The sequence below is a fragment of the Nocardioides sp. genome (assembly GCF_041913365.1).
Lineage (GTDB): Bacteria > Actinomycetota > Actinomycetes > Propionibacteriales > Nocardioidaceae > Nocardioides.
In genome coordinates, this window is record NZ_JAYSFM010000003.1 from 147,698 (window position 1) to 188,671 (window position 40,974).

49 protein-coding genes are annotated in these 40,974 nt (G+C 72.5%); 20 read left to right on the plus strand and 29 right to left on the minus strand.

Annotation, left to right across the window (positions count from 1 at the left end):
• Positions 1 to 136 precede the first annotated feature (136 nt).
• Positions 137 to 1,159, plus strand: a complete 1,023-nt coding sequence (locus tag ACE3QY_RS09020; protein WP_374455677.1) for an LLM class flavin-dependent oxidoreductase — start codon at positions 137 to 139, stop codon at positions 1,157 to 1,159.
• Positions 1,160 to 1,163: 4 nt separating this feature from the next.
• Here the strand turns inward: ACE3QY_RS09020 and ACE3QY_RS09025 are convergent, their stop codons facing one another.
• Entirely contained in the window at positions 1,164 to 2,150 is a 987-nt protein-coding gene (locus ACE3QY_RS09025) for an LLM class F420-dependent oxidoreductase (protein WP_374455678.1), read from the minus strand.
• 110 nt (positions 2,151 to 2,260) lie between these two features.
• Between ACE3QY_RS09025 and ACE3QY_RS09030 the strand changes: the two genes are divergently transcribed.
• Both ACE3QY_RS09030 and ACE3QY_RS09035 read left to right on the plus strand, forming a co-directional pair.
• On the plus strand, positions 2,261 to 2,476 hold the full coding sequence (locus ACE3QY_RS09030; RefSeq protein WP_374455679.1) for a hypothetical protein: 216 nt from the start codon (positions 2,261 to 2,263) through the stop codon (positions 2,474 to 2,476).
• Between the two features lie 26 nt (positions 2,477 to 2,502).
• Positions 2,503 to 3,159 (plus strand): SDR family oxidoreductase, encoded by a 657-nt coding sequence (locus ACE3QY_RS09035; RefSeq protein WP_374455680.1) that lies wholly within the window; start codon positions 2,503 to 2,505, stop codon positions 3,157 to 3,159.
• A 9-nt stretch (positions 3,160 to 3,168) separates the two neighbouring features.
• Here the strand turns inward: ACE3QY_RS09035 and ACE3QY_RS09040 are convergent, their stop codons facing one another.
• The 5 genes from ACE3QY_RS09040 to paaZ form a co-directional block, all read right to left on the minus strand.
• Entirely contained in the window at positions 3,169 to 3,483 is a 315-nt protein-coding gene (locus ACE3QY_RS09040; RefSeq protein WP_374455681.1) for a hypothetical protein, read from the minus strand.
• A 54-nt stretch (positions 3,484 to 3,537) separates the two neighbouring features.
• A complete protein-coding gene (locus ACE3QY_RS09045; protein ID WP_374455682.1) occupies positions 3,538 to 4,155 on the minus strand; it encodes a DUF305 domain-containing protein in 618 nt (205 codons plus the stop codon).
• A 91-nt stretch (positions 4,156 to 4,246) separates the two neighbouring features.
• Positions 4,247 to 4,465, minus strand: coding sequence for a PLD nuclease N-terminal domain-containing protein (locus ACE3QY_RS09050; protein ID WP_374455683.1), 219 nt, complete (start codon positions 4,463 to 4,465; stop codon positions 4,247 to 4,249).
• A 44-nt stretch (positions 4,466 to 4,509) separates the two neighbouring features.
• The gene (locus ACE3QY_RS09055) at positions 4,510 to 4,809 is read right to left on the minus strand and encodes a hypothetical protein (RefSeq protein ID WP_374455684.1); all 300 of its coding nucleotides are present in this window, start codon (positions 4,807 to 4,809) and stop codon (positions 4,510 to 4,512) included.
• 16 nt (positions 4,810 to 4,825) lie between these two features.
• Complete coding sequence (gene paaZ / locus ACE3QY_RS09060; protein WP_374455685.1) at positions 4,826 to 6,856, minus strand: phenylacetic acid degradation bifunctional protein PaaZ; 2,031 nt, start codon at positions 6,854 to 6,856, stop codon at positions 4,826 to 4,828.
• A 114-nt stretch (positions 6,857 to 6,970) separates the two neighbouring features.
• On the opposite strand from paaZ, the gene paaA reads away from it, so the two are divergent.
• The 7 genes from paaA (at position 6,971) to ACE3QY_RS09095 (ending at position 12,123) form a co-directional block, all read left to right on the plus strand.
• The gene (gene paaA, locus ACE3QY_RS09065; protein ID WP_374455686.1) at positions 6,971 to 7,933 is read left to right on the plus strand and encodes a 1,2-phenylacetyl-CoA epoxidase subunit PaaA; all 963 of its coding nucleotides are present in this window, start codon (positions 6,971 to 6,973) and stop codon (positions 7,931 to 7,933) included.
• A complete protein-coding gene (gene paaB / locus ACE3QY_RS09070; RefSeq protein ID WP_374455687.1) occupies positions 7,930 to 8,223 on the plus strand; it encodes a 1,2-phenylacetyl-CoA epoxidase subunit PaaB in 294 nt (97 codons plus the stop codon). Before paaA ends, paaB begins: the two co-directional genes overlap by 4 nt.
• An 11-nt stretch (positions 8,224 to 8,234) precedes the next feature.
• On the plus strand, positions 8,235 to 9,161 hold the full coding sequence (gene paaC, locus ACE3QY_RS09075; RefSeq protein ID WP_374455688.1) for a 1,2-phenylacetyl-CoA epoxidase subunit PaaC: 927 nt from the start codon (positions 8,235 to 8,237) through the stop codon (positions 9,159 to 9,161).
• Positions 9,162 to 9,166: 5 nt separating this feature from the next.
• Positions 9,167 to 9,673, plus strand: a complete 507-nt coding sequence (gene paaD, locus ACE3QY_RS09080; RefSeq protein ID WP_374456013.1) for a 1,2-phenylacetyl-CoA epoxidase subunit PaaD — start codon at positions 9,167 to 9,169, stop codon at positions 9,671 to 9,673.
• Positions 9,673 to 10,728, plus strand: coding sequence for a 1,2-phenylacetyl-CoA epoxidase subunit PaaE (paaE, locus tag ACE3QY_RS09085; RefSeq protein ID WP_374455689.1), 1,056 nt, complete (start codon positions 9,673 to 9,675; stop codon positions 10,726 to 10,728). The genes paaD and paaE overlap by 1 nt, the downstream gene beginning before the upstream one ends.
• Entirely contained in the window at positions 10,721 to 11,140 is a 420-nt protein-coding gene (gene paaI / locus ACE3QY_RS09090) for a hydroxyphenylacetyl-CoA thioesterase PaaI (protein ID WP_374455690.1), read from the plus strand. Before paaE ends, paaI begins: the two co-directional genes overlap by 8 nt.
• A 77-nt stretch (positions 11,141 to 11,217) precedes the next feature.
• Positions 11,218 to 12,123 carry a hypothetical protein gene (locus ACE3QY_RS09095; protein ID WP_374455691.1) on the plus strand — a complete coding sequence of 302 codons (906 nt, stop codon included), beginning with the start codon at positions 11,218 to 11,220 and terminating at the stop codon, positions 12,121 to 12,123.
• A 10-nt stretch (positions 12,124 to 12,133) separates the two neighbouring features.
• On the opposite strand, the gene ACE3QY_RS09100 is transcribed toward ACE3QY_RS09095, so the two are convergent.
• Entirely contained in the window at positions 12,134 to 13,273 is a 1,140-nt protein-coding gene (locus ACE3QY_RS09100) for a hypothetical protein (protein ID WP_374455692.1), read from the minus strand.
• 58 nt (positions 13,274 to 13,331) lie between these two features.
• Positions 13,332 to 13,964 (minus strand): TetR/AcrR family transcriptional regulator, encoded by a 633-nt coding sequence (locus ACE3QY_RS09105; protein WP_374455693.1) that lies wholly within the window; start codon positions 13,962 to 13,964, stop codon positions 13,332 to 13,334.
• Between the two features lie 239 nt (positions 13,965 to 14,203).
• On the opposite strand from ACE3QY_RS09105, the gene ACE3QY_RS09110 reads away from it, so the two are divergent.
• Positions 14,204 to 16,324, plus strand: a complete 2,121-nt coding sequence (locus ACE3QY_RS09110) for a DEAD/DEAH box helicase (RefSeq protein WP_374455694.1) — start codon at positions 14,204 to 14,206, stop codon at positions 16,322 to 16,324.
• 56 nt (positions 16,325 to 16,380) lie between these two features.
• Positions 16,381 to 16,851 carry a DUF5709 domain-containing protein gene (locus ACE3QY_RS09115; RefSeq protein ID WP_374455695.1) on the plus strand — a complete coding sequence of 157 codons (471 nt, stop codon included), beginning with the start codon at positions 16,381 to 16,383 and terminating at the stop codon, positions 16,849 to 16,851.
• Positions 16,852 to 16,989: 138 nt separating this feature from the next.
• Here ACE3QY_RS09115 and ACE3QY_RS09120 read toward each other — a convergent pair whose 3' ends face one another.
• Positions 16,990 to 17,679 (minus strand): GAF and ANTAR domain-containing protein, encoded by a 690-nt coding sequence (locus ACE3QY_RS09120; RefSeq protein ID WP_374455696.1) that lies wholly within the window; start codon positions 17,677 to 17,679, stop codon positions 16,990 to 16,992.
• A 251-nt stretch (positions 17,680 to 17,930) separates the two neighbouring features.
• On the opposite strand from ACE3QY_RS09120, the gene ACE3QY_RS09125 reads away from it, so the two are divergent.
• Together ACE3QY_RS09125 and ACE3QY_RS09130 are read left to right on the plus strand one after the other, a co-directional pair.
• Positions 17,931 to 19,277 (plus strand): DUF222 domain-containing protein, encoded by a 1,347-nt coding sequence (locus ACE3QY_RS09125; RefSeq protein WP_374455697.1) that lies wholly within the window; start codon positions 17,931 to 17,933, stop codon positions 19,275 to 19,277.
• Between the two features lie 53 nt (positions 19,278 to 19,330).
• Positions 19,331 to 19,594: a hypothetical protein gene (locus ACE3QY_RS09130; protein WP_374455698.1), complete on the plus strand. Its 264-nt coding sequence runs from the start codon at positions 19,331 to 19,333 to the stop codon at positions 19,592 to 19,594.
• Positions 19,595 to 19,657: 63 nt separating this feature from the next.
• Here the strand turns inward: ACE3QY_RS09130 and ACE3QY_RS09135 are convergent, their stop codons facing one another.
• From ACE3QY_RS09135 to ACE3QY_RS09170, 8 genes are read right to left on the minus strand one after another with little or no spacing between them, the layout of a single operon-like run.
• Positions 19,658 to 20,104, minus strand: a complete 447-nt coding sequence (locus ACE3QY_RS09135) for an HNH endonuclease domain-containing protein (RefSeq protein WP_374455699.1) — start codon at positions 20,102 to 20,104, stop codon at positions 19,658 to 19,660.
• A 49-nt stretch (positions 20,105 to 20,153) separates the two neighbouring features.
• Positions 20,154 to 20,510: a hypothetical protein gene (locus ACE3QY_RS09140; RefSeq protein ID WP_374455700.1), complete on the minus strand. Its 357-nt coding sequence runs from the start codon at positions 20,508 to 20,510 to the stop codon at positions 20,154 to 20,156.
• Between the two features lie 34 nt (positions 20,511 to 20,544).
• Entirely contained in the window at positions 20,545 to 21,171 is a 627-nt protein-coding gene (locus ACE3QY_RS09145; protein WP_374455701.1) for a class I SAM-dependent methyltransferase, read from the minus strand.
• A 58-nt stretch (positions 21,172 to 21,229) separates the two neighbouring features.
• Positions 21,230 to 21,973, minus strand: coding sequence for an SDR family oxidoreductase (locus ACE3QY_RS09150; protein ID WP_374455702.1), 744 nt, complete (start codon positions 21,971 to 21,973; stop codon positions 21,230 to 21,232).
• Between the two features lie 9 nt (positions 21,974 to 21,982).
• Positions 21,983 to 22,651 (minus strand): histidine phosphatase family protein, encoded by a 669-nt coding sequence (locus ACE3QY_RS09155; protein ID WP_374455703.1) that lies wholly within the window; start codon positions 22,649 to 22,651, stop codon positions 21,983 to 21,985.
• Complete coding sequence (locus ACE3QY_RS09160; protein WP_374455704.1) at positions 22,648 to 23,721, minus strand: phosphotransferase family protein; 1,074 nt, start codon at positions 23,719 to 23,721, stop codon at positions 22,648 to 22,650. Before ACE3QY_RS09160 ends, ACE3QY_RS09155 begins: the two co-directional genes overlap by 4 nt.
• Complete coding sequence (locus ACE3QY_RS09165; RefSeq protein WP_374455705.1) at positions 23,718 to 24,485, minus strand: SDR family NAD(P)-dependent oxidoreductase; 768 nt, start codon at positions 24,483 to 24,485, stop codon at positions 23,718 to 23,720. The genes ACE3QY_RS09160 and ACE3QY_RS09165 overlap by 4 nt, the downstream gene beginning before the upstream one ends.
• Entirely contained in the window at positions 24,482 to 25,735 is a 1,254-nt protein-coding gene (locus tag ACE3QY_RS09170) for an acyl-CoA dehydrogenase family protein (protein ID WP_374455706.1), read from the minus strand. The genes ACE3QY_RS09165 and ACE3QY_RS09170 overlap by 4 nt, the downstream gene beginning before the upstream one ends.
• 28 nt (positions 25,736 to 25,763) lie before the next feature.
• Here ACE3QY_RS09170 and ACE3QY_RS09175 point away from each other — a divergent pair, with 28 nt between their 5' ends.
• Positions 25,764 to 26,372: a TetR/AcrR family transcriptional regulator gene (locus ACE3QY_RS09175; protein ID WP_374455707.1), complete on the plus strand. Its 609-nt coding sequence runs from the start codon at positions 25,764 to 25,766 to the stop codon at positions 26,370 to 26,372.
• Positions 26,373 to 26,404: 32 nt separating this feature from the next.
• On the opposite strand, the gene ACE3QY_RS09180 is transcribed toward ACE3QY_RS09175, so the two are convergent.
• Positions 26,405 to 27,997 (minus strand): MXAN_6640 family putative metalloprotease, encoded by a 1,593-nt coding sequence (locus ACE3QY_RS09180; RefSeq protein WP_374455708.1) that lies wholly within the window; start codon positions 27,995 to 27,997, stop codon positions 26,405 to 26,407.
• A gap of 97 nt (positions 27,998 to 28,094) precedes the next feature.
• Positions 28,095 to 28,490, minus strand: coding sequence for an adenylyltransferase/cytidyltransferase family protein (locus ACE3QY_RS09185; RefSeq protein ID WP_374455709.1), 396 nt, complete (start codon positions 28,488 to 28,490; stop codon positions 28,095 to 28,097).
• Positions 28,491 to 28,527: 37 nt separating this feature from the next.
• Here ACE3QY_RS09185 and ACE3QY_RS09190 point away from each other — a divergent pair, with 37 nt between their 5' ends.
• On the plus strand, positions 28,528 to 29,814 hold the full coding sequence (locus ACE3QY_RS09190; RefSeq protein WP_374455710.1) for a DUF445 domain-containing protein: 1,287 nt from the start codon (positions 28,528 to 28,530) through the stop codon (positions 29,812 to 29,814).
• Positions 29,815 to 29,827: 13 nt separating this feature from the next.
• Here the strand turns inward: ACE3QY_RS09190 and ACE3QY_RS09195 are convergent, their stop codons facing one another.
• On the minus strand, positions 29,828 to 31,015 hold the full coding sequence (locus ACE3QY_RS09195; protein WP_374455711.1) for a phosphatidylserine/phosphatidylglycerophosphate/cardiolipin synthase family protein: 1,188 nt from the start codon (positions 31,013 to 31,015) through the stop codon (positions 29,828 to 29,830).
• Positions 31,016 to 31,106: 91 nt separating this feature from the next.
• Here ACE3QY_RS09195 and ACE3QY_RS09200 point away from each other — a divergent pair, with 91 nt between their 5' ends.
• A complete protein-coding gene (locus ACE3QY_RS09200; protein ID WP_374455712.1) occupies positions 31,107 to 31,367 on the plus strand; it encodes an RNA-binding S4 domain-containing protein in 261 nt (86 codons plus the stop codon).
• A gap of 9 nt (positions 31,368 to 31,376) precedes the next feature.
• Here the strand turns inward: ACE3QY_RS09200 and ACE3QY_RS09205 are convergent, their stop codons facing one another.
• Positions 31,377 to 32,180, minus strand: coding sequence for a hypothetical protein (locus tag ACE3QY_RS09205; protein ID WP_374455713.1), 804 nt, complete (start codon positions 32,178 to 32,180; stop codon positions 31,377 to 31,379).
• Between the two features lie 70 nt (positions 32,181 to 32,250).
• Positions 32,251 to 33,147 carry an ABC transporter ATP-binding protein gene (locus ACE3QY_RS09210; protein ID WP_374455714.1) on the minus strand — a complete coding sequence of 299 codons (897 nt, stop codon included), beginning with the start codon at positions 33,145 to 33,147 and terminating at the stop codon, positions 32,251 to 32,253.
• 139 nt (positions 33,148 to 33,286) lie between these two features.
• Between ACE3QY_RS09210 and ACE3QY_RS09215 the strand changes: the two genes are divergently transcribed.
• Both ACE3QY_RS09215 and ACE3QY_RS09220 read left to right on the plus strand, forming a co-directional pair.
• Complete coding sequence (locus ACE3QY_RS09215) at positions 33,287 to 34,486, plus strand: sensor histidine kinase (RefSeq protein WP_374455715.1); 1,200 nt, start codon at positions 33,287 to 33,289, stop codon at positions 34,484 to 34,486.
• On the plus strand, positions 34,483 to 35,175 hold the full coding sequence (locus ACE3QY_RS09220) for a response regulator (protein WP_374455716.1): 693 nt from the start codon (positions 34,483 to 34,485) through the stop codon (positions 35,173 to 35,175). Before ACE3QY_RS09215 ends, ACE3QY_RS09220 begins: the two co-directional genes overlap by 4 nt.
• Before the next feature lie 39 nt (positions 35,176 to 35,214).
• Here ACE3QY_RS09220 and ACE3QY_RS09225 read toward each other — a convergent pair whose 3' ends face one another.
• The 3 genes from ACE3QY_RS09225 to ACE3QY_RS09235 all read right to left on the minus strand — a co-directional run bounded on the left by ACE3QY_RS09225 (position 35,215) and on the right by ACE3QY_RS09235 (position 37,027).
• The gene (locus ACE3QY_RS09225; RefSeq protein ID WP_374456014.1) at positions 35,215 to 35,556 is read right to left on the minus strand and encodes an FKBP-type peptidyl-prolyl cis-trans isomerase; all 342 of its coding nucleotides are present in this window, start codon (positions 35,554 to 35,556) and stop codon (positions 35,215 to 35,217) included.
• Between the two features lie 53 nt (positions 35,557 to 35,609).
• Positions 35,610 to 36,041 (minus strand): CBS domain-containing protein, encoded by a 432-nt coding sequence (locus ACE3QY_RS09230; RefSeq protein WP_374455717.1) that lies wholly within the window; start codon positions 36,039 to 36,041, stop codon positions 35,610 to 35,612.
• Between the two features lie 92 nt (positions 36,042 to 36,133).
• Positions 36,134 to 37,027, minus strand: a complete 894-nt coding sequence (locus tag ACE3QY_RS09235) for an inositol monophosphatase (protein ID WP_374455718.1) — start codon at positions 37,025 to 37,027, stop codon at positions 36,134 to 36,136.
• Positions 37,028 to 37,068: 41 nt separating this feature from the next.
• Here ACE3QY_RS09235 and ACE3QY_RS09240 point away from each other — a divergent pair, with 41 nt between their 5' ends.
• Positions 37,069 to 37,530, plus strand: a complete 462-nt coding sequence (locus ACE3QY_RS09240; RefSeq protein WP_374455719.1) for a DUF2231 domain-containing protein — start codon at positions 37,069 to 37,071, stop codon at positions 37,528 to 37,530.
• A 3-nt stretch (positions 37,531 to 37,533) separates the two neighbouring features.
• On the opposite strand, the gene rsgA is transcribed toward ACE3QY_RS09240, so the two are convergent.
• From rsgA to ACE3QY_RS09260, 4 genes are all read right to left on the minus strand, one after another.
• Complete coding sequence (gene rsgA, locus ACE3QY_RS09245) at positions 37,534 to 38,538, minus strand: ribosome small subunit-dependent GTPase A (RefSeq protein WP_374455720.1); 1,005 nt, start codon at positions 38,536 to 38,538, stop codon at positions 37,534 to 37,536.
• On the minus strand, positions 38,535 to 39,842 hold the full coding sequence (aroA, locus tag ACE3QY_RS09250; protein ID WP_374455721.1) for a 3-phosphoshikimate 1-carboxyvinyltransferase: 1,308 nt from the start codon (positions 39,840 to 39,842) through the stop codon (positions 38,535 to 38,537). Before aroA ends, rsgA begins: the two co-directional genes overlap by 4 nt.
• Before the next feature lie 42 nt (positions 39,843 to 39,884).
• Positions 39,885 to 40,415, minus strand: coding sequence for a DoxX family membrane protein (locus ACE3QY_RS09255; protein WP_374455722.1), 531 nt, complete (start codon positions 40,413 to 40,415; stop codon positions 39,885 to 39,887).
• A gap of 67 nt (positions 40,416 to 40,482) precedes the next feature.
• A partial coding sequence (locus tag ACE3QY_RS09260) for a hypothetical protein (RefSeq protein ID WP_374455723.1) occupies positions 40,483 to 40,974 on the minus strand: 492 nt, incomplete at its 5' end.

Genomic DNA, 40,974 nt, shown 5'->3' on the forward strand with positions numbered 1-40,974 from the left:
GGGGGGTGCCGGCTGTAGTTGTTGTCCGTTTGGTGTTGTGGTTGGTCGGGGTGGGCACCCCACACAAACTGCCACGTGGACTACCCCGGCGCGAGACCGTCGGGAACAACCCGAGTGGTTGAGCGTTGAACCAGTCATGAAGAAGATCGGGTTCCTGAACTTCGGCCACTGGACCGACTCGCCGCAGTCGGCCGTGCGGACCGCGTCCGACACCCTGCTCCAGTCGATCGACCTCGCCGTCGCGGCCGAGGAGCTCGGTGCCGACGGCGCGTACTTCCGGGTGCACCACTTCGCGCGCCAGCTGGCCTCGCCGTTCCCGCTGCTCGCCGCGGTCGGCGCCCGCACCAGCCGGATCGAGATCGGCACGGGCGTGATCGACATGCGCTACGAGAACCCGCTCTACATGGCCGAGGACGCCGGCGGCGCCGACCTCATCTCCGGGGGCCGGCTCCAGCTCGGCATCAGCCGGGGATCACCGGAGCAGGTCGTCGACGGCTGGCGCTACTTCGGCTACCAGCCCGCCGAGGGCGAGGACCAGGCCGACATGGCGCGCCGTCACACCGAGGTCTTCCTGCAGGTGCTCGAGGGCGAGGGCTTCGCCCAGCCCAGCCCGCGGCCGATGTTCCCCAACCCGCCGGGCCTGTTGCGCGTCGAGCCGCACTCCGAGGGCCTGCGCGAGCGCATCTGGTGGGGCGCCGCGTCCGACGCGACCGCGCGCTGGGCCGCCGAGAAGGGGATGCACCTGATGAGCTCAACGCTCAAGGCCGACGAGACCGGCGAGCCGTTCCACGTCCAGCAGCGCAAGCAGATCGAGGTCTTCCGCGAGGCCTGGCGCGCCGCCGGACACGAGGGCGAGCCCCGGGTCTCGGTCAGCCGCTCGATCATGCCGATCACCACCGACCTCGACCGGATGTACTTCGGCCACGATGGTTCGAGCTCCGACCAGTTCGGCCAGATCGAGGCCAACCTGCGTGCGGTCTTCGGCAGGACGTACGCCGCCGAGCCCGAGGTGCTGGTCAAGGAGCTCGCCGACGACGAGGCCATCGCAGCCGCCGACACGCTCCTGCTCACCGTGCCCAACCAGCTTGGCGTGGACTACAACGCGCACATCCTCGAGTCGGTGCTCACCGCCGTCGCGCCGGACCTCGGCTGGCGTTGACCACTCATGGGGCGGCCGCCCGCAGCTTCTCCAGCAGCGGGCCGGCAGCTTCGTCGAGGAAGCGCTGCTGACCCTCGTCGCCGATCTGCACGAGCGCCACGTCGGTGAAGCCGGCCTGCCAGTAGGCCGACACCGAGTCCACGATCTTGTCGAGGTCGGGACCGCAGGGGATGGAGTCGGCCACGTCCTCGGGCCGGACGTACGTCGTCGCGCCGGCGAAGCCGGCCGGCGTGGGCAGGTCGGCGTTGACCGACCAGCCGCCGCCGAACCAGCGGAACTGCTCGTGCGCCCGGGCCACGGCGGTGTCCTCGTCGGGGTCCCAGCAGATCGGGATCTGTCCGATCGCCCGCGCGTCCGTGCCGATGCGCGGCGCCCCGTCGACGTCGTTCCAGTCCTCGATGATGTCGGCCTTCGGCTCGACCGCGATGCAGTGGTCCGCCAGCGTCGCGAACGTCTCGATCGCCCGCTCGCCGGCCACGGCGACGCCGATGTCGACGCCCTCGTCGGGCAGGTCCCAGATGCGTGCGGAGTCGACCTGGAAGAAGTCGCCGCGGTGGTCGACCAGATCACCCGTGTGCAGCGCACGGATCACCTCGATGGCCTCCGCGAGCAGCTCCTGGCGCTCCGCGATCGCCGGCCAGCCCTCGCCGACCACGTGCTCGTTGAGGTTCTCGCCGCTGCCGAGGCCGAGGGTGAAACGCCCCTCGGCGAGGATCTGGAGGGTCGCCGCCTTCTGCGCGACCACGGCCGGGTGGTAGCGCAGCGTCGGGCAGGTCACGTAGGTCATCAGGCCGACGCGCTCGGTGGCGTGCGCGACGGCACCGAGCGTGGTCCACGCGTAGGGCGCGTGCCCCTGCTCGGTGAGCCACGGCGAGAAGTGGTCGCTCATCACCTCGAAGTCGAATCCGGTCCGCTCGGCGGCGACGGCGTACCCCACCAGCTCCCGCGGTCCGCTCTGCTCGGTCATCAGGGTGTATCCGAAGCGAGTCATCCCCCGACCGTAGCCAGCCGCCGGACCCCGGCCACCACCCGCGCAGGTGAGCCGCCGCCGGCACCGACGGTGGTTGCGTGGAGGCCTGCCCACCCCACGAGGAGGTCCGCATGACGCACGACCACGACACGCCCGGCGAGCAGGAGCAGGAGGGCCAGGTCTCCGAGCTCGCCCCCGAGGGCGACGAGCCCACCCCGATCAGCCCCGGTGACTCCGTCGCCGCGCAGCCGGACGGCGAGTCCGGCGAGACCCAGGAGGGCACCCAGGGCCCGAACGCCGCGCCGCGGCACAACCCCCCGGAGCCCGACAACAGGTCGTCGCGCTGACGCCGCGAGTCCGGTAGGAACGTCCCATGAGCAGACCAGTCATCGTCGTTGTCGGTGCCGGACCCGGTGTGAGTGGCTCGGTGGCGCGCAGGTTCGCCGACGAGGGGTACGACGTCGGGCTGGTGGGCCAGGACCAGGACGTGCTCGACGACCTGGTCCGTGACCTCGAGGCCCGCGGCGCCGCCGTCGGCCACGCGGTGGTCGACGTCACCGACGAGGTGGCTGCGCGCGACGCCGTACGACGCATGGGCGAGCACACCGGCCGCATCGACGTCCTGCACTTCAACCCCAGCGCCTTCCGCGAGAAGGACCCGCTGTCGCTGACCGTGTCCGAGCTGCTCGAGGACGTCGCGCTCGGTGTGGGCGCCCTGCTGACGGTGCTGCAGGCCGCGCGCCCGTTCATGTCCTCCGGCGGCCGCGTCAGCGTCACCGGCAGCATGGCCGCGGACCAGCCGTGGGAGGGCGCGGCGTCGCTGGGCGTCCAGAAGGCGGGGGTGCGCAACCTCGTGCACAGCATCGACAAGACCCTGGCCGCCGACGGCATCCGCGCCGTGTCGGTGACGGTGCGCGGCACCTTGTCGCGCGAGGGCGCGTTCACGCCCGACCGGGTCGCCGACGCGCTCTGGGACGCCGTCACCACCGACGAGTCGCAGTGGCGCAGCGAGGTGCCCTACAGCGGCTGAGCCGCAGCGTCAGGTCGCCAGCGTCTCGCGGAGGGTCAGGAACACCACGGCCACCGCGAGCACCGGCACCACGACGGTCCACGTCGTGGCGAGGATGCCCACTAGGCTGCCGACGCACACCAGGCCCCGGCCCACGTGCGGCTGCCGCCCGGTCAGGGCGAGGCCGCCGAGCACGAGCGCGCCACCGCCGACCAGCGTGCCGACCCAGAACGCGCGCCCGCCGTCGTCGGACGAGACGGCCCGCGCCGGCTCCGTGAGCCCGGCGGCGACGTAGAGCACGCCGAGCGACAGCGTCGCCATCCGGGTGAGCTGCGCGTGGGCCATGGCAAAGCGTACGAGCGCGCAGGGCCCGAGCGCCTCGTGCTCCAGACCAGCGGATCAGGCGAACCAGTCCGCCAGCCAGCGGCGCATCTGCCGGATCTCGGCACGCTGGTCGTCACGGATGTCGCGGGCGAGGGCGGCCACCTCGTCGTGCTCGACCAGGCCCGAGACGAGGAGGTGCTGCGCCATCATCACCGCGGCCATGTGGTGCCACACCATGTCCTCGAGGAAGGTCCGGTCGAGGCGGTCGCCGGTCAGCCCGGACAGGTCCCTCATCATCGGCTCGTAGTCGACGTCCCCGGCGCCATCGGCGTACCAGTCGTCGAGCCAGCCCTCCATCCGGTCGACCTGAGCGGACTGGTCGGCGACGATCCGCTCGCCGAAGTCGCGCAGGTCCGCGCGGTCGGACCGCGCCAGCTCCCGCGCGGCGCGGATCGCCTCCTGGTGGTGGGCCACCATCTCGGCCAGGAACTCCTTCTCGCTCGCGACGGAGGCGTGCTGCCCCATCCCGCGGCCCATCCCGGAGCCCGGGCCGATGCCCTGGTGACCGTCGTGCCAGCCGGCCGACGCCATCGGGCGGTGCCCGTCCGAGCCGTCGTACGCCGTCACCGCGGCCCCTGCTCCCACGCCCACCAGGGCAGCCACGGCCACGGCCGCGACGGTCGTGCGCCTCATGTCGCTCGCCTCCTCCCCACCAGCGTGCGGCGAGGGGCGGCCCGGCGTCAGGGGCAGTGGTCCCGAGGACCCGGGTCGAGGGTCCCCGGGCTCAGCGCCTCCGGCCCCAGACCAGGTAGGCGATCGGGCCGACCGGCTGCACGGACAGCGCCGGCGCCCAGAGGGCCTTCGGGCCGCGGACCAGCTCGGTGGGTCGCCGCTTGAGGTCACGCAGGCACCAGGTCGTGAGGGCGACCTCCGCGATGCCGGCGGCCACCACGACCTTCTTCTGGGTGGGGGTCATGTCGGACCAGCGCTTCTTCTCGGCCATGGCCGCACCGTACCGCCGCCCGCAAGGGCCGGCGGGTCAGCCCCTCAGGCGCCGCTGAAGCCGTTGAGCAGGAACCAGAAGACGACGATGCCGGCGAAGGACGCCAGCAGGCCCCACCACGCTCCGGTCAGGGCGCGGCGCCCGCTCGAGGCTCCGTGCCTGGCCAGTGCCGGGAGCGCGATCGTCACCGCCGCCCCGATCACCATCGCGGCGAGCAGGCCGAGCGGGATGATCCAGTTCTCCGAGCCCTCGTCGTCGAAGAAAAACGCGGTGAGCGGCCACACCAGGCCGCCGAGGACGAGCAGGACGACGATCCCGACGACGCGCTGCGCGGCTGGTGTCATGCGCAGAAGGTAGTGCTCAGGACTCCTTCGCCACCAGAGTCAGCACGTCGTACGTCGCCACCGGCTCGTCGTCGCCGTTGGTCACCAGCGCGTCCCACCGGACCTCGCCGTAGTCGGCCGAGGAGCGCGGGGTGATCTGCTTGACCGTCAGGGTCACCCGGATCGAGTCGCCGGCCTTGACCGGGGTGAGGAAGCGGAGGTTGTCGACGCCGAAGTTGGCCAGCACCGGGCCGGGGGCCGGGTCGACGAAGAGCCCGGCCGCCATCGACACGATGAGGTAGCCGTGGGCGACGATGCCGCCGAAGAGCGGGTTCTGCGCGGCCGCCTCGGGGTCGGTGTGCGCGTAGAAGGTGTCGCCGGTGAACTCGGAGAAGTGGTCGATGTCCTCCAGCGAGATCACCCGCGGCTCGGAGGCGATCGTGTCGCCGACCTCCAGCGTGGCGAGCGAGCGGCGGAACGGGTGCTCGGGCGTCACCGTGCGCTGCGAGCCGCGGGTCCAGCGGCCGGTGATCGCGGTGAGCATGTCGGGGGAGGCCTGGATCGCCGAGCGCTGCATGTGGTGCAGCACCCCGCGCACGCCGCCGAGCTCCTCGCCGCCGCCGGCCCGGCCGGGACCGCCGTGGACCAGCATGGGCAGCGGGGAGCCGTGGCCGGTGTTCTCCGGCGCGTCGTCGCGGTCGAGCACGAGGATGCGGCCGTGCCAGGGCGCGAGGCCCAGCACGAGGGTGCGGGCGACGCCGGGGTCGTGGGTCACCACCGAGCCGGCGAGCGAGCCCTTGCCCCGCGCGGCCAGGGCGACGGCCTCGTCGAGGGAGTCGTAGGACATCACCGTCGACACGGGGCCGAAGGGCTCGACGTCGTGCGGCTCCACCGCACCGGCGCGGGCCTTGAGCAGGACCGGCGCCATGAAGGCGCCACGCTCGCCGTCACCGGCGAAGCCGGTCGTCGCGGTCGGGTCGCCGAGGACGACGTCGGCGGAGGAGCGCAGCGCCTCGACGGCCTTGCGGACCTCCTCGCGCTGGCCGAGCGAGGCCAGCGGGCCCATCCGCACGGACTCGTCGCCGGGGTCGCCGACGGTGATGGTCGCCAGCTTCGCGGCGATCGCGTCGGTCACCTCGTCGGCGACGGCCGCCGGGACGATGACCCGGCGGATGGCGGTGCACTTCTGACCGGCCTTGGCGGTCATCTCGGTGACGACGCCCTTGACGAACAGGTCCCACTCGGGGTCGCCCGACGTGACGTCGGGACCGAGCACGGAGCAGTTGAGCGAGTCGGCCTCGACCTGGAGCGCGACGCCCCCGTGGAGGACGGACGGGTGCTGGCGCAGGATGCCCGCGGTGTGCGCCGACCCCGTGAACGCCACCGAGTCCTGGACGCCGAGGTGGTCGAGCAGGTCGCCGGCCGAGCCGGACAGCAGCTGGAGCGAGCCCTCGGGCAGGATGCCCGACTCGACGATGCGGCGGACCACGAGCTCGGTGAGGTACGCCGTCTGGCTGGCGGGCTTGACGATCGAGGGGAGCCCGGCGATGAAGGCCGGCGCGAGCTTCTCGAGCATGCCCCACACGGGGAAGTTGAAGGCGTTGATCTGGACCGCGACGCCGGGCCGCGAGGTGTAGACGTGCTGGCCCAGGAAGACCCCGGTGCGGCCGAGCTGCTCGAGGTCGCCGTCGCACACCACCGTGTCGTTGGGCAGCTCGCGGCGGCCCTTGGAGGAGAAGCTGAACATCGTGCCGAAGCCGCCGTCGATGTCGATCATCGAGTCGCGCCGCGTGGCGCCGGTGCGCAGCGAGAGGGCGTAGAGCTCGTCCTTGAGCCCGGTCAGGTGCGTGGCCAGCTCCTTGAGCAGCAGCGCGCGCTCGTGGAAGGTCAGCTCGCGGATCGCGGGGCCGCCCACGGTGCGGGCGTGGTGGGTCATCGCGCCGATGTCGAGGCCGGCGCTGGAGATCAGCGCGACCTCCTCGCCGGTGGCCGCGTCGAGCAGCGGGTCACCCTCGGCGGAGGCGGCGTACCAGCGGCCGGCGGCGTAGCTCTCGAGCAGACGGGTCACGGTGGTCTCCCTAGGAGTCGAGCTGGTGGATCGAGCGGCTGTTTGCGTGCCAGAGTGACTGGTGACACACTAATACCAGACCGATCGGTCAGTAAATCTGGTGGAGGGCTGCCCATGACGCTGACGGAGACCGCGCCCGACTCGCACGCGGAGGAGGCGCTCCAGGCCTACTTCGAGGCGACGATCGCGCGCAACGACCGCATCGAGCCGCGCGACTGGATGCCGGAGGGCTACCGCAAGACCCTGGTGCGCCAGATCGCCCAGCACGCGCACAGCGAGATCATCGGCATGCAGCCGGAGGGCAACTGGATCACCCGCGCCCCGAGCTTGCGCCGCAAGGCGATCCTGCTCGCGAAGGTGCAGGACGAGGCCGGTCACGGGCTGTACCTCTACTCCGCCGCCGAGACGCTCGGCGTCTCCCGCGCGGAGCTCACCGAGCTGCTGATCTCGGGCCGGCAGAAGTACTCCTCGATCTTCAACTACCCGACCCTGTCCTACGCCGACGTCGGCACCATCGGGTGGCTGGTCGACGGTGCCGCGATCTGCAACCAGGTGCCGCTGTGCCGCACCTCCTACGGCCCCTACGGCCGGGCGATGATCCGGGTCTGCAAGGAGGAGTCCTTCCACCAGCGCCAGGGCTACGAGCTGCTGACCACGATGATGCGCGGCACCGACGAGCAGCGCGCGATGGTGCAGGAGTCGGTCGACCGGTTCTGGTGGCCCGCGCTGATGATGTTCGGCCCGCCCGACGCCGACTCGCCCAACACCGCGCAGTCGATGGCGTGGGGCATCAAGCGCAACACCAACGACGAGCTGCGCCAGAAGTTCGTCGACATGTCCGTCCCGCAGGCCGAGGCGTGCGGCGTGACCTTCCCCGACCCCGAGCTGCGGTGGAACGAGGAGCGCGGCCACTACGACTTCGGCTCGCCCGACTGGGAGGAGTTCATGGAGGGCGTGAAGGGCAACGGCCCCTGCAACGCGCAGCGGATGGCCCACCGCCGCCGTGCCCACGAGGACGGCGCCTGGGTGCGCGAGGCCGCGACGGCGTACGCCGCGAGGCAGGGGGCGCCGGCATGAGCGACCTCCAGCCCGAGTGGCCCCTCTACGAGGTCTTCGTGCGCGGCAAGCGCGGCCTCAACCACGTCCACGTCGGGTCGCTGCACGCGGCCGACGACCGGATGGCGCTGCTGCACGCGCGCGACGTCTACACGCGCCGCAACGAGGGCGTGAGCATCTGGGTGGTCCGCGCCGACGCGATCACGGCCTCGAGCCCGGACGAGAAGGACCCGATGTTCGCCCCGAGCGGCGACAAGGTCTACCGGCACCCGACCTTCTACGACATCCCCGACAACGTCCCACATATGTGATGAACGACCACGTGCACACGACGGAAGAGGACGAGCACGAGAGCGCCTACTCGGGCCTGCTCGTCAACGACGCCCACTGGGCCTTCGGCACCGACTTCGAGGACCCCCTCGCTGGCGTCGACACGACCATCCCCGAGGGCGTCGACGCGCCCGCGCTGGCGGCGTACGCCCTGATGCTGGGCGACGACGCGCTGGTGATGTCGCACCGGATCTCGGAGTGGACCAGCAACGCGCCCGACCTCGAGGACGACATCGCGCTGTCCAACATCGCCCTCGACCTGCTCGGCCAGGCCCGGCTGCTGCTGGCGCGGGCCGCGAAGGCCGACGACTCGGTCGTGCCGGCGCTTCCGGAGGGCTCACCGGCGCCGCCCGAGGACGCGCTGGCGTTCTTCCGCGAGGCACACCAGTTCCGCAACGTGCGGTTCGCGGAGGTCGTCAACGGCGACTTCGCCGAGGCGACCGTGCGGGTGCTGCTGTTCTCCATCTGGCGGCTCGCAACCTTCGAGCGGCTGCGCACCAGCCGCGACCACGTGCTCGCGGCCGTCGCGGCCAAGGGCGTCAAGGAGCTGGCCTACCACCGCGACTACGCCGCGCGCTGGTTCGTCACCCTCGCGCAGGGCACCGACGAGTCGCGGTCCCGGCTGGTGGCCGCGCTCGACTCCCTCTGGCCGCTGTGGCCCGAGCTCTTCGACACCCACCCGGTCGAGGCGGCCGCCGCTGCGGCCGGGGTCGGCGTCGACCCCGCCTCTGTCCGCGAGGCCGCGGAGGCCACGCTCGACCAGGTCCTGGCCGCTGCCGACGTGCCGAGGTCGGAGGCTCCCCGGCGCGCCGGGGTGCTCGGCCGGACCGGCCGCGACGGCATGCACGGTGAGCCGCTGAGCCGGATGCTGGCCGAGATGCAGTCGGTCGCGCGTGCCCACCCGAGGGGCCAGTGGTGAGGCTGATGAGTCAGCGGGTGACCGAGCGCGCGCGGGCGGTGGCCGAGCGGGTCACCGACCCCGAGCTGCCGATGCTGACGCTCGCCGACCTGGGGGTGCTGCGCGACGTCGACGTCGTAGGCGACTCCCACGTGGTCGTCGACATCACCCCGACCTACTCCGGCTGCCCGGCCATGGCGGCGATGCGCGACGACCTGGTGCGCGAGCTCAGCGGTGCCGGGTTCGACCGGGTCGAGGTGCGGGTCAGCCTCGACCCCGCGTGGACGACCGACTGGATCACCCCGGCCGGCCGGGCCGCGCTCGCCGCTGCCGGCATCTCGCCCCCGGGCCCGGCGCCGTCCCACGACGGCCCGATCCCGCTCACCCTGCTGCCGACGGCCCGCCAGGTGCGGTGCCCGCAGTGCGACTCGCCCGCCACCGAGCTGGTCTCGGAGTTCGGCTCGACCGCCTGCAAGGCGCAGTACCGCTGCACCTCCTGCCTCGAGCCCTTCGACCACGTCAAGGAGATCTGATGGTCCAGGGGTTCCACCGGCTCAAGGTCCGCGACATCGAGCCGCTCACCGACGACTCGGCGGCGGTCACCTTCGACGTGCCCGACGACCTGCGCGAGCTGTTCGCCTTCGAGCCGGGGGAGTCGCTCACCCTCCGCCGGGTCGTCGACGGCGTCGAGCACCGCCGGACGTACTCCATCTGCGCCCCCGCCGGCGCGGCGCCTCGCATCGGCGTCCGCGAGATCCCGGGCGGCCTGTTCTCGTCCTGGCTGATCCACCAGGTGAGCCCCGGCGAGACGGTCGAGGTCGCCGAGCCGTCGGGCAGCTTCCGTGCGGACCCGTCGCTGGCCGGGCGGCACCTGTGCATCGCGGCCGGCTCCGGCATCACCCCGATGCTCTCGATCGCCGCGTCCGTGCTGGCCAACCCCGACAGCTCGGTGACGATGCTCTACGGCAACCGCGAGACCACCTCGGTGATGTTCGCCGAGGAGCTCAGCGACCTGAAGAATCTCCACGGCCCGCGCTTCGACCTCGTCCACGTGCTCTCGCGCGAGCCCCGCGACGTCGAGCTGTTCTCCGGTCGGCTCGACGCCGACCGGCTGCGCCGCCTGCTGCCGGTCAAGGTGCCGCTGGCCTCGATCGACCACGTCTGGCTCTGCGGCCCCCTCGGCCTGATCCAGGACGCCCGCACGGTGCTCGAGGAGCTCGGGGTGCCGAAGGAGAAGATCCACTTCGAGCTGTTCTTCGTCGACGAGCCGCCGCCGACACTGCGCCATGCCGACCGCGTGGTCGACGGCGTCACGAGCGACGTCACCGTGGTGCTCGACGGACGTACGACGACCACGCCGATGCCGCGCGACACGACGTTGCTCGACTCCGCCCAGGCCGTGCGCAGCGACCTGCCGTTCGCCTGCAAGGGCGGTGTGTGCGGCACCTGTCGCGCGAAGGTGACCGACGGCGAGGTCGAGATGGTGCGCAACTACGCCCTCGAGCCCGACGAGGTGGAGCAGCAGTTCGTGCTCACCTGCCAGACCTTCCCGGTGAGCCCGGCCGTCACGGTCGACTTCGATGCCTGACCCGTTCGCGGCCGCCCGGGCGATGTGGGCGGCCGACGCGGCCAGCGCGGCGCTCGGGATGCGCCTGGAGGACCTCGGCGAGGGCAGTGCGGTGGTGTCGATGCGCGTGCGCGACGACATGGTCAACGGCCACGACCTCTGCCACGGCGGCCTGATCGCCAGCCTCGCCGACTCGGCCTTCGCGCTGGCCTGCAACTCGCACGGACCGGTCACCGTCGCGGCCGGGTTCACCATCGACCTCCTCGAGCCGGCCCGGCTGGGCCAGGTCCTGAAGGCCCACGCGCAAGAGGTCGCGCTGCGCGGCCGGTCGGGCCTGTACGACGTCACGGTGCGGGCCGGCGACACCGTCATCGCAGAGTTCCGGGGGAGGAGCCGCTCCCTCGGCGCGCGGACGGGTGCCGGGACTTCCTAGCGTCCTGCCGGAGGGCCCTTCCCGCGCGGGGGCGGACGTTCTAGCGTCGGAGAAGGGTCTGCACCGGGAGGTACGTCATGAGGGTTCGTCGTGTGTTGTGCTCGCTGCTGGCGGTCGCGCTGGCACCGCTGGCCGTCGGCACGCCGAGCAGCCACGCCGCGCCCGAGGCCGGGCGTGTGGCCCCGTCCAACCCGCTGCTGGTCGCCGTGCGGGCCCGGCACGTCGGCGACGTCGACCGCGTCGTGTTCGAGTTCCGCGGCGGCCTGCCGGCCGACCGGCAGGTGGAGTTCGTCGACCGCCTGTTCGCCGACGGCTCGGGTCGCCGGGTGCACGTCGCGGGCCAGGCGCTCCTGCGGGTGCGCTTCGAGCGCGCCCAGGCCCACACCGACGCCGGCGCACCGACCGCCGCGCCGCGCCGGGTGGCGTTCCCGCTGCCCAACGTGCTGACGGCCGTGCGCTCGGGCGACTTCGAGGCCGTCACGACGTACGGCATCGGGCTGGCGAAGCGGACCCGCGTGCGGGTGACGACCCTGCAGGCTCCGCCGCGCGTGGTGGTCGAGGTGGGGGCGGGCTTCCCGACCGTCGAGCGCAAGGTGTGGTTCTTCCACCGCGACCGCTTCGTCGACAACCGTGAGCCGTTCTTCGTCCCGGTCCGGCGGCTGGTGCGGCCCGGCTCTCCCGCGACCGGCGTGCTCGACCGGCTGTTCGCGGGGCCGCTGCCGGGGGAGCGGGCCCGTGGCCTGCGGCTGCTGCGCTCCGGCGCCACGGGCTACGACGACCTCACCGTCTCCGGTGGCGTCGCCGACCTGCGCCTCACGGGCCGCTGCAGCAGTGGCGGATCGACGGTGAGCATCGCCGGCGAGGTGCTGCCCACCCTCAAGCAGTTCGCGACGGTGGACCGGGTGGTGCTGCGCGATGCGGCTGGAAGCACCCTGGACCCGGACGGACCGGGCGACTCGACGCCGGGCTGCCTGGAGCCCTGAACGGCCCCGGTCAGCGCACCCGAGGCGCCACCGGCTGCCCGGACCCGCCCTTCGAGCTGCCCAACGCGCGCACGTCGACGCGCGCCACGGCCGCGGCCAGGTCGTCGACCCGTCGTACGGCCGTGAGCAGCACGGCGGTCGCGAACGGGGAGCGCAGCCGCTTCTGGCCGAAGGAGTGGGTCTCGAACCCCCAGTAGGTCGACCGCGGCGTCACGGTGCCGTCGGCGGAGACGTTGTACGCCAGCAGGCAGGCGGTGACCTCCGCCAGCGCCTGCGCCTCCCAGCCGGAGGGGTCGTCCCGCCAGAGCTCGGGGAACCGCCCCACGGTGTCCACGACGCCGAGGGCGCCGTACCAGGTCGGCGGCCACTTCACCGTCTTGAACTGGACCCCGTGCCCGAACTGGTAGGGCTTCTCCGACCCTCGCTCGGCCCACGCGCGCAGGACCACCCGGGCCGCGTCCAGCACCCCGTCGGGCCAGTCGGCGGGCCGGAGGCGGGAGAAGACCCGCAGCGCCTGCAGGGTCGCCATCGGGCACACGGCGTCGCGGCGTCCGGGTCCGCGCCACCCCGTCACCGGGTGCGGCACGCACGGCCACGCGCGCCCCTGCGCGGTGTCGGCGAGGTCGGCCGCCGACCGGGCGAGGGCCGCCCGGACCCGCTCGTCCTCCCCGCGGCCGAACCGGACCAGCACGTCCAGCACCGGGTGGGTGTCGCAGAGCAGGGCACCCCACACGGGGGCCGAGCCCGGTGCCGCCGTGCCGAAGGAGGCGAAGCGGCCCGATGGCTCCTGGTGCTCCAGCATCGCGTCGAGCAGCGACTCGACCTCGGCGAAGTCGCCCGCGGCCACGCCCATGTCGGCCAGCAGCCCGAGGAGGTGCGGTGCGAACGCCGGGCTCTGGTGGCCCGACAGGTGCTGGTCCACGGTCCAGTCGGGCAGCCGCGCCACGAGCGAGCGGGTGAGCGGGTCGGCGACCACGTCGCGGTGCGCGCGGCGTACGTCCTCCTCGTCCGGCCCCGCGTCGGTCAGGCCGGTCAGCGCAGCCCAGCGGGCGCACGGCTCCGGCGACGAGAGCAGCCACGGCAGCGGGTCGGCGCCGAGGAGGTCGCGCCACCCGGTGACCGCGCCGTCGCGACCTGCAGGTACGTCCATCGGGATCCCTCCACCGCCCACGCTAGGCGTGCCTGACCGGGCGGGGCAGGGGCGAAGGTCACTGCACCGGCGGCGCGAGTCCCTGGTGGTCCCGGCGGGCGAGCCCGTCGAACGCGAGGGCGGTCACGGCCTCGGCCAGGGCGTCGCCGTCGAGGTCGGGGCGGACCCACTCGGTGAGCGAGTTGACCATGCCGAAGAGCAGCCGGCTGATCAGGAGCGGGTCGAGGTCGGCTCGGACCACGCCCTCGTCCACCGCGAGGCGGACCATGTCGGCCAGCCGCTGGTCGATGGTGCGTCGTCGGGCGAGGGCCGCCTGCTCCACCGGGGTGTTGCCGTGGACCCGGAGCAGCAGCGTCACCGCGGGGAGGTGGCCGACCAGCACGCTCACGCTGCTGCGCACGGCGGCCCGCAGTCGCTCTCCCGCGTCGAGGTCCGTGGCCGCGGCGACCTCGTCGAGCGCCGCGGTCAGGGCGTCGAGCGCCTCGTCGATGGCGCTGCGGAGGAGGTGCTCCTTGCTCGGGACGTGGTGGTAGATCGCCGACTTGGTCAGGCCGAGCTCGCGCGCCACGTCGCCGACGCTCGTGGCGTCGTAGCCCTGCCGGTTGAACAGGTCGACCGCGACTCGGAGCACCGCACGCTGGTCGTGCCCGGGTCGGCCGCGCCGCGCGCCGGTCTCGGTGCTCCCCTCCATGGGAGACACCGTCTCACGCCGACCACGCCGATGTGGGGAACAGTTAACGGCTCGGGACGACCGGGGGCTAGGATGGCCCCAGCGTCCCGCGCCGTGCCCCACTGATCACCACCGATCCCCAGGGCCCCGCAGCGCGACGTCTCGCTCCAACCTCCACGCCGTGGTGTGCAGGTCAGCGCCGACACAGGCCCGCCTGCTCCGCGACGCGTACCCAGTCAGGCTCAGTCCGGGAGGACCCCTTGGCCCAGCGCCAACGCCAGCGCGGCAGTCGCCGCACCCCTGCGCACGCCCGCCACAAGGACAACGAGGGCATCGTCCCCGTGCTCGCCCGGGCCGTGCGCGAGCTCGAGTCGGCGGTCCAGCGCGGCCCGCTCGCCCCCGGGCAGCGGGTGCGCTTCCAGGTCGTCGCACTGCTGGCGCGCGAGCACCGCACCGACGTACGCGCCTCGGCGGAGCTGACCGACGCCCAGAAGGCCGACGAGCTCAAGCGCCTCGACGGCATCGCCACCATCCTCGCCAAGACGGCCACCCGCGACCCGTCGCTCTTCGGGCTGCTGTCCGAGGAGGCCGTGGTCACCGACAGCGCCCGCGACCTGCGCCTGGAGATGCTCCGCAAGGCCGGCATCGAGGCCCCGGTCGAGGAGCCGAAGCCCGACGACGAGGCCGGCCCCGGCCTGGGTGAGCGCCGGGTGATCCCGCAGTCGGTCGTGCAGCACCAGCTGGCCAACCCGTTCCTCGTGCCCGACTTCGAGATCGGCCGTGAGCGGCGCAGCACCTACGGCCGCCTCTCGACGTGGGAGCTGCTCGGCCCCCTGTTCCGCTCCTTCGAGCTCGGCGGCTCGTCCTCCTGCATGGACCTGCCCGAGGCCACCTCGCTCAACGCTCCCGGCAAGCTCGAGCTGATGCCCCACCAGGCGCGCCTGATCGCCTCGGCGGCGGAGGGGCACCGCACCTTCCTGCTGGCCGACGAGCCCGGCCTCGGCAAGACCGCGCAGGCGCTCCTCGCCGCGCAGGCCGCCCACGCGTTCCCGCTGCTCGTCGTGTGCCCCAACGTGGTGAAGACCAACTGGGCGCGTGAGACCGAGCGCTGGACCCCGCGCCGCCGCGCGACCGTGATCCACGGCGACGGCACCGAGGTCGACGCCTTCGCCGACGTCATCATCGTCAACTACGAGATCCTCGACCGCCACGTCGACTGGCTCGGCAAGTTCGGCTTCCGCGGGATGGTGGTCGACGAGGCCCACTTCATCAAGAACAAGACCTCGCAGCGCTCCCGCCACGTGCTGGAGCTGTCCGAGCGGCTTCGCTCGCGCACGGCCCGCCCGCTGCTGATGGCGCTGACCGGCACGCCGCTGATCAACGACATCGAGGACTTCCGCGCGATCTGGCAGTTCCTGGGCTGGATCGACGACAAGAAGCCGATGGCCCGCCTGATGGAGGCGCTCGAGGAGACCGACCTGACGCCGGCCGACCACGCGTTCTACCCCGCGGCCCGCAAGGCCGTCATCGACATGGGCATCGTGCGTCGCCGCAAGGTCGACGTGGCCGAGGACATCCCGGCCCGCCGCATCGCCGACATCCCGGTCGAGCTCGACGACGAGGACACCCGTTCGATCCGCGCGGCCGAGCAGGAGCTCGCCCGCCGGCTCGTCCAGCGCTACAAGGCGGCCCTCGAGACCCGGCGTACGGGCTCGGTCGTCGACGGCATCGACCACGAGCTCGTCCGTCGCGTGGCGACCTGGGAGCGCGAGGAGATGGACTCCGGCACGTCGGGGGAGAACGTCTTCTCGATGTTCCGCCGCATCGGCCAGGCCAAGGCCGGCCTCGCCGCCGACTACGCCGCCCAGCTGGCGCGCAACGTCGGCAAGGTCGTCTTCTTCGCCCGCCACGTCGACGTCATGGACATCGCCGAGGAGACCTTCACCCGTCGCGGGCTCAAGCACACCTCGATCCGGGGCGACCAGACGCCCAAGGCGCGTGAGAAGGCCATCCACGGCTTCGTCAACGACCCGGACGTCCAGGTGATCGTCTGCTCGCTGGCCGCGGCCGGCGTCGGCGTGAACCTCCAGGTCGCGTCCAACGTCGTGCTGTCCGAGCTGTCGTGGACCGACGCCGAGCAGACGCAGGCGATCGACCGCGTCCACCGCATCGGCCAGAGCGACCCCGTCACCGCGTGGCGCATCATCGCCGCGCAGACCATCGACACCCGGATCGCGGAGCTCATCGACTCCAAGGCCGGCCTCGCCGCCCGGGCGCTCGACGGCTCCGACGAGGAGGTCTCGTCCTCGGCCAACATCCAGACCGAGGCGCTGGTCGCGCTGCTCACCGACGCACTGGAGCGTGAGCTCGGCCTCGCCTGACACGCCGGGGGCCTTCGCCCCTTGTCCTGACGTGCCCCGATCGGTACGAAGGAGGCATGAGTGAGGACCGCGAGAACTACCTCGACATGTCCGTGGACGACGAGGACCAGCTCCAGCCCGAGGACACGCTGGACGACGGCGACCTCGACGACGTGCTGGACCGCGGCTACTCACCGCCCGACCGTCCGCCGCGGGGCTACGACGACTACCCGACGGAGGCCGAGATGCGCCGCGGGGAGTCGCTCGACGACCGGCTCTCCGAGGAGGTGCCCGACGTCGACCCCTACGCCGACGAGGACGAGGACGACGACCACGAGGACGAGAACGCCCTCGACGAGGAGCTCGGCCTGGACGAGGCCGACGCGCGCACCGGTCGCCTGGTCCAGCCCGACCAGGGACTCGGCGAGGACCGGGACAAGCAGGAGGTCGCCTACGACGTCGGCATCGACGGCGCCGGTGCCTCCGCCGAGGAGGCGGCCATGCACATCACCCGCGGGCCCGATCCCGACGCGGGCGAGGACTACTGACCCGCAGGGGTGACGCCGCGGGCATCCCCTGCGGACCAGTGGGTACCCCTTGGTACGTCTGCGTGAGAGCCATGGACCTCACGCTGACGAGGCCCGGGCGGTCTAGAAGCGGCCGCCCGGGCCGTCACTCGGGGCGGTTCACGCTTCGGGGAGCTCGCGGGTCCGGACGATCTCCTCGCACACCGCGACCAGCTTGCGGTTGGTGTGGGACGACACGCGTCGCAGGTAGTCGAGCGCCTGGTCCTCGCTGATGCCCAGGCGCTCCATCAGGATGCCCTCGGCGCGCCCGATGACCAGTCGGCTGTTGAGCGCCAGGCCCAGCCCGTGGATCTCGCGGCCTGCCGCCAACGTCACCGCGAGGTGGGCGGCCAGGGTCTCGCCGACCGCCACGTCGTCCGCGTCGAAGCGCACCCCCCGGTCGGCGTACAGGCTGAGGCACCCGTAGGCGTCGTCGTCGGTGTAGACGAGCAGCGACATCATCGAGCCGACCTCGAGGTCCGCCGCGGCCCGGCGTGCCCACGAGGGGTAGCGGCGCTCGGTGGCGAGGTCGGCGCAGACCAGCGCGACCTGCTCGCGTCGCACGTCGAGGCACGGTCCCTCGCCGACCTCGTACTGCAGCTCGTTGGCCCGGCGGGCGACGTCGTCGCTGCCCACCCGGATGACGTTGCGGCCCTTCTCGTTGATGCTGATGCAGGCGTGGGCGCACCGCTCCACCAGGAGCACGGCCGAGTCGACGGCCAGCTGCAGCCGCGCCGTCTCGTCCTCCGTCGCGGCCAGGTCCTGCGCCAGTCGGCTGAACTCACCCATGCGCTGGTTGGTGCTGGTCACGCTCGTCCTCCCCGATGTCGCGATCTTCAGCACAGGATCGTAGGGAAGCGCACCGACGTCGGCCACACCGAAGGGCGGAGGTTCGGCTCCGGAGCGAGTGTCGGTGGGTCCGTCTAGGGTGGGACACAGATTCGAGCGAGCGAGCTCGGGCCCTACTTGAAGCCGACCATCCGGCTGCACACACCTCACTGACACCAGGCCCACGACCGTAGTCGTCCATGCGCCCGGTGAGGGCGTGGAAGGGCCAGCCAGTGAGCGCCGTACCTGCCGAGCAGCCCCGCGCGGGTGCCTTCGAGGGTGGGTGGCGAGCGCCCGGCACGCAGCCGGAGGCGTCGCCGGTGGTGAGCCGCGCGCTGGCGCGGGTGCACGCGTCGCTGACCGAGGTGGGTGAGGTGTCGCTCGGTGGTCTGTCGGATGCCGACGTGGTCCGGCTGCTCGACGAGCTGGATGGCGTGACGGGTCGCCTGACGCGCGAGGTGTGCCGGGTGGTGGCCGAGGCCGACCGTCGGCGGCTCGGGGACGCCACGGGCGCGCGGCACACGCACCAGTGGTGGGCGGCGCGCAGCCGCCGCACCCACGCCGACGCGGCCAGGCTGAGCAGGCTGGCGCGGGCGTTTGAGGAGCCCCTGCACGCTCCCACCGCTCGTGCGCTGGCCGACGGCCGGCTGCGGGTGGAGCAGGCCCGGGTGATCGTCGGTGCGGTCGACGCGATCCCCGCCACGGTCCACGCTCCAGGCGGCGTCACCCGGATCATCGACCCGGGAGTCCGGGCGCAGGCCCGCGACCACCTCCTCGCTGCCGCGGCCGAGCACGACGCCAAGGTGCTGCGCCGCCTCGGCAGGCGGATCCTCGAGGTGGTCGCCCCCGAGCTGGGCGAGGCTCAGGAGGCCGCCACGCTGGAGCGGGAGGAGGCCCGCGCGGACGCGACGGCGGACTTCGAGATGAACGACGACGGCAGCGGTCGCTGCCACGGACGGTTCAGCCTCCCGTCCCACATCGGCGCGATGCTCAAGCGGCACCTCTTCGCGCTGGCCAATCCCGCCCGCCACACCGATGCCGAGCTGCGCGACGAGTCCGGCGGCTGGAAGCCGCTGCGCCGAAGGCTCGGCGAGGCGTTCATCGAGTACGTCGAGCGCTACCCGGTCGAGGCCACCCCGCAGACCGCCGGGGTGAACGCGACCATCGTCATCACGATGACCCTCGAGCAGCTCCTCGTCGAGCACGCCACCGCGCTGCTCGACGACGGCACCCGCATGTCCGCCGCCCAGGCCCGGCGGCTGGCCTGCGAAGCCGGGATCATCCCCGTCGTCCTCGACGGCCACTCGATCCCCCTCGACCTCGGCCGCACCCGCCGGCTGTACACCAAGGCCCAACGGATCGCCCTCGGCCTGCGCGACGGCGGCTGCACCGCGAAGGGCTGCGAGACCACCGCCTCCGGCTGCCACGCCCACCACGACGACCCCTGGTCCCGCGGCGGCGCCACCGACCTCGCCAACGGCCGTCTCCTCTGCCCCCGCCACCACCGCCTCGCCCACGACTCCCGCTACGCCATGACCGCCCACGCCGACACCAAGGTCACCTTCGCCCGGCGGACGTGAGGGCGGGCGAACCGCCGCGTGGCCGGTAGGCCGTTCGATCTAATCTCCTGACCATGGACGATCACGCTCGACGAGTATGCGAGCCGCTGCTCCGCGGCTGGGACGACTTCGTCGCTGCGCGAGCGTCGCTGGGCGATCTGGCACGCCTCGCGCAACAGGCGAGACTCGCGTTGGACAGTTCAGTCGAGCCACTCCCAGGTCTTCTCTGGACCGCTGAGCTCGAGTGGCTTTCGCTGGACGACGAACAAGAGACCAATGAAGCGACCGCGCGCCGCTACTTCGACCCGATCGTCGCTGCGTTGCGGCGGTCTGCCTGACGTCCAGATCTGCTGCCCGAGGGCGGTACTTCGCCGCGTTCCGACGACCGTGTCGTTGGCGCTTCAGGTGGAGTAGGTAAGCCACCAAGTGGGGTATGCGAGGTCGAGACGCTGACTTGAACGGACGCCTGCCCACGTGGGTGAACCATCCGGGCGACTCAAGTAGATCCCGCGTGCCGCTGATACCACCCGGTCATATTGCGTGGGCCACTCGAGATCGACAGCCAACTCCTCGAGCACGGCACGGTCACGCGCCAAGACTCGGTCCACGATGGCTGGCGTCGGCAATGAGTTGAGCTTGTCGCCATTGCATCGAGTACAGGAACCGACGAGGTTGGCGAGGCCATCGATTCCGACCAAGGACCAAGGGAGCACGTGGTCCACGGGATTGTCGATGGGGAGGACGGCGTCGCAGTAGAAGCACCGGTCGCCGAACGCATCCTTCAATGGCTCCCTGACCGCGGCGAATGGGGGGCTACAGGCAACGCGGACGCCTACCTCGCGGGACATGGGGGCTGAGTAATCGCGCACTGACCCCGCGCCGGCCGCCGATCTCCGTTCACCCACCCGGCGAGACCACCCGTGGCCGCGGGTGGAAGCAGGACTCCAGCAACCCCCACTGCTTGCCGGTGGCGCGAGTCCGGCGACCCTCGGGCCGCTCGTACTGGATCGAGACCGTGGTGCCGGCGGCGTTGCGGTACTGGCGACCGATGTGGAGCAGGCCGTCGAGCTCGTACTTGATGTAGACGCAACCGGGACCGGCTCCGAAGATGCGCTCGACCCGGGCGCGGGTCATGCCCGGGGAGACCTGGGCGTACTCGCGGCGTGTCACCTGCCGGGGCGCCTCCGGCACCGCAGGGGCGGGTGCTGCGGGCAGGAGCACGACGGAGAGCAGGGCCGCGAGGGCGAGACGCATGCAGGCACGCTAGGTCACGAAGCACCGCGCTCGCTCAGGAGGAGCCGGGGGCGGTCCACTCGAGGGTGTGGCGGAAGCCGAGTTGGTGACGCATCTTGGCGCCGGGCAGGACGGTGCCGGCGATGGCGTGCAGCTCGTCGAAGGAGAGCGTGGGGTCGGCCACCGGGTACGGCGGAGGGGTGGCGCCCGCGGGTGACGGCCAGGGGTGCTTCACGAAGCCGATGACCGGGTTGGTGACGATCGAGGCGACGTCCCACGCGAGGTCGACCGCGGACGCCGGTGGCGCGAGGCCGACGCAGAGGAACCGACCGCCCGGCGCGAGCAGGCGGCGTACGTCGTGCAGGGCGGCCTCGGCGTCGAGGTGGTGGAGGACCGCGACCATCGTGACGACGTCGAACGGCCCGTCGATCTCCCCGAGTGGTACGTCCGAGACGGCGACCGACGGGAGGCCGCAGCAGCGTGCCGCGGCGGCTCCGCGCATGTCGGCGTCGGTGTCGATCCCGACGACCTCGTCGACCGACCCGGCGAGCGCGGCGAGGAGGTCACCGCGGCCGCAGCCGACGTCCAGCGCCCGTCGCCGCTGAGGAGGCAGGCGCGCCAGGATCCAGCCGTGGAAGTGGTCGTTGTGGCTCCACGGGTGCCGCGCGTTCAGCCGAGCCATCCCGGCAGAGACCCTGCCGCCCCAGCGCGAGCGGGTGAGACGACGGACGTCGAGCACGTCAGCTCATCTTCCGCAGCATCCCGACCGGGACCCGCCTGACCACGAACCCCAGCGGTGCCCAGGGCCAGGCGGGGACGCGGGCGGAGGGCTTCTCCTTCTCGATCGCGGCGACCATGGCGCGCACGCCCTTCTCGGTCGAGGTCATCAGCGGCGTCTTGGCGGACGTGCCCGACATCTCGGAGACGATGTAGCCGGGGTAGAGCACGGTCACCTTGATCGGCGTGCCGTGCACGTCGGCCCGGAAACCCTCCGCGAGGTGGGCGACGGCGGCCTTGGTGGTGGCGTACGTCGTGATGTTCTTCGGCATCCCGCGCAGCGCCGAGAACGACGAGACCATCACCAGGTGGCCCGAGTTCTGCCGGCGGAAGATCGCGGCGGCGGCCTCGGTCTGCGCCAGCGCGCCGATGAAGTTCGTCTGCGCCGTGGCGAGGTTGGCGTCGAAGCGGCCGGTGCCGAGCGGCTGGCCCTTGCCGAGACCCGCGTTCACGACGACCCGGTCCAGCCCGCCGAGCTCCTCGGCGAACTCCTCGAAGACCCGGAAGACGGCGTCATGGTCGTTGACGTCGAGAGCCTTCACGGCGACCCGCACCGAGGGGTGCGCGGCCGTGATCTCGTCACGGAGCGCGTCGAGGCGCTCGGTGCGTCGGGCGCAGAGCGCGAGGTCGTGGCCGAGGGCGGCGAGCTGGCGGGCCATCTCGGCGCCGAGGCCGCTGCTGGCGCCGGTGATGAGGACGGTCGACATGGGGGAGTCCTAGCGGTAGGTGAGCAGGTCGGGGGACAGGTGGTCGTGGGCGTTGAAGGCGACGAGCGTGGTGCCGCGCGCGCCGCAGACGACGGTCGAGGTGCCGGTGTTGACCGACACCGGGTTGAGCCGCAGCCACAGGTCGGTGCGGGCGGCGACGGGGTCGGCGAGCAGCGCCGCGCACGCCCACGCGATCGGCCCGCCGCTGGTGAGGACCACGGCGGTCCCCTTCCGCGGCAGGGCCGAGACCAGCCGGGCCATCGCTGCCTCGACGCGCGAGGTGAAGGCGCCGAAGGACTCGTCGTACGCCTCGTCGTGGGCGCCGGACGTCCACCGGAGCGTCGCCTCCTCGAACCACCGCTGGAAGGCCGCCTTCTCCGACTCGCCCTCGGCCGTAGTCGGCTGGTCGTGGACGGCGAGGACCTGGAGGTGGTCGAACTCGTTCCAACCGGCGTCGACGGAGAGGTCGGCCGACCAACCCGCGCCCTCGAGGACCCCGGCGGCGGTCTGGCCGTGCCGCCGCATCTCGCCCGCCACCACGACGTCGGGAGAGACGCCCCGCGCGGCGAGGGCGGCGCCGAGCACGCGCGACTGCTCGTGTCCGGTGTCGGAGAGGTTGTCGTAGTCCGCAGCGCCGAACGACGCCTGGCCGTGCCGCACCAGGAGGATGGAGCTCACGAGCTGATCAGTCCGTCGAGCCGGCGGCCGATGATCTGCACCGCCGGACCGAAGAGGGCGTACATCTCGTTGGTGGCCTGGCCGTGGAAGAAGCGGTAGTAGATCTGCTGCGCGATCACCGCCATCCGGAAGAGCCCGAAGACCTCGTAGAACCGCCACTGCTCCGGCGTCACCGTGCGACCCGTGCGCTCGCCGTACGCCGCCACGAACTCGTCGCGGGTCAGCATCCCCGGCAGGTGCGTCGGCACCCGCCGCATCATCTGGAACTCCTCGGTGTCGTCGGCCTGGACCCAGTACGCCATCGAGCCGGCCAGGTCCATCAGCGGGTCGCCGAGCGTCGCCATCTCCCAGTCGAGCACCCCGACGACCTGCGTCACGTCGTCGGCCGAGAGCACGAGGTTGTCGAGCTTGAAGTCGTTGTGGATCACGCAGGTGGCGACGTCGTCGGGCTGCCGCTCGTCGAGCCACGCCATCACCGACTCGAGGTCGGGGACGTCCTCGGTGCGGGCGTTGCGGTAGCGCGTCGACCAGCCCTCGACCTGGCGGCGGACGTAGCCCGCTCCCTTGCCGAGGTCGTCCAGGCCGGCCGCCGACGGGTCGATGCCGTGCAGCTCGGCCAGCACGTCGACCGCGTCGAGGCACAGCGCGCGCGCCTGCTCGGAGGAGAGCGGCACGTCCGCCGGCCACTCGCTGCGCGGGATCACCCCGGCGATCCGGTCCATCGCGTAGAAGTCGCCGCCGACGACGTCCGGGTCGTCGCAGAAGGCGACCATGGGGGCGACGTAGTCGAAGACCGGCGCCAGCGCCGACTGGATGACGTACTCGCGGTGCATGTCGTGCGCGCCCCGCGCCTTGGTGCCCTTCGGTGCGCGCCGCACGATCAGGTCGCGGCCGGAGGGATAGCGCAGCAGGTACGTCAGGTTGGACGCGCCGCCGGTGAACTGCCGGACCTCCGGCTCGCCGTCCAGGCCGTCGGGCGTGGCCGCGTTCGCGCGGATCCACGCCGCCACCCGCGCCACGTCGAAGGCGTCCTCCTCGCGCACCTCGCGTGCGCCCGGCACGGCCGTCACGACGCGTCCAGGGCGTCGAGCTTGGCGGCCTGGTCGCGCATCACCGCGTCGTAGGCCGGGCGGTCGGCCCACTTCAGGAAGTACGCCTGGCGCGCGGCCTCGTCGGGCACGATCACGTCCTCGCCGGCGTCCATGCCGGCCAGCACCGCCGCCGCGATGTCGTCGGCGGTGACCTGCGACCGCTCGACCAGCCCGGCGACGACCGTGCCGACGACCTCGTCGCTGCCCTGCATGGAGTCCATCAGGTTGGTGCGGAAGTAGGACGGGCAGACCACGCTCGCCCGGATGCCGTACGACGCCAGCTCGTGGCCGCACGTCTCGGTGAACGCCACCACCGCGGCCTTCACCGCGTTGTAGGAGCCCATCCCGCCCGGGTGGACGAGGCCGGCGAGCGAGGCGACGTTGACCAGGTGCCCGGAGCGCTGCTCCTTGAGCATCGGCACGAAGGCCCGGGTGCCGCGGACGACGCCGAACAGGTTGATGTCGGTGATCCACTGCCACTCCTCGAGCGTGCAGCGGTCGACCCGCCCGCCGCCTGCGACGCCGGCGTTGTTGACCAGCACGTCGAGGCCGCCCCAGCGCTCCCGCACCGCCGCGACCGCGGCGGCCCAGTCGTCATCGGAGGTGATGTCGAGGACGAGGTCGATGCCCTCGGCCTGCACACGGTCGGTGGCCAGCACCTCGTCGCCACGCGCGCGGAAGGCCGCGACCAGCGCGGCGCCGAGGCCGGACGCGGCCCCGGTGACCAGCACCCGGCGGCTCACGAGGTGTACTTCCCGAGCTCGATCTTGGCGACCACGTTGCGGTGCACCTCGTCGGGCCCGTCGGCCAGGCGGAGCGTCCGGGCGCCCACCCATGCGGCGGCGAGCGGGAAGTCGTCCGAGACGCCGGCGCCGCCGTGCAGCTGGATCGCCATGTCGATCACGTCGAGGGCCATGTTGGGGACCTCGACCTTGATCTCGCTGACCGCGGAGTACGCCTCCCGGCTGAGGCCCTGGTCGAGCAGCCAGGCGGCGTGCAGGACGAGCAGGCGGGAGCGGTTGATCGCGATGCGGGCGTCGGCGATGCGCTCACGGTTGCCGCCGAGGTTGGCGATGGGCTTGCCGAAGGCGGTGCGCGACGTCGCTCGCGAGCACGCGAGCTCGAGCGCCCGCTCGGCGAGGCCGATGGCGCGCATGCAGTGGTGGACGCGGCCGGGGCCGAGCCGTCCCTGGGCGATCTCGAAGGCGCGTCCGGGGCCGAGGAGCACGTTGGACAGCGGGACCCGCACGTTGTCGAAGGACACCTCGCCGTGGCCGAGCGGCTCGTCGTAGTAGCCCATCGTGGTCAGCATCCGCTCGACCGTCACGCCCTCGGCGTCGCGGGGGACGAGCACCATGGTGTGGCGCGAGTGCCGGTCGGCGTCGGGGTCGGAGAGGCCCATGAAGACGAGGACCTTGCAGTCGGGGTTGCCGATCCCGGTCGACCACCACTTGCGGCCGTTGATCACGACCTCGTCGCCGTCGACCTGCGCGGTCGCGGCCATGTTCGTCGCGTCGGACGAGGCGACCCCCGGCTCGGTCATGCAGAAGGCGCTGCGGATCTCCGCGCGCAGCAGCGGCTCGAGCCACTGCTGCTTCTGCTCCTCCGTGCCGTACTTGAGCAGCACCTCCATGTTGCCCGTGTCGGGCGCGTTCGAGTTGAAGACCAGCGGAGCGAGGAAGGAGCGCCCCATCGCCTCGGCGACCGGCGCGTAGTCGACGTTGGAGAGCCCCTCACCGCCGTCGGTGCCGAAGTCGGCGGCGTACCGTCCGGCGTGCGCCGCGGGGAGGAACAGGTTCCACAGGCCCTGCGCACGGGCCTTCGCCTGGAGCTCGGCGATCACCGGGTCGGGCGTCCAGTGGTCGCCGTCCGACTCGCGCAGCCGGGTGATCCGCTGGTGCGCCTCGGCCTCGATCGGCTCGATCTCGTCGCTGACGAACGCGCGCACCCGGTCGCGGAGGTCGGCGGCGCGCGGGGAGAGGGAGAAGTCCATGGCGTTGACCTTCGCACACTGTTGAGCAATGCTCAACAGTGTGTCCGACCACAGCGAGGCTCCCGTACGCCGCCGGCTGAGCGCGCAGGAGCGCCGCCGGCAGCTGGTCGGCATCGGGCTCGCGAAGATCGTCGAGAAGCCGATCCAGGACCTCTCGATGGACGACATCGCCGCGGAGGCGGGCATCTCGCGCGGGCTGCTGTTCCACTACTTCCCGACCAAGACCGACTTCTACCTCGCGTGCATCGCGGCAGCCGGTCGGCGGATGCTGCGCACCACGGCACCCGACGAGGACCTCCCGGGGGAGGAGCAGGTCGTGATGGTCACCCGGCTGATGGTCGAGCAGATCGAGCGGCGCCGCGACTTCTACCTCGCCCTCGTCCACGGCCACGGGGTCGCCGACCCGCGGGTCAGCGAGGTGATGGACTCGGTGCGCGACGGCAGCACCGACCGGGTGGTCGCCGCGCTCGGGGTGCCGGCCGCACAGCGCGACGTCGTACGCGCCTGGTGGGCCTACACGGAGGACCGGGCGCTCACCTGGTCGGCAGTGCCGCCCGGTGAACGCCCGGTCTCGTTGTCCGTGCTGGTCGAGGAGTGCGTCGCTGCGCTCCACGCCCTGCTCGCCCTCAGGGCGTGACCCTCAGGACACGACCCCTCAGGGCATGAGCGTCAGCGCTTGACGACACTGCCCACCACCGAGAAGCGCTCATCGTCGTCCTGAGGCTTCCCCTGGCAGGCGAGCACCGTCTTCTTGCCGCACGCGTAGCGGGTCGAGGCGTTGACCAGCGTCACCGAGACCGCCGAGACCCGCTTGTTGTCGAAGGTGACCTTCTTCCGCCCGTCACCGCCCCGGTTGAGCTTGACGAGCTTGGTCTGGCGCTTGCCGTTGGCCAGGTGCACCACCACGACGGCGTAGGGGGAGGTCGCCTTCACCGGGCCGTTGACCGCCACCGCGAGCTTCCACTTCTTGCCGCCCAGGCCCTTGCCGGGGACGTAGACGTAGGAGGCCGAGGACAGGTGGTCGACCTTCGTCCTGAAGCGCTTGGTCCGCTTGTTCTTGCTGAGCTTCTTGCCGCCGCGGACCTTGGGGAAGGGGTACTCCGCGCCCTCGGGGAAGTTGGCGGCCGGGGTCAGGTTGCCGGCCGCGTAGCGGGCGTAGACCTTGCCGAAGCCGCCCTTCTTCTTCAGCACCTTCTGGAGGGCGGTGAGGCTGTACTTGCCGCCGTCCTTCTTGAGCGAGCCGGCCTGGTCCCAGACCTTCTTGACGATGCCGACGCCGTACTTGGCGGAGAGGTACTCCCAGAAGACCCAGTTGCCGTACTGGAAGCCCTGGTCGCGGCTGAACACGTCGAGCGGGACGTAGGGGGCGTAGATCTGGCTCCACGGGAAGTACTGGCGGTTGTCGTTGACCGCGGTCGCGATCCGCTCCTCCATCCACGTCGCCGTGGACTCCATCATCCAGGGGTCCTCGTTGTAGTCGTAGGCGTACTGGATCGCGTGGAAGAACTCGTGGGCCGCGGTGACCGTCAGGTTGTCGGTCGGGGTGCCGGTGGGGAACTGCGCGGCCGCGAAGTCGTTGTCGAGGACGCAGTAGCCGGAGCCCGTGCGCTTCTTGACCCGGGTCTCGCCGGCGCAGAAGCCGTAGATGTCGCCGCCGAGGTCCTTGAGGTAGACGTCGAAGAGCGCGTTGCCGCCCTTGACGCCGTCGGTGAGCGGCGCGCGGTAGCCGAAGCCGTCGACCTCCTGGCTCCACACGGCGTCCATGACCGCCAGGTTGGTGGCGGGCCACTCCGGCGACGGCGGGGCGTCGGCGCCGGTCGCGACGTAGTGGATGCAGAGGCGGGTGTTGCAGATCGGCGCGGCCTCCGGGACGGTGTAGCCGAAGCCCTGCGGGTCGCCGACGCCGTCGGTCGGGCGGGCCAGCAGCCGGTCGGCCATGCGGCGCTCGCTGCCGCGCAGGTCGGTCTTGCTGAGCCAGAGGTCGCGGAGCGCGAGCGTCGCCGAGGGGTCGCGCGGGAGCGCGTTGCCCGTCATCACGCGGCGTGCCGTGGCGAGCGCCTCGGACGGGGTGACCTCGCCGAACTCGGGGAGCGCCGGCTCGGGCACCATCTCCAGGGCCTCGGCCGGGGACGGCACGGACACGCTGCCGGGCCCCGCAGGTCGGCTGTTGTCGCCCGCCTGGTCGGCAGCGACGGCCGGGGCGGACAGCGCCGCGCCACCCATCAGTGCCAGAGCAACAGCGGTGGTGACGATTCTGCGCATGTTTCCCCTCGTGGTTGTCATCTCGGTTGTGACCCTAACCCAGCCCTGCGACGCCGCAGCCCGTGCGGATCGGCTGGCGGACCGGCCATCCGTCGGCCTACAGGTCGGCGATGTGCTCGATGATCGCGGTCGTGGAGATGGCCGGCGTGCGCTCGAGGTAGACCACCTCGCACACGTCCGCGAACTCGTCGAACTTGCCGGCCCAGTCGTCGCCCATCACGAGGACGTCGGCGCCGTGCTCGACGATGTAGTCGCGCTTCTGCTCCAGGCTCTCCTCGACGAACACCTCGTCGACCACCTTGAGCGCGCCGACGATGGCCAGCCGCTCACGCTGGGTGAACACCGGCACCCGGCCCTTCTTGCGCTCGTTGAGCGCGTCCGCGGAGACCCCGACGACGAGCCGGTCGCCCAGCGCCGCCGCGCGCTCGAGCACGCGCAGGTGCCCGACGTGGAACACGTCGAACGTTCCGAAGGTGATCACGGTGCGAGGCATGCGCGGCATTCTGGCACGGTCGGGAAAGATGGACCGCATGCCCGACCAGGCCACTGCCGTACGCCCCGCTGTCCCCCTCATCACGCCCGACCCGGGTGCCGACGAGGCGCGTCGCCGCGGCCTGCGCCGCATGCGCACGGTCGCGGTGGGGCTGCTGCTCCTCGCCGCCTGCGTGTACGTCGCCACGCTGGGGCGCGACGGCTTCTGGGGCTTCGTCAACGCCGGCGCCGAGGCGTCGATGGTCGGTGCCATCGCGGACTGGTTCGCGGTGACCGCCCTCTTCAAGCACCCGCTCGGCCTGCCGATCCCGCACACCGCGCTGATCCCGAAGCGCAAGGACGAGCTGGGCAAGGGTCTCGAGGAGTTCGTGGGGGAGAACTTCCTGCAGGAGGACATCATCCGCGACCGGGTCGCGGCCGCGACGATCTCGGCCCGGGTGGGCGACTGGCTGGCCGACCCGGCGAACGCGCGACGGGTGGTCGACGAGGCCTCCGACGTCGCCGCGATCGCGCTCGGCAAGGTGCGCGACGACCACGTGGCCGACCTCGTCACGCAGGCGCTGGTGCCGCGGTTCCACGAGGAGCCGATCTCACCGCTGCTCGGCTCCACGCTGATGGAGGTGCTGCGCGACGACCTGCACCACGGGCTGGTCGACCTGGCGGTCGAGGAGATGCACCGCTGGCTGCTCGACAACCCGGAGACGTTCTCCCGGGTGCTCGAGGAGCGGGCACCGTGGTGGGCGCCGCCGCGGCTCAACGACGCGGTCACGTCGCGGCTCCACGTCCAGGCGCTGGCCTGGCTGGAGGACATCCGCGACGACCCGCACCACCGGGCCCGCGAGGCGCTCGACTCGATGCTCGGCCAGCTGGCGCACGACCTGCTCAACGACCCGGAGACGCAGGAGCGGGCCGAGGGCTTCAAGAACCGGCTGCTCGAGCACCCCCAGGTCGTCACCACGGCCATCTCGCTGTGGAAGGCGATGCGGTCGGCGCTGCTGAGCTCGATCCAGGACCGGGAGGGAGCCGTACGCCAGCGCCTGCTGGTGGAGCTGAACCTGTTCTCCCAGCGGCTGCGCGACGACGCCGCGCTGCGCGAGCGCCTCGACCGGATGGCCGCCGACCTGACCGTGTTCATGGTGGAGCGCTACGGCGCCGAGGTCACCACGGTCATCACCCACACGATCGAACGCTGGGACGGCAAGGAGGCGGCCCGGCGCATCGAGCTGCACGTCGGCCGCGACCTGCAGTTCATCCGGATCAACGGCACGATCGTCGGCGGGCTCGTCGGCGTGCTGATCCACGCGGTGAGCCTGCTCGTGTCCTGATCGTGGTGAACAGTCAGCGGCGGCAGGGCTTCATCACCGGCATGATCCCCGAGCGGCTCTGGTGGGAGTGCCGCCAGGCGTCCTCGAAGTGCGCGAGGTACTGCTGGTGCACCCAGGGGTCGTCCACGACCCGCACCATCACCTCGTCGTTGTAGAGCAGGCCGCCGCAGGTCGTGTTCGACGTGCCGGTGACGGTGAGGAAGGTCGGCCTCCCGCGGAACCGGGCGTGGACGGCGAGCATCTTGTCGTGCGTGAGCGTCGTACGCACGGCCGAGCGCGGCAGCTGGCCCTGCGGCAGCTTCGCCTCCATCCAGTTCTCGACCGTGTCCCGGGTGGTGATGACCCGCACCCGGCAGCCCCGCGTGGACAGCCGCACCAGCTCGGCGCGCACGTCGGCGCGCTGGATCACCGCGAACATCGCGGCCACGTCCCGCGCCCCGGGACGGCAGGAGATGTCCTTGAGCGTGGCGAGCAGCAGGTCGCGGCGCGTGGGGTAGACCGTCGCGGTCACGGAGCCGGACTCGAAGACCTTGCTCCGGTCGTCCCAGGTGCGCCCGTCGACGGTCAGGCTCTGCTCGAAGAGCCGCGCGAAGTACGCCGTCCCGAAGCGGTACAGCCCCGGGTCGTCGATCTTCAGGAACGAGTTGTACTGGCGGTACTGCCGGTCCTCGAGGTTGGCCGAGCTGGTGATGAACGACTGCACGCCGCCGATGTCGGTGACGTAGAACTTGAGGTGCTGCACGTTCTGGCTGTCCGGGAAAGGCCCCGGCGCTCGCCACGGCAGGCACGCCCCACGACAGATCGTGACGTTCTTGCGTGCCGGGTCCTGGTCCTCGATCTTCCGGATCAGCCGCCGACCCCGCGAGTTGAGCCGGAGGTCGTCGTCACCGACGAGGTAGACCTCCGCCCCGCGCCGCTGCGCCGCGACGAGGGCCGCGGTCGGTGCCTGGATGTCCCACCGGAACATCGCCACCCGGATCGTGTCGCCCGGCCCGGCCGAGTCGAAGAGCCGGCTCGGCCTGGCCAGCACCGTCGGGTCGTTGCGCCGCGTGGGCGGGGACGAGAAGCACACCTCGATGCCGCCGCTCGCCTCGCAGCCGGACTTCCCGGCGCGCGCCGCCGGCGCCGTGTCGTACGCCGATGCGGGCAGCGCGAGCCCCACGACGACGAGCAGCACGAGCAGCAGGAACGGACGGCGCATGCGTGGATCTCCCCCTGAAGGCGGCGCGATGGTGGGCCCCACCTTCGCACGGTACGTCCCGGCGCGCGCGCGGACGGTGTTGACTTGGCCCATGACCCCCGTCAGCCAGCCCGAGCCCCTCGACGTGCCGATCCGCGACGAGTCGATCCGGCTGGGGCAGTTCCTCAAGCTCGCCAACTTCGTCGAGAGCGGCGCCGAGGCCAAGCCCGTCATCGCCGACGGGGCGGTCTCGGTGAACGGCGAGGTCGAGACGCGACGCGGCCGCCAGCTCGTCCCCGGTGACGTGGTCACGGTGGGCGGGCTGGCGGCCAGGGTCGCCACGGGAGAGGTCGAGATCGACGTCCCCTGGTGAGGGAGGGGGCTACTTCACCTCGCGGTGGAGCACCCGGTAGGTGCCGATGGCGAGCGGGAGCAGCACCCAGACGCCGACGGCGGTGCCGAGCTGGGCCCAGTCCCGCCCCGCCATCTCGCCGGCGAACAGCGGGGTGGTCACCGAGTCCATGTCGAGCCACTCGCCGACGTCCGCCAGGGCGCTGAAGACCTGGGTGACGATCGTCCAGGCGGTCGGCAGCACGAGCACCGACACGATCGCGACCGGCGTGTTGAGGAACAGCAGGCCGAAGGCGACGCCCTGCAGGACGTAGATCAGCAAGGCGAGCACCAGCCCGCCGCCGACGGCGGCGGTGAGGTCCCACTCGCCGGTCCCGCCCGCCACGTTGGCGAGCGCCGCCGCGGCGACGGCCACGGCGAGCACGACCAGCGCCAGCAGGAGCGCGGCGATGACCTTGGCGAGCACGACCCGGCCGCGGCGCGGCTCGAGGGTGAACGTGACCAGGCCGGTGCGCTGGGTCCACTCGGCGGTCGCCGCCATGATCCCGAGCACGGGCAGGAGCAGGGCGAGCGGCAGCGTCGAGAGCTCGAGCAGGCTGCGGAAGCTCGCGTCCTCGGCCGGGCCCCAGAGGACGAAGGCGCCCAGCACGACCGCGGCCAGCGCCGCCATCACGATGACCATCCAGCGTCCGGCGCGCGTGTCGACCATCTTGCGCAGCTCGGCGTGCAGGGTGCGGGTGAAGGGGACGCCCGGGCGCCCCGGCAGCGCCACCGGGGTGCGTACGTCGTCGCTGCCGCCGACGGCGGGAGCGAGGGTCTGGTCGGTGGTGCTCATCTCGGGGTCCCTTCGAGGTTGTCGGACGGAGGAGCGAAGCGGGGGAGGAGGAGAACGTCGAGGGGTGAGTTCATGCTGCGTCTCCTTCGCGGGAGGTGGCGGCGGTGAGGCCGAGGAACATCTCCTCGAGGCCCTCGGAGCCCCCGGAGCGCAGCTCGAGGAGCACGACGCGCTCCTCGGCGGCGATCCTGCCGACGACCCCGGGCTCGGCGTCGACGACGAGGCCGGAGCCGGTGCGGGTGACCGGCACGTCGGCCGCCTCCAGCAGACCGGCGAGCCGGGCGTCGTCGGTGGAGTGGACGGTGGTGCCGCCACGGCTGAGCAGCTCCTCCTTGGAGCCCATCGCCACGATGCGGCCGCGGCCGATCATGACCAGGTCGTCGGCGACGATCTGCACCTCGTGCAGGAGGTGGCTGGACAGCAGCACGGTGCCGCCGCCGTCGGCGAAGCGGCGCAGCAGGCCGCGCATCCAGTGGATGCCCTGCGGGTCCAGGCCGTTGGCCGGCTCGTCCAGGATCAGCACCTGCGGCTCGCCGAGCAGGGCCGCGGCGATGCCGAGCCGCTGGCGCATGCCGAGGGAGTAGTTGCGGACCCGGCGGCCGGCCTCCTCCTCGGTCAAGCCGACGAGGGACAGCACCTCCTCCACGCGGGCCTTCGAGACGCCGACCGAGACGGCCGCCACCAGGAGCACCTCCCGACCGGTGCGACCGGGGTGCTGGGCGGACGCGTCGAGCATGACGCCGACCTGCCGGCCGGGGTTGTGCAGCTCGCGGTAGGTCTGGCCCAGGATCGTCGCCCGACCGGAGCTGGCCGGGGTCAGCCCGGTCATCATCCGCATCGCGGTCGACTTGCCCGCGCCGTTCGGGCCGAGGAAGCCGACCACGCTCCCGGGCCGCACCTGGAACGAGATGTCGTCCACGGCGGTGAAGCCGCCGTAGCGCTTGGTGAGGTTCTCGACTGTGATCATGGCTCCACCCTCTGAGCCGCGAGGGGTGGCGGGCATCGGGCGCAGGGATCGCCGGGGTCCGACCTGGGTATCGGCCGGGCGCCGAGGTCGACACCTGGGTCGGACGCCGGGGCCGCCCCGGGTCCTCTAGCCTCGGCGCATGCCAGCACCCGAGGACGCCAGGGCGGTCGCCGAGGAGCGCCCGAGCCGCATGGCGTCCACGTGGCGCTACGCCCTCGCGCTGGCGATCAGCCTGTTCACCTGGGGTGTCGTCATGGTGACCGCCTCCGAGCGCCCCGCCGGCGACCCGAAGGTGATGTGGTTCCTCCTCGGCGATCCCGCGCTCGGCCTGCTCTCCTTCGTGCTCATCCGCTGGCGGCACCGCCGACCGGCCCTGGTCGCCGTGGTGCTGACCGCCTTCTCCTTCGTCTCGATGACGAGCAGCGGGCCGGGGTCGTGGATCCTCGGGTCGATCGCCTCCCACCGCCGGTGGCGGCTGCTCGCGTTCGTGGTGCCCTTCAGCGTGCTGGCCGGCACGGTGCAGGAGCGCGTCGGGCTGTCCGAGGACACGCTGCCGCTGTGGGCCTCGGTCGCCTTCGGGATGCTGGTGGCCGGCATCCTCGTCGCCACCGGCTACGCGATGGGCTCCCAGCGGGAGCTCGTCGACTCCTACCGGGACCGCGCGGAGACCGCTGAGCGCGAGCAGCGGGCCCGGGTGGCGCAGGCCCAGGCGGCCGAGCGCACCCGGATCGCCCGCGAGATGCACGACGTGCTGGCCCACCGGATCTCGCTGGTCGCGATGAACGCCGGCGCCCTCGGCTACCGCACCGACCTGACTGCGGAGGAGCAGGCGAGCGCCGCGCAGTCGATCGAGGAGAACGCGCACCGGGCGCTGTCGGACCTCCGCGCGGTGCTGGGGGTGCTGCGCGACCCGACCCGGCCCACCGACGCGGAGCCCGAGCGCCCGCAGCCGGGCCTCGACGACGTCGCCGGGCTGGTCGCGGAGGAGAGCAGCGGCGGCATGCGGGTCCGCCTGTCCAACCGGGTCGAGGACGAGCTGCCGCCCGGCACCGGCCGGACGGCGTACCGCATCGTGCAGGAGGCGCTGACCAACGCCCGCAAGCACGCGCCGGGCACCGCTGTCACCGTCGACATCTTCGGCTCGCCGGACGACGGCCTGGTCGTCGCGGTGCGCAACGCCGCGCCGGTCGGTCCGGCACCGCGACCGGCGCTGCCGGCATCGGGCCTGGGGCTGCTCGGCCTGGCCGAGCGCGCCGCGCTGGCCGGCGGGCGCATCAACCACGGCGTCGACGCCGGTGGCGGGTACGCCGTCCGGGCATGGATACCGTGGGAGTCGTGACCGGGGACGTGAGCACCGAGGGCACGGCTCCCGTCTCGCTGGCGGTCGTCGACGACGACCCGATGGTGCGCGCCGCGCTCGGGATGATGCTCGGCGGCGCGTCCGGGATCACGGTCGTCGCGGAGGCGGGCGACGGCGAGGAGGCCCTCACGGTCGTCCCGCGCTCGGGGGCCGACGTGGTGCTGATGGACATCCGGATGCCGGTCCGCGACGGCCTCAGCGCGACCGAGGCGCTGCTCGCGGCCCGTCCCGACCTGAAGATCATCGTGCTGACGACCTTCGACACCGACGACATGGTGCTGCGCGCCCTGCGGATCGGGGCGGCTGGCTTCCTCCTCAAGGACACCCCGCCGGCGCGGCTGGTCGAGGCGATCCGGACCGTGGCCGCCGGCCAGCCGATGCTGTCGCCCAGCGTCACCGCGCAGCTGATCGCGGCCGTCACCCGCGACGAGCCGGGGACCGGGGCGGACGACCGCGCCCGCACGGCCAGGGCCGCACTGGCCGGGCTCACCGAGCGGGAGCGGGACGTGGCCGAGGGCGTGGCGCGCGGCCAGAGCAACGCCGAGATCGCAGCCGAGCTGTTCATGGGCGTGCCGACGGTGAAGACGCACGTCGGGCGGCTCTTCACCAAGCTCGGCGTCGAGAACCGGGTGCAGGTCGCGATCCTGGTCCACGACGCCCAGGGGTGAAGACCGCCCGACGTCAGGTCGTGCTGTGCAGGTGGGTGGTCAGCGGACCTCGAGCAGGTCGACCACGAAGATCAGCGTCTCGCCCGGCTTGATCACGCCACCGGCGCCGCGGTCGCCGTAGCCCAGGTGGGGCGGGATGACGAGACGGCGACGGCCGCCGACCTTCATCCCCTGCACGCCGGTGTCCCAGCCGGAGATGACCTGGCCGATGCCGAGGCGGAACTGCAGCGGGGTGCCCCGGTTGTAGGACGCGTCGAACTCCTCGCCGGTGGAGTGGGCGACGCCGACGTAGTGGACCGAGACGGTCGAGCCGGACGTGGCCTCCTGGCCGTCTCCCTCGACGAGGTCGGTGACCTCGAGGTCGGCGGGCGCCTCGCCCATGTGCGGGTCGACGTCGGGCTTCTCAGTCACTGTGTACTCCGATCAGTTGCGGGTCAGGTCTGGTGGACGTAGCTGTCGAGCTGGTCGCGCTCGAACTCGAGCTCGCCGATGCGGTTCTTCACCACGTCACCGATGCTGATGATGCCGGTCAGCTTGCCGTCGGCCACCACCGGGACGTGCCGGATGCGGTGCTCGGTCATCGTCTGCATGAGGTCGGTGAGCCCGTCCTCGCCGGCGCAGGTGCGCACCTCGGCGGTCATGATCGAGCTGACGGCGCTGTCGAGCACGGCCTCGTCGGCATGCAGGCGGCGTACGACGTCGCGCTCGCTGACGATGCCGGAAACTCGCTCGCCGTCGTCGCTGACGACCAGGGCGCCGACGTTGTGCTCGGCCAGCAGGCCGATCAGCTCGCGGACCGTGGCGTCGGGGCTGATGGTCACCACGTCCTGGCTCGCCTTGGCGTGGATGACGTCGTTGATCCTCATCGTCTGCACCTCTCGTCCGGCGTCACTACGGATGAGTCACCGTAGCCAAGCCGGGCCCCGAGGGACAGGGCCGAACGCCCCTGCGTGGCGGCTCAGTCCAGGACCGGAGGGCTCTGGCGGTCGCGCAGGTTGCTCACCGAGCCCGGCCCGCGGCGGGGCACGTCGGGGTCGAGGTCGTCGTCGGGGAGCGCGCCCAGGAACGACAGCGCGGCGTCGTGGAGGTGACCGTTGGAGGCCAGGGCGTTGCCGCCCCACGGGCCGTCGGTGCCGTCGAGGGAGGTGAACCGGCCGCCGGCCTCGCGCACGATGACGTCGAGGGCGGCCATGTCGTAGACGGCGAGCTCGGGCTCGGCCGCGAGGTCGACCGCACCCTCGGCGAGCAGCATGTAGGACCAGAAGTCGCCGTAGGCGCGGGTGCGCCAGCAGCGCCGCGACAGCGACACGAAGTCGTCGAGCCGGTCGCGCTCGTCCCAGCCGGACAGGGAGGAGTAGCTCAGCGACGCGTCCTCGAGGCGGCGTACGTCGGAGACCTCGCACCGCGTCGCCTTCAGCAGCGAGCGGCCGGTCCAGGCCCCGCTGCCCGCCGAGGCCCACCAGCGGCGCTGCAGCTGCGGGGCGGAGACCACGCCGAGGACGACCTCGTCGTCGATGGCCAGCGCGATCAGGGTCGCCCACACGGGCACGCCGCGGACGTAGTTCTTCGTGCCGTCGATCGGGTCGACGATCCAGCGGCGCTGGCTGTGCCCGGACGTGCCCTGCTCCTCGCCGACCACCGCGTCGCGCGACCGGACGCGCGACAGCGTGCGCCGGATGCCCTCCTCGACGGCCTGGTCGGCGTCGGTGACGGGCGTGAGGTCGGGCTTGCTCATGACGTGGAGGTCGAGGGCCTTGAAGCGGGCCAGGGTGAGCGAGTCCGCGTCGTCGGCCAGGACGTGGGCCAGGCGCAGGTCGTCGGTGTGGTCGGCGGTGCCGCCGGTGATGGGCATGTCCACAGGCTATTCCCAGACTCCGCCCCTACCCTGCACGCATGGAACTCAACGGTGTGCCGCTGCACCCGCTCGTCGTCCACGCCGTGGTGGTCCTCGGACCCCTCGCCGCCCTCACCGGCCTGGCGTACGCCGTCGTCCCGAAGTGGCGTTGGCTGCTGCGCTGGCCGCTGGTCGTGCTCGCGGTGCTGACCGCGGTGACCGCCTTCATCGCCACCCTGTCGGGAGAGGACCTCCTCGAGTCCCGGCCCGAGCTCGCGCCGCTGGTCGAGGAGCACGAGGAGCGCGGCGAGCTGCTGCGCAACGTGTCCCTGGGCTACGTGCCGGTCGCGGTGCTGGCCGCGTGGGCCCTCGGCGGGGTGTCCGCGCTGGCGTCCGGCCGTGGCGCGCGCGAGTCGCGCTGGCAGGTGCCGGTGGCCGCGCTGCTCGTCGTGGCCTCGCTCGGCCTGGTGGTGGTGCTGTTCCTCGCCGGTGACTCCGGCGCCCGCGCGGTGTGGGGCTGAGCCCTACCAGTCGCTGGCGCCCTCGCGGGCGCTGAGCAGCCGGCGGAACGACTCGACCCGGTCGGGGTCGGCCTCACCGGCCGCGACCGCCTCGTCGAGGCCGCACTCGGGCTCGTCCGTCCCGTGCGTGCACCCGCGCGGGCAGTCCTCGGTCATCTCCTCGAGGTCGGGGAAGGCCTCGATGAGGTTCTCCGGCTGCACGTGCGCCAGCCCGAAGGAACGGATTCCGGGCGTGTCGATGATCCAGCCGTCGCCGTCGGGCAGCTCGAGGAGGTAGGCGCTGGTCGAGGTGTGCCGCCCGCGCCCGGTCACCGCGTTGACGATGCCCACCTCGCGCTTCGCGTCGGGCACCAGCGCGTTGACCAGGGTGGACTTGCCCACGCCGCTGTGTCCGACCAGCACGCTCGTGCGCCCGCGCAGCCGCTCGCGCAGCTCGGTCAGGTCGCCGGCCCCCTCGCCCTTGAGCTGGGTGACGACCCACGGCACGCCGAGGGAGCGGTAGGTCGACAGCAGCGTCTCCGGGTCGGCGAGGTCGGCCTTGGTGAGGCAGAGCAGCGGCGCCATCCCGGCGTCGTACGCCGCCACGAGCGCGCGGTCGATCAGGCGCGGGCGGGGCTCGGGGTCGGCGAGCGCGGTCACCACGACGAGCTGGTCGGCGTTGGAGACGATCACCCGCTCGACGGGGTCGTCGTCGTCGGCCGTGCGGCGCAGCGTCGTGGTCCGCTCGACCACCTCGACGATCCGGGCCAGGGAGCCCTCGGCCCCGCTGGTGTCGCCGACGACCCGGACGTGGTCGCCCACGACCACGCCCTTGCGGCCCAGCGGTCGCGACTTCATCGCCATCACCCGGCGGCCTTCGAGCAGGAGCGTGAAGCGGCCACGGTCGACCGTCACCACGCGCGCGTCGACCGCGTCGTCGTAGGTGGGCCGGTCCTTGGTGCGCGGCCGGGTGCGTCGGCGCGGCCGCTCGTAGTGCTCGTGGTCGTGCTCGGAGTAGCGACCCGTCACGAGGGGGTCCCGTCCACGGCCCGGCTCCAGGCCGTCGCGAAGTCCGGGAAGGTCTTGGAGGTGGTGGCGATGTCCTCGACGAGCACGTCGTCGACGGCGAGGCCGAGGATCACGCCGGCGTGGGCCATCCGGTGGTCGGCGTAGGTCTGGAACGTGCCACCGTGCAGCGGGGCTGGACGGATGGAGAGTCCGTCCTCGCGCTCGGTGACGTCGGCACCGAGCCGGCCGAGCTCGGTGGCGAGGGCGGCGAGCCGGTCGGTCTCGTGGCCGCGGATGTGGGCGATCCCGCGCAGGTGGGAGGGGGAGACCGCGAGCGCGCACAGCGCCGCGACGGCGGGGGTGAGCTCCCCGACGTCGTGCAGGTCGAGGTCCACGCCGGCCAGCCGGTCGGGGCCGACGACGGTGAGGTCGCCGTCGGCGAGCGTCACCTCGCACCCCATGAGCGTGAGGATCTCGCGCAGCTCGTCACCGGGCTGGGTGGTCTCGGCCGGCCAGTCGGTGACCGTCACGCAGCCACCGGTCGCAGCGCCCAGCGCGAGGAAGGGCGCCGCGTTGGAGAGGTCGGGCTCGATGTCGTGGTCGACCGCGTGCACGGGGCCGGGGGCGACTGCCCACCGGTTCGCGTCGCTGTCGTCGACCTCGACGCCGTGGCGGCGGAGCATCTGGACGGTCATCTCGATGTGGGGGAGCGACGGCACCGGCTTGCCCACGTGGCGTACGTCGACGCCGTGCTCGTAGCGGGCCCCCGCGAGCAGCAGCGCCGAGACGAACTGCGACGACGCGCTGGCGTCGATCGTGACCGTGCCGCCCGGGACCGCGCCTTCACCGCGCACCGCGAACGGCAGCGCGCCGCGGCCGCCGTCGTCGATCCGCACGCCGAGGGCGGTCAGGGCGGAGAGCATCGGGCCGACCGGGCGCAGCCGCATGTGCGGGTCGCCGTCGAAGCCGACCCTGCCGCGCGCCAGCCCGGCCACCGGCGGCACGAAGCGCATGACGGTCCCGGCCAGGCCGCAGTCCACGTCGGCGTCGCGGTCCCACGCGCCGGGCGTGAGGGCCCAGTCGCCGTCGCGGTCCTCGAGGCCCGTGCCGAGGGAGGACAGGGCTGCGGCCATGAGCAGGGTGTCGCGCGAGCGCAGCGGACGGCGTACGACGCTGGGGCCGTCGGCGAGCGCGGCGAGCAGCAGCGCCCGGTTGGTCAGCGACTTGCTGCCGGGCAGGGAGACGACCCGGTCGACCGGGCCGCGGGGGCGCGGCGCCGGCCACAGGTCGGTCGGCGTCACGTCGTGCGTCGCGGGCTCACTCACCCGCGCACCCTATCGAGGCCGCGGGTCCTGACGGTGTGGTGCTCAGGTGAGCTGGGCGCGGGCCAGCCTGGCCTCACGGCGGGCGTCCTTGGCGACCTGCTTGGCCTCACGACGTACGTCGGCGGCCGCACGGCGGGCCCGCCAGGCCACACCCGGCTTGCCCTCGGTGTCGACGGCGGCGAGGAGGAGGCCGCCGAGGACGGAGGCGTTCTTGGCGAACTGCAGGCGCTGCATGTTCTTCGCCTGCGGGTCGGTTTCCTCCCAGAAGCGGTGGCCGGCGAACGTGGTCGGCACCAGCGACGCCGCGAGGACGGTGGCGCTCAGGCGGGGTGCTCGTCCGGTGGCGAGGGCCGCGGCGGCGAGGAGCTGCGCGCCGGCGTTGATCCGCACGAGCGTCTGGGGGTCGGTCGGGATCGGTGCCTGGGGCACGGCCTTCTGCGCCAGCGGGACGACCCGGTCGGTGACCGGCTTCGCCTTGACGGCGTGGGCCTCACTGTTGCGCAGGGCGTTGATGCCGCCGACGACGAAGATCGAGGCCAGCATCGGACGGGCGAGCAACCGGGTGATCGTCATGGTTCCTGTCTACACGATGGCCCGAGCGCATCGCCCCGTCCCCAAGGGTGCAGGAGCAGTCACCGGGTCAATCGAGCACGGCCCGCCACGTGTTGTTGCCCAGGTCGGGGTCGGCGACCCCGGGGTCGAGGGTGGCGGTGACGGTGGCACCGGACGCTGCGATGAGGAGCAGGTCGATCGGCGTCGTGTCGGAGGCGGAGACGACACACGTGACGCCCCCGGCCCGTGCGTCACACCGCCGGTCGAGGCCGAACGGGAAGACGATGGCGCGGACGAGGTCGACCTCGACGCGAGCGGTGTCCCCGGCGGCGAGCCCCGCGGGCCGCAGGCGCACCACGTAGAGCCCCTCGTCACCGAAGACCGAGCCCGTGAGCGAGGCGTCCGCCGACGTTGGGTCAGGGTCCGGCGTCGGGTCGGTGGTGGGTGTGGGGTCCGTAGTGGGTGTCGGGTCGGTCGTCGGGTCCGTGGTCGGGTCCGTGGTCGGGTCCGTGGTCGGGTCGGTCGTCGGGTCGGTCGTCGGGTCCGTGGTCGGGTCCGTGGTCGGGTCCGTGGTCGGGTC

Excerpts from the sequence above, each read along its gene's own strand:
- ACE3QY_RS09195 (WP_374455711.1), bottom strand. The coding sequence starts at position 31,015 with ATGCGCCGTCCGTTCCTGCTGCTCGTGCTGCTCGTCGTCGTGGGGCTC.
- ACE3QY_RS09130 (WP_374455698.1), top strand. The coding sequence starts at position 19,331 with ATGGACGATCACGCTCGACGAGTATGCGAGCCGCTGCTCCGCGGCTGG.
- ACE3QY_RS09045 (WP_374455682.1), bottom strand. The coding sequence starts at position 4,155 with ATGAGGCGCACGACCGTCGCGGCCGTGGCCGTGGCTGCCCTGGTGGGC.
- ACE3QY_RS09105 (WP_374455693.1), bottom strand. The coding sequence starts at position 13,964 with ATGGAGGGGAGCACCGAGACCGGCGCGCGGCGCGGCCGACCCGGGCAC.
- ACE3QY_RS09200 (WP_374455712.1), top strand. The coding sequence starts at position 31,107 with ATGACCCCCGTCAGCCAGCCCGAGCCCCTCGACGTGCCGATCCGCGAC.
- paaB (WP_374455687.1), top strand. The coding sequence starts at position 7,930 with ATGAGCGACCTCCAGCCCGAGTGGCCCCTCTACGAGGTCTTCGTGCGC.
- ACE3QY_RS09190 (WP_374455710.1), top strand. The coding sequence starts at position 28,528 with ATGCCCGACCAGGCCACTGCCGTACGCCCCGCTGTCCCCCTCATCACG.
- ACE3QY_RS09230 (WP_374455717.1), bottom strand. The coding sequence starts at position 36,041 with ATGAGGATCAACGACGTCATCCACGCCAAGGCGAGCCAGGACGTGGTG.
- ACE3QY_RS09050 (WP_374455683.1), bottom strand. The coding sequence starts at position 4,465 with ATGGCCGAGAAGAAGCGCTGGTCCGACATGACCCCCACCCAGAAGAAG.
- ACE3QY_RS09145 (WP_374455701.1), bottom strand. The coding sequence starts at position 21,171 with ATGGCTCGGCTGAACGCGCGGCACCCGTGGAGCCACAACGACCACTTC.
- paaD (WP_374456013.1), top strand. The coding sequence starts at position 9,167 with ATGAGTCAGCGGGTGACCGAGCGCGCGCGGGCGGTGGCCGAGCGGGTC.
- paaA (WP_374455686.1), top strand. The coding sequence starts at position 6,971 with ATGACGCTGACGGAGACCGCGCCCGACTCGCACGCGGAGGAGGCGCTC.
- ACE3QY_RS09210 (WP_374455714.1), bottom strand. The coding sequence starts at position 33,147 with ATGATCACAGTCGAGAACCTCACCAAGCGCTACGGCGGCTTCACCGCC.
- ACE3QY_RS09185 (WP_374455709.1), bottom strand. The coding sequence starts at position 28,490 with ATGCCTCGCACCGTGATCACCTTCGGAACGTTCGACGTGTTCCACGTC.
- ACE3QY_RS09150 (WP_374455702.1), bottom strand. The coding sequence starts at position 21,973 with ATGTCGACCGTCCTCATCACCGGCGCCAGCAGCGGCCTCGGCGCCGAG.
- ACE3QY_RS09255 (WP_374455722.1), bottom strand. The coding sequence starts at position 40,415 with ATGACGATCACCCGGTTGCTCGCCCGTCCGATGCTGGCCTCGATCTTC.
- paaI (WP_374455690.1), top strand. The coding sequence starts at position 10,721 with ATGCCTGACCCGTTCGCGGCCGCCCGGGCGATGTGGGCGGCCGACGCG.
- ACE3QY_RS09135 (WP_374455699.1), bottom strand. The coding sequence starts at position 20,104 with ATGTCCCGCGAGGTAGGCGTCCGCGTTGCCTGTAGCCCCCCATTCGCC.
- ACE3QY_RS09035 (WP_374455680.1), top strand. The coding sequence starts at position 2,503 with ATGAGCAGACCAGTCATCGTCGTTGTCGGTGCCGGACCCGGTGTGAGT.
- ACE3QY_RS09235 (WP_374455718.1), bottom strand. The coding sequence starts at position 37,027 with ATGCCCATCACCGGCGGCACCGCCGACCACACCGACGACCTGCGCCTG.
- ACE3QY_RS09020 (WP_374455677.1), top strand. The coding sequence starts at position 137 with ATGAAGAAGATCGGGTTCCTGAACTTCGGCCACTGGACCGACTCGCCG.
- ACE3QY_RS09040 (WP_374455681.1), bottom strand. The coding sequence starts at position 3,483 with ATGGCCCACGCGCAGCTCACCCGGATGGCGACGCTGTCGCTCGGCGTG.
- ACE3QY_RS09175 (WP_374455707.1), top strand. The coding sequence starts at position 25,764 with ATGCTCAACAGTGTGTCCGACCACAGCGAGGCTCCCGTACGCCGCCGG.
- ACE3QY_RS09025 (WP_374455678.1), bottom strand. The coding sequence starts at position 2,150 with ATGACTCGCTTCGGATACACCCTGATGACCGAGCAGAGCGGACCGCGG.
- ACE3QY_RS09100 (WP_374455692.1), bottom strand. The coding sequence starts at position 13,273 with ATGGACGTACCTGCAGGTCGCGACGGCGCGGTCACCGGGTGGCGCGAC.
- ACE3QY_RS09170 (WP_374455706.1), bottom strand. The coding sequence starts at position 25,735 with ATGGACTTCTCCCTCTCCCCGCGCGCCGCCGACCTCCGCGACCGGGTG.
- ACE3QY_RS09095 (WP_374455691.1), top strand. The coding sequence starts at position 11,218 with ATGAGGGTTCGTCGTGTGTTGTGCTCGCTGCTGGCGGTCGCGCTGGCA.
- ACE3QY_RS09055 (WP_374455684.1), bottom strand. The coding sequence starts at position 4,809 with ATGACACCAGCCGCGCAGCGCGTCGTCGGGATCGTCGTCCTGCTCGTC.
- ACE3QY_RS09115 (WP_374455695.1), top strand. The coding sequence starts at position 16,381 with ATGAGTGAGGACCGCGAGAACTACCTCGACATGTCCGTGGACGACGAG.
- ACE3QY_RS09140 (WP_374455700.1), bottom strand. The coding sequence starts at position 20,510 with ATGCGTCTCGCCCTCGCGGCCCTGCTCTCCGTCGTGCTCCTGCCCGCA.
- ACE3QY_RS09215 (WP_374455715.1), top strand. The coding sequence starts at position 33,287 with ATGCCAGCACCCGAGGACGCCAGGGCGGTCGCCGAGGAGCGCCCGAGC.
- ACE3QY_RS09225 (WP_374456014.1), bottom strand. The coding sequence starts at position 35,556 with ATGGGCGAGGCGCCCGCCGACCTCGAGGTCACCGACCTCGTCGAGGGA.
- ACE3QY_RS09030 (WP_374455679.1), top strand. The coding sequence starts at position 2,261 with ATGACGCACGACCACGACACGCCCGGCGAGCAGGAGCAGGAGGGCCAG.
- ACE3QY_RS09205 (WP_374455713.1), bottom strand. The coding sequence starts at position 32,180 with ATGAGCACCACCGACCAGACCCTCGCTCCCGCCGTCGGCGGCAGCGAC.
- ACE3QY_RS09240 (WP_374455719.1), top strand. The coding sequence starts at position 37,069 with ATGGAACTCAACGGTGTGCCGCTGCACCCGCTCGTCGTCCACGCCGTG.
- ACE3QY_RS09180 (WP_374455708.1), bottom strand. The coding sequence starts at position 27,997 with ATGCGCAGAATCGTCACCACCGCTGTTGCTCTGGCACTGATGGGTGGC.
- paaE (WP_374455689.1), top strand. The coding sequence starts at position 9,673 with ATGGTCCAGGGGTTCCACCGGCTCAAGGTCCGCGACATCGAGCCGCTC.